The following is a 56,194-nucleotide window of genomic DNA, read 5'->3' as shown; positions in this document are numbered from 1 at the left end:
CGGCCTGGCGCGGCTTTATGAGCTTTGCCTCACGGTGCGCCGGCTGGTCGATCCGCTCAAGATCGGGCGCGTGATCGCGCGGCCTTTCGTGGGCGAGACAAAAGCTGCGTTCCAGCGCACCCACAACCGCCGCGACTATGCCGTGCCGCCGCCGGAGCCGACCCTGCTCGACAGGCTGACCGGCCGCGGCAGCAAGGTCATCGCCGTCGGCAAGATCGGCGACATCTTCGCTCATCGCGGCATTTCGGACGTGCGCAAGGCCGGCGGCAACATGGCTATGTTCGACAAGGCGCTCGGCGCAATGGACGATGCCGGCGACGGCGACCTGGTCTTTGCCAATTTCGTCGATTTCGATTCCGAGTTCGGTCACCGGCGCGACGTCGCCGGCTATGCCGGAGCGCTCGAAGCGTTCGACCGCCGGCTGCCGGAGGCGCTGTCGCGCATCGGGCCGGGCGACCTTCTGATCCTTACCGCCGACCATGGCAACGATCCGACCTGGCGCGGCACCGACCATACGCGTGAACGCGTTCCGGTGATCGGCACCGGGCCGGGGCTGAAGGGCGGTGACATCGGGCTCAGGCCGACCTTCGCCGATATCGGCGAAACCGTCGCGGAACACCTCGGCCTGGCGGCTGGCCACCACGGAACATCCTTCCTCGCAACGATAGGCGGCCATGCCTGAGCTGCCTGAAGTCGAGACTGTCCGACGCGGACTGCAGCCGGTCCTGGAAGGGGCGCGGCTCGTCAAGGTGGAAGCGCGCAGGCCGGACCTTCGCTTTCCGTTTCCCGAGCGCTTTTCGGAGCGGCTGACCGGCAAGACCGTGACGGCGCTTGGCCGGCGCGCCAAATACCTGACGATGCATATCGAGAACGGCCCGGTTCTCATCTGTCATCTCGGCATGTCGGGATCGTTCCGCGTCGAAGCCGCCGGGGCAAGCGACATTCCCGGCGTCTTCCATCACGAGCGCTCGAAAAGTGCCGCGCACGACCATGTCGTGTTCGACGTCGTCTCGTCGAAGGACGAACGTTCCCGGGTCATCTTCAACGACCCGCGCCGCTTCGGCTTCATGCTGTTTGCCGAAGGCGCGCCGGACACGCATCCGATGCTGGCGGGACTCGGCATCGAGCCAACCGGCAACGCGCTCGACGGCCCCCTGCTGGCCTCGCGGCTGAAGGGCCGCAGATCGCCGCTCAAGGCGGCGCTGCTCGACCAGCGGCTGATCGCCGGGCTCGGCAATATATACGTGGCGGAAGCCCTGTGGCGTGCGGGCCTCTCGCCGCTGCGCGAAGCCGGCACCATCGCCGGATCGGCCAAGAAGGCGAAGGAGCAAAGCGGGCGCCTTGCCGAGGCGATCCGTTCGGTCATCGCCGATGCGATCGCCGCCGGCGGCTCCTCGCTGCGCGACTATGTGCAGGCCGACGGATCGCTCGGCTATTTCCAGCATTCCTTCGCGGTCTATGACCGCGAGGGGGAGCCATGCCCGAAGCTGGGCTGCCGCGGCCACATCGAGCGCATCGTGCAAAGCGGCCGCTCGACCTTCTATTGCCGGACCTGTCAGCGGTAAGCTAGGAACGGTACGATCATCCCACTGCCGCGGAAGGAAGCGAACCATGACCTATGAAACCATTCTCGTGGAAACACGCGGCAAGGTCGGGCTGATCACGCTGAACCGGCCGAAGGCGCTCAACGCGCTGAATTCGCAAGTCCTCGGGGAGGTCGTGGCGGCCGCGAGCGCGTTCAATGCCGACCCTGGGATCGGCGCGATGGTGCTTACCGGCTCGGAAAAGGCTTTTGCCGCCGGCGCCGACATCAAGGAAATGCAGGCGATGTCCTTCGCCGAAGCCTACACGCAGGACTTCTTCGTCGGCTGGGAGGAACTCACGCGCACGCGCAAGCCCATCATCGCGGCGGTCGCGGGCTATGCGCTCGGCGGCGGCTGCGAGCTGGCCATGATGTGCGACTTCATCATCGCCGGCGACAACGCCAAGTTCGGCCAGCCCGAAATCACGCTCGGCGTCATGCCGGGCATGGGCGGATCGCAGCGGCTGACCCGCTTCGTCGGCAAGTCGAAGGCGATGGACATGTGCCTGACCGGGCGGATGATGGACGCGGCCGAAGCCGAGCGCAGCGGGCTGGTATCGCGGGTGGTGCCGGTCGCCGATCTCGCCGACGAATCGCTGAAGGCGGCGGCCAAGATCGCCGAGTTCTCGCTGCCGTCGGTGATGATGGCCAAGGAGGCCGTCAACCGCGCCTACGAGACGACACTCGCCGAAGGGCTGCGCTTCGAGCGCCGCCTGTTCCATTCGCTGTTCGCGCTCGACGACCAGAAGGAAGGCATGGCCGCCTTCGTCGAGAAGCGTAAGCCGAATTTCATCAATCGCTAGGGCATGCTGCGCAATGACTGAAAGCGGGTTATGACCCCACGCGCTTCCAGTCCCCAAAAAGACCGCCAAGTGGCGTTGACGCGCCGGAAAAGCTGAACTATAAGCCGCACCAACCGAGGCGGCCTTGTGGCTGCCCGTTTGTTTTTTGCGCCCTGCGGCACCCCCGCTGGCGCCACCAGATCAGAAGAGAGGCATCATGGCCAATACGTCTTCGGCCAAAAAGGCAACGCGCAAGATCGCCCGCCGCGCAGCGGTCAACAAGAACCGCCGCTCGCGTGTCCGCACCTATGTCCGCAAGGTCGAAGAGGCGCTGGCCGCCGGCGACAAGGCCGCGGCGGTGGAAGCCTTCAAGGTGGCCGAGCCGGAATTGATGCGCGCCGCCACCAAGGGCGTGGTCCACAAGAACACGGCTTCCCGCAAGGTTTCGCGGCTGGCCCAGCGGGTCAAGACGCTGTCGGCCTGACCGAACTCCGCCTCAATTCATCGACGTTGAACCCGGCCGCACAGGCCGGGTTTTTTCGTTTGCCGGCAAGTACTTGAAAAAAATGCTCGCGAGCAACGCTTGTGACGCGATTCCAATGCCAGTAATGTTTTGCCGGCATATACAAGAAGGCTGATATCAGCACGCCGCCCCGCGGCAACCGGCCCAAATTTGCCTGTCAAAAAATCTGTAGTTTTTTCATAGGCTTATAGCTGGTCATCCACAGCTTGTTCAACTCAAGGTCGAGCGGCGGGGGAGAAGTAGCTGTCAAGAGAATTATTTCAGAATATTTCGTTTCGGGCGACCTTTTTCATATTCGCCGGAAAAGGGTTTGAATCACAATGGCTTTGTCAAAACCTGTCGCCGCGGCACCCGATTTCAAGCTCCATCCGCTAACCAGATTCGTTAAAAAACCGTTAGACGTGGCCTTGCCCTATCCACAACGATTTCGGTAATGTCCCTCCATCGAAGGGACGGGCTTTAGCCCCTGACCCAGCCTGAATCGGCCAGCACAAAATGGCAGAATTCATGACGTGGAGCAATTCCGCGTGTGGCTTGGTTTGTCTCTGCGGTGCGGGTAGGGGACTGGCGTAATTGTACATGGCGGTCGATGTCTCGCCGGCGTTTTCGCCGGAGGGTGCCGTATTGCCTTGTCGTTGTCGGATAGCCGGCGTGCGGAGCCGGCAGCCGGTCCCTTGCGCGAGTTGCGACGTTCATTTGCCGGCGGCGGCAGTGGCGACGCGACGAAATCAGGTCGCTGGACCAAGGATGCAGGAGGCGCATCCCCGGCGGAAAACAGGTACGAGAAGACAAGGAACTTTGATCATGCAGAGCGGCATCGAGAGGGAGCTAGCGGGCGAGCTCCCATTTCCAGCAACTTTTGCCGGGGGGCACGACGTGGCGGCATCCAGCGACGCGGAACAGAAGTTTGAGCGGGTCAAGACCCAGTTGAAGGCGCGTCTCGGAGCCGAGGTTTATTCGAGCTGGTTCGGCCGTATGAAGGTCGCAGAGGCCTCCCGTGGCGTCGTCCGCATCTCGGTGCCCACGGCCTTCCTGCGGTCCTGGATCAATGGCCATTATCTTGAGCTCATCGCGGAGCTGTGGCGGCATGAGGATCCGGAGATCCTCAAGATCGAGATCGTCGTGCGCACCGCGACGCGCCAGGGGCGCAACCCTATCGAGCCGGAAGTGGCGCCCGCGCGCAAGATGACCAAGCAGGTGCATACCGCGCTGGCCAACGGCACCGCCAGTGCCGGGCGCGTGGAACAACGGGCGCCGGCGCCCCGCCAGGGCGCGTCCGCGGAACCGGAGTTTCGCCACAATGTGCTGGGGTCGCCACTCGACCCGCGCTACACCTTCGCCTCCTTCATCGAGGGGCCGTCGAACAGAGTGGCCTTCGCGGCTGCCAGGGCGGTGGCGGAATCGCAGTCGAGCGCGGTGCGTTTCAACCCGCTTTTCCTGCACGCGACGGTCGGGCTCGGCAAGACGCACCTGCTGCAGGCGATCGCGGCGGAATCGCTGCGGCACAACCCGAAGTCACGCGTTGTCTACCTGACGGCGGAATATTTCATGTGGCGCTTCGCCACCGCGATCCGCGACAACAACGCGCTGACGCTGAAAGAACAGCTGCGCGACATCGATCTCCTGATCATCGACGACATGCAGTTCCTGCAGGGCAAGTCGATCCAGCACGAATTCTGCCACCTCATCAACATGCTGCTCGACAGCGCCAAGCAGGTCGTGGTCGCGGCCGACCGGCCGCCGTCGGAACTGGAATCGCTGGAGCCGCGCGTGCGTTCGCGCCTCAATGGCGGCGTGGCGCTGGAAATGTCGGCGCCGGATTTCGCCATGCGGCTCGGCATGCTGAAGCTGCGCCGCGCCACCACCAAGACCGATGACACCTCGCTCGATATCTCGGACGAGATTCTGGAGCATGTCGCGCGCACGGTGACCGGCAGCGGCCGCGAACTCGAAGGCGCCTTCAACCAGCTTCTGTTCCGCCAGTCCTTCGAGCCGCAGATCACCATCGATCGCATCGACGAGATCCTCGGCCACATCTACCGCTCCGGCGAGCCCAAGCGGGTGCGCATCGAGGATATCCAGCGCATCGTGGCGCGCCACTACAACGTGTCGAAGACGGAGCTTCTGTCCAACCGGCGCACGCGCACGATCGTCAAGCCACGGCAGGTGGCGATGTATCTGTCGAAGGTGATGACGCCGCGCTCGTTGCCGGAGATCGGGCGGCGCTTCGGCGGCCGCGACCACACGACCGTGCTGCATGCGGTGCGCAAGATCGAGGATCTTTCGGGCGGCGACAACACGCTGGCGCAGGAGCTCGAGCTGCTCAGAAGGCTGATCAACGACCAGGCCTGAAGGGCCGCGGAAATCCTAAAGCGCGTCGCGTCGAAACGGATTTGGCGACGCGCTTCAAGCATTGTCTTCGTGCATGTCGTTTTCCCAAAACCGCTGCGCGGTTTTGGGCGACATGCATAGGGCGGCACGCTTCGCCGGCTTTATCCCCAGAAAGCCCGCGCTACCGGCCGGAACCGGTGCCGCGGGCTTGCGTTCGCAGGCTTTTTACTGTCAGCTTACACAGATTCTGAAAGCCTTTCAGAGCTTTCGCGGGATGCCGCCTGCCGGTAACCCGTTCATTCATTGAAGCGAGCCTGTTTCGTCATGCGTGTTATCCTGGAACGGTCAAATCTCCTGAAGTCCCTCAACCACGTCCACCGCGTGGTCGAGCGGCGCAACACCATACCGATCCTGTCCAACGTCCTGCTCAGCGCCGAGGGCGCCAGTCTCGAGATGAAGGCCACCGACCTCGACCTCGAAGTGACGGAAGCAACGCCCGCCAAGGTCGAGCGCGGCGGCGCGACGACGGTGCCGGCGCATCTGCTCTACGACATCGTGCGCAAGCTTTCCGACGGCGCCGAGGTGATGCTGAAGACGGACGAGGACGGCAACGCGATGACCGTCACCTCCGGCCGTTCGAGCTTCCGCCTGCAGTGCCTGCCGCAATCCGATTTCCCGGAGCTTTCGGCGGGCTCGTTCTCGCACATCTTCCGGCTGGAATCGGCGGCGCTCAAGGGCCTGATCGACAAGACCCAATTCGCCATCTCCACCGAAGAGACGCGCTACTATCTCAACGGCATCTTCCTGCACACACATGAGGTGGGCGGCAAATTGAAGCTGCGCTCGGTGGCGACCGACGGGCATCGCCTGGCGCGGGCCGAGATCGACGCGCCGGCAGGCTCGGAAGGCATGCCCGGCATCATCATTCCGCGCAAGACGGTGAGCGAGCTGCAGAAGCTGGTCGACGATCCCGATGTGGCGGTGACTACGGAACTGTCGGACACCAAGATCCGCTTCACCATCGGCAGCGTCGTTTTGACCTCGAAGCTGATCGACGGCACCTTCCCCGACTACCAGCGCGTCATTCCGACCGGCAACGACAAGAAGCTGATCATCGACCGTCAAACCTTCGCCGCCGCCGTCGACCGCGTGTCGACCATCTCGTCCGAACGCGGACGCGCGGTAAAGCTCTCGATCAATGAGGGTCAGGTCACACTTGCCGTCAACAACCCCGACTCGGGGAGCGCCACCGAGGAACTGGCGGCCGACTATTCGTCCGATCCGATCGAGATCGGCTTCAACGCCAAATACCTGCTCGACGTCGCTGCCCAGCTCACCGGTTCGGAGGCGAAGTTCATGCTGGCCGATGCCGGCTCGCCGACGCTGATTCACGACATGGCCGACGAGACGGCGCTGTATGTGCTGATGCCGATGCGTGTCTAGGTCTCCCTGTCGACGCAATTCCGGACGGAAAACCGCTGTGCATTTTTCCTGGAATTGCGCTTTTGTCTGTCGCAATTCCGGACGGAAAACCGCTATGCACTTTTCCTGGAATTGCGCTTTTGTCCGTCGCAATTCCGGACGGAAAACCGCTATGCACTTTTCCTGGAATTGCTCTAGCGGGCCTGATGTGTCGTCGTGACCGCGGATGCCAGACAGCTTCGGCAGCAAAGCCATCTAAGTAAGCTTACACTTACGGATTTCCGCAATTACGCGGCGCTGTCGCTTGAGCTTGCGCCCGGCGCGGTGGTGCTGTCGGGCGACAACGGCGCCGGCAAGACCAATCTCCTGGAAGCGATCTCGTTCCTGACGCCAGGGCGGGGCTTGCGCCGCGCACCCTATGCGGATGTGGCACGCGAAGGCGGCGATGGCGGCTTCGCCTTGCATGCGCGCATCGAAGGACCGGAAGGCCAGGTCGAGATCGGCACGGGCATTTCCGGCGGCGATGCCGCAGGCGAAGGCGGCAGGAAGGTGCGGATCAACGGCGCGCCGGCGCGATCGGCCGAGGATATGCTGGAATGGCTGAGGGTCGTGTGGCTGACGCCGGCGATGGACGGATTGTTTCCCGGCCCGGCGGCGGACCGCCGCCGCTTCCTCGACCGGCTGGTGCTGGCGATCGACCCCGGCCATGGCCAGCGTGCGCTCGACTATGAGAAAGCCATGCGTGGCCGTAACCGGTTGCTTACCGAAGGCTCCCGCGACGGCGCCTGGTTCGACGCGATCGAGACGCAGATGGCCGAGACCGGAGTCGCGATCGCCGCGGCGCGGGCCGAGCTGGTTCGGCTGCTTGCCGCCATGATCGACAGGTTGCCCGGCAGCGGGCCGTTTCCGCAGGCCGACATCAGCCTCGCCGGCGATCTGGAGAGCGCGCTCGGCAGCGCACCCGCAGTCGATGTCGAGGAACGCTATCGCGCAGCGCTTGCCAATGGACGCGAGCGCGACCGCGCCGCCGGCCGCACGCTGGACGGCCCGCATCGTTCCGACCTCGTGGTGCGGCACCGGCCGAAGTCGATGCCGGCCGAGCTCTGTTCGACCGGCGAGCAGAAGGCGCTGCTGGTCGGCATCGTCCTGTCGCATGCCAGGCTGACCGGCGAGATGTCGGGCCTGACGCCGATCCTTCTCCTGGACGAGATCGCCGCGCATCTCGACGCGGGCCGGCGCGCGGCGCTGTTTTCGATCCTGGAGGAGCTGAACTGCCAGGCCTTCATGACCGGCACGGATGCCGCGCTGTTCTCGAGCCTTGAAGGCAAAGCACAGTTCCTGACGGTGGATCATGGCAGCGTCGGGCTGACCGGCTAGCCCGCGAAGCTACTTCGGCACCGCGCCACAAGGCCTTGCCATGCGTCATGCCAAACCTTTTGCCTTGCGTGTGGACCACAAGGCTTCGCCTTGCGCTTGCTGACAAGGTTTTCCGCCCGCGATAAGGTCCAGCCATGACCACTGCCGCCGCCCTCACCGACGAAGAGCTCGAACGCTACGCCCGCCACATCGTGCTGCCCGAGATCGGCGGGCCAGGCCAGCAGAAGCTGAAACGGGCGCGGGTGCTGGTGATCGGCGCCGGCGGGCTCGGCGCGCCGGTGCTGGAATATCTTGCCGCCGCCGGTGTCGGCACGCTCGGCATCGTCGATGACGACACGGTTTCGCTGTCCAACCTGCAGCGGCAGGTGATCCATGGCGGCGACACGATCGGCATGGCCAAGACCGACAGCGCCGCGGCGGCGATCATGCGCATCAACCCCAATGTGGCGGTGGAAGCGCATCGCTTGAGGCTAACGGAAGAAAACGCCCCTGCCCTCGTCGCCCGCTACGATGTCGTTGTCGATGGCTCGGACAATTTCGAAACGCGCTACGCGGTCGCCGATGCCTGCGCCAATGAGAAGAAACCCCTCGTCACCGCGGCCGTCGGTCGCTTCGACGGCTCGGTGACGGTGTTGAAGCCGTTCGAGACAGGCGCCGACGGCAAGCGCAACCCTAGCTATCGCGACCTGTTCCCGGAGGCGCCGCCCGAAGGACTGGTGCCGTCCTGCGCCGTTGCCGGCATCGTCGGCGCGCTGACGGGCGTCATCGGCACGCTGGAGGCGATGGAAGCGATCAAGCTGATCACCGGCATAGGCGAGCCGCTGATCGGCCGGCTGCTGCTCTATGACGGGCTCACGGCCCGTTTCGACACGATCCGCTACAAGGCCGTGTGAGCGCATGGACCAGAGCGTCGGCATCTCCATGGTTCGCCTTGCCGCGGATTTCGGCCGGTGGGACGACTTGCTCGCGCTGATCCGGCGCGCCTTCGCCTATATGGACGGCGTCATCGACCCGCCGTCATCGGCGCATCTTTTGACCGCTGACGGCCTTGCCGAGAAGGCGAAGCGGGAGGCGGGATTTCTGGCCATCGAGAACGACCGCATCGTCGGCTGCGTCTTTGCCCTGGAGCGGGCGCAGGATTTCTATGCCGGCAAGCTCGCGGTCGGGCCAGAACGTCAAGGCCAAGGCATCGGAACCCGGCTGATGCGGGCTGTGGAAGATCTTGCCCGCGAACGCGGCAAGGATGCAATCGAGCTGCAGACCCGTATCGAACTCACTGCAAACCATGCAGCCTTCGCCCGGCTCGGCTTTCGGGAAACCGAGCGCACGGCGCATGAGGGCTACGACAGGCCGACCTCCATCACCATGCGCAAGGTGCTGTCTTGAGCCTTTCACTCAGCCCTGAAGAACAGGCGATCGCCGCCCGCCAGGACGGCGCGGGCATGGCAATGCGCATCGTTGCCGAAAGCGCCAGGTTGCTCGGCGCGCCGCGGCTGATCCCGATCGCCTCCACCCATATCGACGGCGCGCTGTACCACGGCGATTCCGGCACGCTGTTTGCCGAGAGGCTCGTTGAAGGCGGCGCGAAGGTCGCGGTGCGTTCGACGCTCAATGTCGGAGCGCTCGACCTGATGGGTTGCTCGCGCATTCGCCTGGAAGAGCCGCAGCGCGGCATGGCGCGGCGGATGATGGAGGCCTACCGCAAGCTCGGCTGCGAGCAGAGCTGGACCTGCGCGCCCTACCAGGCCGGACACAGGCCGGCACTCGGCAGCGACGTGGCCTGGGGCGAGTCCAACGCCGTGGTGTTCTGCAACTCGGTGCTGGGCGCGCGCACCAACCGCTACGGCGATTTTCTCGACATCGCCTGCGCGATTGTCGGCCGCGCGCCGGACTATGGTCTGCATCGGCCCGAAAACCGCCGTGCAAGGCTTGTCTTCGATGTCTCGGACCTCTCGCCATCCTTCCTCGCCTCGGAGATCGCCTGGCCGGTGCTGGGCAGCCTTTATGGCCGCGAGGTGGGCAATGCGATCGGTGTCGTCACCGGCGTGGCCGGTCATCCCGGCGAAGACGCGCTGAAAGCCTTCGGCGCCGCAGCCGCATCGTCCGGTGCGGTCGGCCTGTTCCACATTGCCGGCGTGACGCCCGAGGCGCCCGACATCGAAACCATTCTGGCCGGACCGGAACCGGAAGCGGTGATCCGCGTGACGCCTCAGATGGTTGCCAAGGCCCGCGCGGGCCTGTCGACCGCGGCAGCGGCCAAGACCATCGACGCGGTGGCGATCGGCAGCCCGCATCTGTCGCCTGCCGAGTTCGACATGCTGGAGCGGTTCATCGCGGGCAGACGGCTCACTGTCCCGATCTATGCCTGCACCGGCCGTCACGCGCTCGCCTTGCTGGAGCGGGACGGCGGGCGAAAGAGGCTCGAAGCCAGCGGTGTCGTCATCGTCGCCGATACATGCGTGGTGGTGACGCCGATCATGCCAGAGCTCGGCAATGGCGTGCTGATGACCAATTCGGGCAAGTTCGCGCATTACGCGCCGGGCAACACCGGCTATGCGGTGCTCTACGCCTCGCTCGCCGACTGCGTCGAAAGCGCGGTGCTCGGCAGGCCGGTCTTCACGGAGATCGCCGCATGAGCGCTGCAGCCGAGATCCTGGTGCCGGGCAAGGCCGGCGAAGGCGAAGCGCTGGTGCTGACGGTGCCGATCAGCTTCTGGGGCGGCGTCGACCCGAAGACCGGCCGCATCGCCGATGTCCGCCACCCGCAGCATGGCGAAGTCATAGCCGGCCGGGTGCTGTTCCTGCCGGGCACGATCGGTTCCTCATCCGCCTCGGCCGTGCTGATGGAGCTTGTCCATAACGGCCGCGCGCCGGCCGCCCTGGTGCTGCACGAGCCGGACGCCATCCTGCTGCTCGGCCTGATCGTCGCCCGGGAGATGGGCTGGGAAACGCCTATGGCGGTGCGGCTCGAACGCGGCGAGTTCGATACCTATCGCGAAACCACAGCAAAAGTCGCCGCGGATGGCGCCGTTACCGTGGCCGTCTAAACCTTTCAGGTCCTGAGCGGCAGGACGCGGTCCGGCGGGCGGTGGCCGTCGAAGAAGGCGCGGATGTTGATGATCACCTTCTCGCCCATGTCGATGCGGCCCTCGAGCGTGGCCGAGCCCATATGCGGCAAGAGCACCACCTTGCCCTTGGCGGTAAGCTTCAAGAGCTTGGTGTTCAGCGCCGGCTCGTGCTCGTAGACGTCGAGGCCGGCCCCGGCGATCTTGCCGTCATGGATGAGCTTGACCAGTGATTCCTCGTCGATGATGTCGCCGCGCGCGGTGTTGACGATATAGGCCGAAGGCTGCATCAGCGCGAGGCGACGACCGGACAGCAGGTGGAACGTCGCCGGCGTCGACGGGCAGTTGACCGAGATGATGTCCATGCGGGCGAGCATCTGGTCGAGGCTTTCCCAATAAGTCGCCTCCAGTTCTTCCTCGACCGCCGGCAGCACACGGTGCCGGTTGTGGTAGTGGATCGACAGGCCGAAAGCCTTGGCCCGCCTGGCGACCGCGGTGCCGATGCGGCCCATGCCGACGATGCCCAGACGTTTGCCCCAGATGCGCCGGCCGAGCATCCAGGTCGGCGACCAGCCGGCCCATTTCTTCTCGCCCGTCAGCACGTTGGCGCCTTCGGCGAGCCTGCGCGGCACGGCGAGCATCAGCGCCATGGTCATGTCGGCAGTATCTTCCGTGAGCACGTTCGGCGTGTTGGTGACGGTGATGCCTTTCTTGGCGGCCGCCGCGACATCGATCTTGTCGACGCCATTGCCGAAATTCGCGATCAGCTTGAGGTTCTCGCCGGCCTGGGCGATCAGCGCGGCATCGATATGGTCGGTGATGGTGGGGACCAGCACATCGGCTTCCTTGACCGCCGCGACCAGCTCCGGCTGGGTCATCGGCCGGTCCTCGACATTCAGCCTTGCGTCGAACAGCTCGCGCATGCGCGTTTCGACCGGATCGGGCAGCTTGCGCGTGATGACGACGAGGGGCCGTTTTTTGCCTGCCATTTTATCCCCGAAGCTTGCTGGATCAGAATGACGTCTCGTTGAATCGTCATCCTGATCCCACTCTTTTTTGGAGCATGATCTTTTCCGAAAACCGGTTCCCACTTTTCGGGATCATGCTCTCGAAACCGATCTCGTTGAGACCTCTTTAACCAAGACCGGCGAAACTTGCAGCCAATCGCGGCATCAGCCCACTCCTGTAACAAGCGGTGCCGCCGAAGACAAAGAAAAAGGGGCGCCCGTCCCGACGGACCGGCGCCGAAAGGAACGAAAGTGTCTGGTTTCGCGTCGCTTCGCCTGGCCTTCAGCGCAGCCATTCTCGGCGCCCTGCTTTGCGCACCGCAGGCATTCGCACAGAGCGCGGCCGCGCCGGCGCAGACCATAACGCTTGGCCCAAGCGGCCTGCCGCTGCCGCGCTTCGTCAGCTTGAAACCGGCCCGCGTCAATTCGCGCGTCGGCCCTGGCGCCAATTATTCCGTCAACTGGATGTACATGAAGGCCGGCCTGCCGATGGAAGTCATCCAGGAATTCGACACCTGGCGCCGCGTGCGCGATGCCGACGGCTCGGAAGGCTGGATCAACCAGTCGTTGCTCTCCGGGCACCGTACCGCGATCGTCGCCCCCTGGCAGCGCGGCAAGGGCGGGCGAATCAACCTGCTCGACGAACCCGACAAGGATGCTGGCGTCGTCGCCATCATCGAGCCGGGCGTGATCGGCTCGATCAAGAAATGCGACGGCCAATGGTGCGAGATGACATTCGACGGCCACACCGGCTGGATGGCCCAGTCGCAGGTGTGGGGCGCTTATCCGGGTGAGAAGGTCAAGAACTAGGGCCTGACCCGAATCTCGACACACCCTAACCTGCCGCCCGGTCGCGGCCGATACGGCCGAGATGCGTGTCCTGAAAACCGGTGGGCAGCTTGAGGCCGTAGCCGAGGGCACGGTCGATGGCGATGTGCGCGATGAGCGCCACGGCGGTCGTGACCGGGCCGGCGAGCAACGCGCCCGCAAGCAGAAGGACGAGCGGGGCGATCAGGATATGCAAGGCATTGTAGGTGACGGCGCCGAAGCGCGGCCCGGCGAGGTAGCCCAGCATCGACAGGTCCGGCGCGAGGATGAGCAGCGCAAACAGCCACCAGGAAAAGCTGGACATTGCGTAGCAAACGATAGCCAACGCAGCGACGGTGACCCATTCAAACCGGACAATCAGGTCGACCGGGCGCATAGTCGACGGATCAATCGCAGCGTTTGGGGCGCAATCTCACCACGATGTCGACATTGGCGATCTCCATGCCTTCCGGGGGCGCCGGCAGGTTGGAGACGGTGACCGGTCCGCTTTCGATGTCGAAAATCCGGTTCTCGCCTTCGACGTAGAAGTGATGATGGTCGGACGTGTTGGTGTCGAAATAGGTTTTCGAGCCTTCCACCGCCAGGATGCGCAGCAGGCCGGCCTGGGTGAACTGATGGAGCGCGTTATAGACCGTCGCCAGCGAAACCGGCACGCCGGCGGCGATCGCCTCCTCGTGCAGTTCCTCGGCCGAAAGGTGGCGGTCGCCCTTGGCGAAAAGCAGATCGGCCAACGCAATGCGCTGACGCGTCGGCCTCAGGCCGGCTTCGCGAACCCGCTTGTCCACAGCGACATTTTCCTTCCGGTAGCCCGAATCCATCTTCGCTTCGAAGCTTGTTGCCCAGCCCATCAACAGGTCCAGAATGGCAAAAAGACGTCAAAAGCCAAACCCGGACATCAGTCGACATATATTCTGTAGTCCGAATGCGATCAATAGCGCGCATTGACCCGGGCAGGCGCACGGGTTAAGCGCAAACGCCGGTTTCCGGCCGCAAACAGAGTGTGTTAGGAAACCAACGACAAGGGCGCCCTGCCGCCCGCGAAGAACACGGGGACAGAAATTTGATGGCGGGTCAGAAGTCCAGCTACGACTACGAAGAACTGCTTGCCTGCGCCCGCGGCGACCTGTTCGGGCCGGGCAACGCCCAGCTGCCCTACCCACCGATGCTGATGTTCGACCGCATCACCGAGATCAGCGAGACAGGCGGCGCTTTCGACAAGGGCTTCATCCGCGCCGAATTCGATATCAAGCCGGACCTGTGGTTCTTCGCCTGCCACTTCATCGGCAACCCGATCATGCCGGGCTGCCTCGGCCTCGACGCCATGTGGCAGTTGACCGGCTTCTATCTCGGCTGGCTGGGCGAACCCGGCAAGGGCATGGCGCTGTCGACCGGCGAGGTGAAGTTCAAGGGCATGGTGACGCCGTCGGTGAAGAAGGTCGAATACGGCATCGACTTCAAGCGCGTGATGCGCGGCCGCCTGGTGCTCGGCATCGCCGATGGCTGGCTCAAGGCGGATGGCGAACCCATATACGCGGCGACGGATCTGAAGGTCGGCCTGTCCAAGCAGTCGGCCGCCTGAACGTTTTTCGCCACGGCGTCCGCGTAGCCAATGGACGCCACGTCAGTTTATTTGCGTATGATCACAGGTGAAAACCGGCTAGGTTTTTCGCCTGAATACGCCGGAAGGAGTTGCGAATGAGACGGGTCGTAGTGACAGGGCTCGGCATTGTGTCGTCGATCGGCAACAATGCCAACGAGGTGCAGAGCTCGCTTTACGATGCCAAATCCGGCATCAGCTTTTCCAATTCCTTCGCCGAACACGGATTCCGCTGCCAGGTCTGGGGCGCGCCGACGCTCGATCCCACCCCGATGATCGATCGCCGCGCCATGCGCTTCCTCAGCCAGGGCGCTGCCTGGAATCACGTCGCCATGGACCAGGCGATCGCCGATGCCGGCTTAAGCGAAAGCGACATCACCAATGAGCGTACCGGCATCGTGATGGGGTCCGGCGGGCCTTCGACCCGCACCATCGTCGAAGCGGCAGAAACCACGATCAAGAACAACAGCCCCAAGCGAATCGGCCCGTTCGCGGTGCCGAAGGCGATGTCGTCGACCGCGTCGGCCACTTTGGCCACATGGTTCAAGATCCACGGCGTCAACTATTCGATCTCGTCGGCCTGCTCGACCTCCGCGCATTGCATCGGCAATGCCTATGAGCTGATCCAGTGGGGCAAGCAGGACGTGATGTTCGCCGGCGGCCATGAGGACCTCGACTGGACGATGTCGGACCTGTTCGACGCCATGGGCGCCATGTCGTCGAAGTTCAACGACAATGCGTCGGCCGCTTCGCGCGCCTATGACGTCAACCGCGACGGCTTCGTCATCGCCGGCGGCGCCGGCGTGCTGGTGCTGGAAGAACTGGAGCACGCCAAGGCGCGCGGCGCCAAGATCTATGCCGAGATCGTCGGCTACGGCGCGACATCCGACGGCTACGACATGGTGGCTCCGTCCGGCGAAGGCGCGATGCGCTGCATGCGGCAGGCGCTTGCCACCGTCTCGACCCCGGTCGACTACATCAACACCCACGGCACCTCGACGCCGGTCGGCGATTCCAAGGAAATGGGCGCCATCCGCGAGGTGTTCGGCGACAAGATGCCTTACATCACCTCGACCAAGTCGCTCACCGGCCATTCGCTGGGCGCGGCCGGCGTGCAGGAATCGATCTATTCGATCCTGATGATGCAGGGCGGCTTCATCGGCGAAAGCGCCCATATCGAGGCGCTCGACCCGGAATTCGAGGGCATGCCGATCGTGCGCAAGCGCATCGACGACGCCAGGATCGACACCGTCCTGTCCAACTCCTTCGGTTTCGGCGGCACCAACGCAACGCTGATTTTCCAGCGCTATGCCGCATAAGACGGCGTTTTTCATAAGGATTGCCAAGGCATGGAAGGGTTGATGAAGGGCAAGCGCGGGCTTGTCATGGGTGTCGCCAACGACCATTCGATTGCCTGGGGCATTGCCAGGAAGCTGTCGGAGCATGGAGCGGAACTGGCATTCACCTACCAGGGCGACGCCTTCGGGCGGCGGGTCAAGCCGCTTGCCGAGAAGGTGGGAGCCTCACTGATCGTGCCTTGCGACGTCGAGGACAGCGCCTCGGTCACCGCGACCTTCGAGACCCTCGGCAAGGCCTGGGGCGGGCTGGATTTCGTGGTGCACGCCATCGGCTTTTCCGACAAGAACGAGCTGAAGGGCCTTTACGCCGACACCAGCCGCGACAATTTCGTGCGCACCATGGTGATCTCCTGCTATTCCTTCACCGAGATCGCCCGCAACGCCGCCGCGCTGATGGGCAAGGGCGGCTCGATGATCACGCTCACCTATGCCGGCTCGGTCAGGGTGATGCCGAACTACAACGTCATGGGCGTCGCCAAGGCCGGGCTGGAGGCCAGCGTGCGTTACCTTGCCAACGATTACGGCCCGCGCGGCATCAGGGTGAATGGCCTCTCGGCCGGGCCGGTGCGGACGCTGGCCGGTTCCGGCGTGTCCGACGCCCGCCATATGTTCTCCTACCAGCAGCGCAATTCGCCTTTGCGGCGCACGGTGACCATCGACGAAGTCGGCGGCTCGGCGCTTTACCTGCTCTCCGACCTGTCGTCGGGCGTCACCGGCGAAATCCACTATGTCGATTCCGGCTATCACATCGTTTCGATGCCGGCATTGGAGGAATTGAAGCAGAACGACAGCACGCGCGAATAGTTTGCGGCTGCGATAGTAGCGTTCCAGTAAAATTGGATGCATTGGCGGAAACTCATTTTAAGGAGATTTCCGCTATAAGGCCCCGTAATCTAGGGACCATGCATGCCTGCAGTCAGCAATCCCAAACGGACTCCGCTGTTCCGGCTGATCACCATCGCCAGCTCGGGCATGGGCAGCTTCATCCTTGGACTATGGGGGTTGCGGTTCGGCTTCGGCGACGGCATGGCCGGCATGCCAGCCGAGACGATGGCCGGCGTCATCGCCGCGCTCTGCGCTTTGGCCGCCGGCGGTGCCGCGCTGTCGTTCTTCGCCGGCGTCGATGAATCGGTGGCCTATGTCTTCAAGGAAACCCATTTCGACAAGTTGACCGGCCTTTTGGCGCGCCAGGCCATGGTCGGCAAGATAGCTGAGGCCGCCTCCGGGACGATCCGAACCGGCGAGCCGGTGTTCCTGATCGACATCGATATCGACCGCTTCAAGCAGATCAACGACGCCATCGGCTACAGCCAGGGCGACGAACTGATCCGCGCCTTCACCAGCAGGCTGAAGGAGAACATGCCGAAGAATGCGGTGATCGGGCGCATCGGCGCCGGCGAATTCGGCGTGCTGCTGCCGGATCGTGACATCAGGGGTTCGATCGAGCGGCTCATCGAGAAGCTCATCAACGAGATGATGGAGCCCTATCAGTTGCAGAGCCATCTGCAGTCGGTCAGCCTGTCGGTCGGCATCGTGGCGATGCCGAAGGACGGCGTCGACCCGGTGCTGATCCTTCGCCGCTCGAACCTGGCGCTGCAGAACGCGCGCGCCAGCGGCATCGGCAACTGGTCCGTCTTCCACGCCGACATGGGCCGCGTGGCGGATTATCGGCAGTGGATCGAGTCGGAGCTGAAGACCGCCTTCGACCGCGGCGACTTCAGCCTCCACTATCAGCCGCAACTCAACCTGCCGAGCGGCCGCGTCGTCGGCTATGAGGCGCTGATCCGTTGGAAGCATCCGGAGCGCGGCATGATCCCGCCGATGGAATTCATTCCGATCGCCGAGGAAACCGGCATGATCAATCCGATCGGCGAGTGGGTGCTGCGCAAGGCCTGCAGCGACGCCCGGTACCTGCCGGAGGACTGCTTCGTCGCCGTCAACATCTCGCCGGTTCAGTTCATGACCAGGGATTTCGTCGGCATTGTGCGGGAGGTGATGGAATCGACCGGCATCAAGCCGTCGCGGCTGGAGCTCGAGGTCACCGAGACGGCGATGATGCAGGATCGCGACCGCGCCGCGGCGATCCTGGAGCAGCTTGCCGAGATGGGCATTTCGGTGGCCGTCGACGATTTCGGCACCGGCTATTCCAATTTGAGCTACCTGATCGATTTCTCCTTCGGCAAGCTGAAGATCGACCGTTCCTTCGTCAGCCGCATCGATACCGACTCCAACTCCGGGGCGATCGTCTCGACCATTGTCGGCCTGTCGCGGGCGCTGGGCGTCAGCATCATCGCCGAAGGCGTCGAGACCGAGAACCAGGCCACCCTGCTGCGAGCGGCCGGCTGCGAGGTGGTGCAGGGCTATCTGTTCGGCCGGCCGGCGCCGCTCAAGATCGAGCTCGGCGAAGCGCGGCCCGCCTTCGGCACGCATGAGCCGGCCCGCATCGTCAGCGTGCAGTAGAGCGAGCGCCCCTTTCCGGACGGAAAACCGCTTCGCACTTTTCCTTGAATTGCTAGCGGCGCGCCGAAAGCACCTTGAACATTCCGTCGCGGGCGATCTCGGCATGGCTGGCAAAGGCTGCCGAAAGCACCTGCTCATAGGGAAGCTGGCGGTTCGCCACCATGAACAGGCGACCGCCCGGCTTCAGCGCCTTCGACGCGGCGCGGATCATGCCCGCGCCGATGCCGGGCTCGGCGGCACGGCCGCTGTGGAAGGGCGGGTTCATGACGATCGCATCGTAGCGCCAGTCGACCGCTTCGGTGAGAAGATCGGTCCAGAAGAAGCGCGGCTCGATGGCGCCATGGACGTTCAGCCTGGCTGCTTCCAGCGCTTCGAAATCCGCTTCATAGAGATCGAGCGCGGTGAGGCCGTGCGAGCGCTGCAGGACCTCCGCCGCCAGATAACCCCAGCCGGCGCAGAAATCAGCAACATTGCCTTTGAGATCGTCAGGCAGGTTCGCGGCGAGCAGTTTCGAACCGACATCGATCCGATCGAAGGAAAACATGCCGGGCGCGGTTTTGAAGCCGCCTTCGACGACAAGGTCGGGGTTGCCGGCGCGCAGCGTCGCGGCCGTGTTCGTGCCGGCTCGCCGGAACCAGAAGGCAACGCCGTGATGCTTCGGCAGATGGCCTTCGAGCGGCGCCAGCCCATTGATCCGCTTGCGCAGGCTGTCGACGCCGTCGTCCTTGCTGCCGGCAACGACGACAGGCGCGCCCCGTGCGACGCGCTCGACAGCTTCGGCGATGCGCACCTCATTTTGCCCGCGATGCCGGCCGGCGAGCACGAGAGCCATGTCGTAGTCCTGCCCTTCCGCCCGCGGCGTCACATCACGGCCCAAGGCCTGCAGGGCGCGAAAATGCGACCGGAAACCTTGCGCCAGATGCAGCGCCGCATCGAAGCCGGCGGGCAAGCGGAAACCGGGCTCGGCGCCCAGAAAAAGGACGCGGGCATCCTTTCGCGGCAGAGGCAGCGCCTCGGCCTCAAATGGATAGAACAGCGTTTTCAGCGGCTCCGCGGCCATTCATTTACCCTGAAACAAAACGGGCGCACCTCACGGCACGCCCGTCTCAATTCTATCAGTCAGACCCCGATCAGGCGGCGTCTTCCTCGCCTTCCGACTTCTTCTTGTCCTGAGCGATTTCCTTGCCGGTCGCCTGGTCGACGACCTTCATCGACAGGCGGACCTTGCCGCGCTCGTCGAAGCCCATCAGCTTGACCCAGACCTTGTCGCCTTCCTTGACGACGTCCGAGGTCTTGGCGACGCGCTCATTGGCGAGCTGCGAGATGTGGACGAGACCGTCGCGCGGGCCGAAGAAATTGACGAACGCGCCGAAGTCGGCCGTCTTGACGACGGTGCCTTCGTAGATCTCGCCGACTTCCGGCTCGGCGACGATGGTGTGGATCCACTTCTTCGCCGCCTCGATCTCCTTGGCGTTCGCCGAAGCGATCTTGACCGTGCCGTCGTCCTCGATGTTGATCTTGGCGCCAGTCTTCTCGACGATCTCGCGGATCACCTTGCCGCCGGAGCCGATGACGTCGCGGATCTTGTCGGTCGGGATGTGCATGACCTCGATGCGCGGCGCGAACTCGCCGAGCTCGGCACGGGCGCCGGATAGCGCATGCGCCATCTCGCCGAGGATGTGCAGGCGGCCGTCCTTGGCCTGGGCAAGCGCGATGCCCATGATTTCCTCGGTGATGCCATCGATCTTGATGTCCATCTGCAGCGAGGTGACGCCGTTGGCGGTGCCGGCGACCTTGAAGTCCATGTCGCCAAGGTGGTCCTCGTCACCGAGGATGTCGGAGAGCACCGCAAAACGCTCGCCTTCCTTGATCAGGCCCATGGCGATGCCGGCGACCGGCTTTGCCAGCGGCACGCCGGCATCCATCAGCGCCAGCGAGGTGCCGCAGACGGTGGCCATCGAGGACGAGCCGTTGGACTCGGTGATCTCGGAGACGACGCGCAGCGTGTAGGGGAACTGGTCAGCGGAGGGCAGCATCGGGCGAATGGCGCGCCAGGCGAGCTTGCCATGGCCGATTTCGCGGCGGCCCGGCGAGCCCATGCGGCCGGTCTCACCGACGGAGTAGGGCGGGAAGTTGTAGTGAAGGAGGAACTTCTCCTTGTACATGCCGGTCAACGAATCGACATACTGCTCGTCTTCGCCGGTGCCCAGCGTGGCGACGACCAGCGCCTGGGTCTCGCCGCGAGTGAAGAGCGCCGATCCATGGGTGCGCGCCAGGACGCCGACTTCCGAAACGATCTTGCGAACGGTCTTGAGATCACGGCCGTCGATGCGCGAGCCGGTGTCGAGGATGTTCCAGCGCACGACCTTGGCCTGAAGCTCCTTGAACACCGAGCCGATCTGCTCTGAGGTGTGCTTGGCTTCCTCGCCTTCGGCCGGAGCAAACGCCGCCTTGACCTTGGCCTTGACGGCGTCGACCGCAGCATAGCGCTTCTGCTTGTCGGTGATCTTGTAGGCATTGCTGAGCTCGTCGCCGACGATCTTCAGCATCTCGGCCTCCAGCGCGGAGTAGTCCGGCGCCTTGAAGTCGCGCGGCTCCTTGGCGGCAACTTCTGCCAGCTTGATGATCGCATCGATCACCGGCTGGAAGCTCTTATGGCCGAACACGACGGCGCCGAGCATCAGGTCCTCGGAGAGTTCCTTGGCTTCGGATTCGACCATCAGCACGGCGTCGGTGGTGCCGGCGACGACGAGGTCGAGCTTGGATTCCTGCATCTCGTCGATATGCGGGTTGAGCACATATTCGCCGTTGATGTAGCCGACGCGGGCGCCGCCGATCGGGCCCATGAAGGGCACGCCCGAAAGCGTCAGAGCGGCCGAGGTGGCGACGATCGACAGGATGTCGGGATCGTTCTCGAGATCATGCTGGACGACGGTGACGACGATCTGGGTGTCGTTCTTGTAGCCGTCGGCGAAAAGCGGGCGGATCGGACGGTCGATCAGGCGCGAAACCAGCGTTTCCTTTTCGCTCGGACGGCCCTCGCGCTTGAAGTAGCCGCCCGGGATCTTGCCGGCGGCGTAGGTCTTTTCCTGGTAGTTGACGGTAAGCGGGAAGAAATCGAGGCCGGGCTTCGGCTCCTTCATCGAGACGACGGTGGCGAGAACGACGGTCTCGCCATAGGTGGCGAGCACCGCGCCGTCAGCCTGGCGCGCGATCTTGCCGGTTTCGAGGATGAGCGGACGGCCGCCCCATTCGATTTCCACTTTGTGTTGATTGAACATATCTTGTCCTTCATATGCGGAAAGGGCCGCACCGTCTTAACGGTCGCGGGTTCTCCCTTTCCTGGCTTCCTTCGGGCAGCCACGGGCAAGACAACGGGAAGCTCGATCAAGTCCGGCTCAAGAGCCGAGCGAGCATCCTGCAATCCTGCCCCATGACCGTCCATGGGCGGTTCCGGATAGCCCTCTGCAAGTCCGGAACCCGATTGGCCGATTGGTCGGCCGGCCTTGCGCATGACGCCGGAAACCACTGTTTCCGGAACGCGCCATGCGCGGAGGGGAATTTACTTTTCCAGCATCGAGGCACCGGACCATCCGATGCGCCAATGCGCGACCGGCGGGCCCCCTTCGAGAGCCCGCCGGTCAATTCGTCAGCGACGGAGACCGAGCTTGTCGATCAGCGTCTGATAGCGCGCGTCATCCTTGCGCTTGAGATAGTCAAGCAGGCTGCGGCGCTGGGAGACCAGAGCAAGCAGACCACGGCGGGAATGGTTATCCTTCTTGTGGTCCTTGAAGTGCTCGGTCAGGTTCTTGATGCGCTCGGAAAGGATGGCAACCTGGACTTCCGGAGATCCGGTATCGCCCTTGGCGGTTGCGTATTCGGTCATCAATTCCTTCTTGCGATCGGCAGTGATCGACATCGTGCTTTTCCTTATCTGTTGGAGGAAACGGGACGCCCACAGCCGGGATGTCGTCCAGCAGGGGCCAGTGCAAGCGACGCGTCAGGGCGCGAAGCTGCGGCGCATATAGTGCAATTCCGGGAAAAACACCAGCCCAATTGTCAAGCCGGCTTGTCGCAGGTTCTGGTTGCGAAAACCAAAAGCATGTCTCCCGAAAGTGGGAACCTGTTTCGGGGCAAAGACATGCGCAAAATCAAAAGCCTAAAACGCAAGGAGCGAATCTGAAAGATCGCGACGCGCTTTAGGAGAATTCAAAGGCTAGAGCCACTTCTTCCATTTGAAGAACGCGATCAAACCGACCGCGACGACCGCCATGAACACCAGCGAGGCGGGATAGCCGTAATAGGCCTTCAGCTCGGGCATGTTCCAGGGCGAGGTTTCCGGATCGAAATTCATGCCCCAGACGCCGACCAGGAAGGTCAGCGGCATGAAGATCACCGAGACGATCGTCAGATAGGAAATGACGTCGTTGGTGCGGGCCTGGGTCAGCGAGACATGCATCTCGATCAGGCCGGTGAGCATGTCGCGCTGGTTCTCGACCAGCTCGATCAGGCGCAGCGAATGATCGAGCGTGTCGTTGAAGAATATCTTGGTCTCCGCCTTCACGAAGGGCACGTCGTTGCGGATCAGCGTCGCCAGCGCGTCGCGCATCGGCCACAGCACGCCCTTCAGCACGTTGGCGTCGCGCCTGAGCTCATGCAGCTGCCGCATCTGATGCTTGTGCGGCTTGTTCAGCATATCGTCCTCGATGCCGTCGACCAGTTCGCTCGCCGCCTCGATCGGCGGGAAATAGCTGTCGACGATGGCATCGATCAGCGCATAGGCGAGATAGTCTGCGCCGCGCGAACGCAGCCGGTTGGGCATCGCGCCCGCAATGCGCTTGCGCACCGGATCGAACGGATCGCCTTCGCGCTCCTGGAAGGTGACGACGAAATTGCCGCCGAAGAACAGCGCGATCTGCTCGTAACGGTGCGAGGTGACATCGTCGATCATCCGCATGATGACGAAGGCATGATCCTCGAAGAAATCCACCTTGGGCCGCTGTCCGGTGTTGACGACGTCCTCCAGCGCCAGCGGATGCAGGTTGAAGATGCGGCCGATCTCCTCGATCAGCGGGATGTTGGCGAGGCCCGTGCAGTCCAGCCAGACGACAGGCCATTTCTCGCAATGGGCGTTGAGATCATCGATCGAGGCATTGTCGATGGTCTTGTATTTCTCGGGCGAGATCAGCGTCAGCCGAAGCTCGCTGCGCCGCGCCGAAGGATCGGCGATAAGCGTGCCGGGAGACGCCCCGACCGGTGGTCGACGGGTTTTCAGCGCCGCCCTTTTCTTGCCCGTATCGGTCTTGGCCATGAGATCCCTGAAGCGTCGGCGCTGAGCAGAGCTTAGACGAACGGATTCACCCGGCAAAGACCCGCTTGGGCTTGAACATGCCCTGCTCGATGGCGCCGATGGCGATGAGCTTGCCGCGCGCGGTGGCGCAGGCCTCATCGGCCTCTACCGGCGCGTCGCGGCCGCGAATGATGACGGGATTGCCGAGGCGGATCTTCGTCGCCGCGTCGTCGCTGACGGCGACCTGCGGCAGGCAGTCGAGCGCAACCGCCGTTTCGACAAGCAGCGCGTCGATGGCGCTGAAATCGACCGGCGTCTCGGCCTCGTCCGGATTCGGCTCTGTCCTGTCGCCGAAGCGGGCGGCTTCCAGCTCGGCAACCGTGACGAAATCCTGCGGCGTGAATGGCTCGACCTCGACGCGGCGCAATTCGGCGATGTGGCCGAAGCAGCCGAGGTCGCGGCCCATGTCGCGAGCCAGCGAGCGCACATAGGTGCCCTTGCCGCATTCGACCTCGAAAACGGTCTTGTCGGCACCGTGCTCGACGATGTCGAGGCGGCCGATCTCGATCTCGCGCGCAGGGATGTCGACCGTCTCGCCCTCGCGGGCAAGGTCATAAGCGCGCTCGCCAGCGATCTTGATGGCCGAGAATTGCGGCGGCGTCTGCATGATGACGCCGGTGTATTTCGGCAGCAGCGTCCTCACCTCGGCCTCGGCCGGGCGACGGTCGGAGCTGTTGGTCACCGGGCCTTCGAGATCGTCGGTCGAGCGCTCCTCGCCCCAGGCGACTGTGAAGCGGTAGATCTTGGCACCGTCCTGCACATAAGGAACGGTCTTGGTCGCCTCGCCGAGCGCGATCGGCAGCATGCCGGAGGCAAGCGGATCGAGCGTGCCGGCGTGACCGGCCTTCTCGGCCTGGAACAGCCATTTGATCTTGGAGACGGCCTCGGTCGAGCCCATGCCGACCGGCTTGTCCAGCACCACCCAGCCGGAGACCGGCCGTCCCTTCTTCTTGCCGCGACGCGCCACCTATTCCTCGTCCTTGTCGTTGTTCTTGCCGTCGCCGAGATCGCGCGCGACTTCGGGCGATTTCAGCAGTTCATTGATCTTCGCGAAATTGTCGAAGGACGTGTCGAGCCTAAAGCGGAACTCCGGCATGTACTTCATCTGCCTGAGCGCACCGGAAACACGGCCGCGGATGAACTTCGCATGCCTGTTGAGCGCTTCGATCACCGCGCCGGCATCGCCAGTGCCAAGCGGCGACACGAAGGCGGTGGCGATCTTCAGATCTGGCGACATGCGCACTTCGGACACAGACACGACGCTGTTTTCGATCACCGGATCGATGATCTCGCCGCGCTGCAAGGTTTCGGAGAGAGCGTGACGAACCTGCTCGCCGACGCGCAGCATGCGCTGGGAGGGGCCTGATGTAGTCGAACGGGGCATTTTCTTCGGTCCTGAAATCGTGAAGCGCGGGATGGGACCGCGCGACATGTCTCAACATGCATAAGGGATCTGGGCGGCAGCCTTTCGGCCGCCGCCCGTTTCATTTCGGCAAGTATACCGAATTTAGAGCGTTCTGGTCACCATCTCGATGCGGAAGCACTCGATGACGTCGCCAACGCGCATGTCCTCGTAGTTCTGGAAGGCCATGCCGCATTCCTGACCGCCCGGCACTTCGGCAACCTCGTCCTTGAAGCGCTTGAGCGTCTTCAACGTGCCTTCGTGGATGACGACGTTGTCGCGGATCAGGCGAACACCCGCGCCACGCTCGACCTTGCCTTCGGTGACCCGGCAGCCGGCGATCTTGCCGATCTTGGAGATGTCGAAGATCTCGAGGATCTCGGCATTGCCGATGAAGGTCTCGCGCCGTTCTGGCGAAAGCATGCCCGAAAGGGCCGCCTTCACGTCATCGACGAGGTTGTAGATGATCGAGTAGTAGCGGATCTCGATGCCTGCGGCGGCCGCGGCCGCCCGCGCCTGCGCATTGGCGCGGACGTTGAAGCCGATGATCGCCGCTCCGGACGTCTCGGCGAGCGAGACGTCGCTTTCGGTGATGCCGCCGGCACCAGCATGAACGATGCGCGCGCGCACCTCGTCATTGCCGAGCTTTTCAAGGGCGGCATTGATCGCCTCGATCGAACCCTGCACGTCGCCCTTGATGACCAGCGGGAATTCCTTCAGCCCGCTCGTCTGGAGCTGCGACATCATCTGCTCAAGCGAGCCGCGCTGGCCGGCATGCCGGGCCACCGCCTTGTCGCGCGCCAGGCGCTGGCGGTACTCGGTGATCTCACGGGCGCGGGCCTCGTTGTTGACGACGGCGAAGCGGTCGCCCGCCTGCGGCGTGCCCTGGAGGCCAAGCACCTCGACCGGCATCGCCGGCGGCGCTTCCGGCACATGCTCGCCGCGATCGTTGACGAGCGCACGCACACGGCCCCACTCGTTGCCGGCGACGATGATGTCGCCCGGCATCAGCGTGCCGGTCTGCACCAGCACGGTGGCGACGGGGCCACGGCCCTTGTCCAACTGCGCCTCGATGACCGCGCCTTCGGCGGTGCGGTCCGGGTTGGCCTTGAGGTCGAGGACTTCGGCCTGCAGCAGTATCGCTTCCAGGAGCTTGTCGAGATTGGTGCCCTTGGTCGCCGAAACCTCGACATCCAGCACCTCGCCACCCATCGATTCGACGAACACTTCGTGACGCAGCAGCTCGGTCCGCACCTTCTGCGGGTCGGCGTCGCGCTTGTCGATCTTATTGATGGCCACGATGATCGGCACGCCGGCCGCCTTGGCGTGGCTGATCGATTCGATCGTCTGCGGCATCACGGCGTCGTCAGCCGCCACCACCAGCACCGCGATGTCGGTGACCTGGGCGCCACGGGCGCGCATGGCCGTGAAGGCGGCGTGGCCGGGCGTGTCGATGAAGGTGATCTTCTGACCGTTCTTCTCGATCTGGTAGGCGCCGATATGCTGGGTGATGCCACCAGCCTCGCCGGAGACGACATTGGCGTTGCGGATGGCGTCGAGCAGCGAGGTCTTGCCGTGGTCGACATGGCCCATGATGGTCACGACCGGAGGACGCGAGACCAGGTCTTCCGGGCGGTCGGCGATGTTGAACAAGCCTTCCTCGATGTCGGACTCGGCGACGCGGCGGACCGTGTGGCCGAATTCGGAAGCAACCAGTTCGGCCGTGTCGGCGTCGATGACGTCGCCCGGCTTCAGGATCTGGCCCTGCTTCATGAAGAACTTGACCACGTCCACGGCGCGCTCGGACATGCGCTGCGCCAGTTCCTGGATGGTGATGGTTTCGGGCAGGATCACTTCGCGCATGACTTTCTCGCGCGGCTCATTGTGCATCGCGCGTTTGAATTTTTCCTGGCGGCGACGCATCGACGACAGCGAACGGGCGCGCGCATCTTCGTCCGACAGCGCGGTGTTCAGCGTCAGCTTGCCGCGGCGGCGGTCTTCCTCGCCCTTGGTCGGCTTGGCCGGCCGCGCCACTTCCGGCGTCGCAAGGCGACGGGCGGGCGCGCTGGCGCCTGCGCCACCGCCGGCGCCGGTGCGCCTCGGCTTGGCCCCCTCCTCGTCGTCAACCGTAGCGACGTCGGCGGCCAGCGGCGCGCGACGGCGAGCCTCTTCCTCGGCACGACGCCGCGACTCTGCCTCGGCCTGCAGACGCGCTTCTTCCTCGGCCTGACGGCGCGCGGATTCGTCACGCTCGCGCTTGCGGCGTTCCTCTTCCTCGGCGCGGCGCTTGCCCTCTTCCTGAGCGCGCTGGCGATCCTCGGCCTCGCGGGCCTTGGAGCCTTCCAGCGCCTTGCGGCGCGCTTCCATCTCGCCACGCGAGAGTTCGTTCAGGACCATGCCGGAACGCTCCGACGACGGCGGGGGCGGCGCCTTCGGCGCTTCCTGCACGACAGGCGCGGCGGCAACAGGGGCAGCAGCGGCGGGCTTCGGCGTGAAGACGGACGGAGCCACCGGTTCCGGCTTGTCGCCGGGCATCGAGAACTTGCGCTTCTTGATCTCGACCTGGACCTGCTTGGTGCGGCCATGCGAGAAATTCTGGCGCACGGTGCCCTGCTCGGTACCGGGGCGCTTCAGCGTCAAGGTCTTCTTCGGCGTAACGCTCAACGTCTTGTCGTCGCCCGATTTCGTATCGCTCATTCCATATCCTCTGCGGCATCATCTTCGTCAGCAACGGCCGCAAGCATTGCCAGATCGTTCGGGGTACCGCCCCGATATCGGTCGAGCGCAACAACGCGCTTCTCAACCGCCTGTCCCGCGTCCTGCGCGAGGACGGCAGCATGTATCACATTTGTACCCCCCAATGCCAAGCTCAACTCGGCCTCGGAGAAAAGTTTGTAGGCAAGGATGACGGGGCCGCCGAGATGGACGGTTGCCCGCCGCGCCTGGCTGATCTTGCGGACACCGTCGTCCGAGGCCTCGGCCGCATGCAGCACCAGCAGCGCTTGCCCGTCGCGCACCGCAGCCTCGACCTTGGTGGCGCCAAGAACAATGGCGCCAGCCTTGCGAGCAAGGCCAAGCATGCCCAGAGCGGTTCTGGAGAGCAGCCCGTCGACCATGCCGCCGAGATCGGCTGGAACGGTCACCTGTGCCTTGAAAGCACGGGCAAACAGGTTCTTCGCCGCTGCCTTCTCGATATGTAGGCGATCGGCGGTGACCCAGCAACCGCGGCCGGGCAGATTTCTCTTGATGTCCGGAACGACGGCCGAATCCGGGCCGACGACGAAGCGGATCAGTTCATCCGCTTCGGCCTGCCTGCGCGTAACGATGCAAGTGCGATCGTTCATCTCTTCCTGGGTCGGGTTGTGTGCGATGCGGTTTCACCTCACGCACCAACAGCTTCGTCAGCCGCGACTTCTTCGGCTGCAAGCTCGTCTTCGCTGATCCAGCCAGCCTTGAGGCGGGCGGCCAGAACCATCTGCTCGGCATCGGCGCGCGACACGCCATGGCTGGCGAGCACGCCCGGAAAGACCTTGGTCTCGCCGTCCTTGCGCTCTTTCCAGCCGATCAGATCGTCGGCGGCGTAGCCGGCGAAATCCTCGATCGTCTTCACGCCGTCCTCGCCGAGCGTCACCATCATGGCCGTGGTGACGCCGGGGATCTCGCGCAGTTCGTCCTTGACGCCCAGCGCCTTGCGCTTTTCGTCGTGCTCGGCCTCGATCTTTTCCAGATATTCGCGGGCGCGGGTCTGGATTTCCGAAGCGGTATCCTCGTCGAAGCCGTCGATCGAGGAGATTTCGCCCGAGTCGACATAGGCGACTTCCTCGACACTGGTGAAGCCTTCGGAGGCAAGCACCTGGCCGACCATCTCGTCGACGTCGAGTGCTTCCATGAAGAGCGCCGAACGCTCGACGAATTCCTTCTGGCGACGCTCGCTCTCTTCCTGCTCGGTCAGGATGTCGATATCCCAGCCGGTGAGCTGCGAGGCCAGGCGCACGTTCTGGCCGCGGCGGCCGATGGCCAGCGACAGCTGATCGTCCGGCACCACCACTTCGATGCGCTCGGCATCTTCGTCGAGCACCACCTTGGCGACCTCGGCCGGCTGCAGCGCGTTGACGATGAAGGAAGCGGCCGAAGGTGACCACGGAATGATGTCGATCTTCTCGCCCTGCAACTCGCCGACCACCGCCTGGACGCGGCTGCCGCGCATGCCGACGCAGGCGCCGACCGGATCGATCGAGGAATCGCGCGAGATGACAGCGATCTTGGCGCGCGAACCCGGATCGCGGGCGACCGACTTGATCTCGATGATGCCGTCGTAGATTTCCGGCACTTCCATGGTGAAGAGCTTGGCCATGAACTGCGGATGCGTGCGCGACAGGAATATCTGCGGGCCGCGCTGCTCGCGGCGCACGTCATAGACATAGGCGCGAACGCGGTCGCCATATTTGTAGTTCTCGCGCGGGATCAGCTCGTCGCGGCGGATGATCGCCTCGCCACGGCCGAGATCGACGATGACATTGCCGTACTCGACGCGCTTGACGGTGCCGTTGACGATCTCGCCGATGCGGTCCTTGTATTCGTCATACTGGCGGTCGCGCTCGGCTTCGCGCACCTTCTGCACGATGACCTGCTTGGCCGACTGGGCGGCGATGCGGCCGAAATCCATCGGCGGCAGCTGCTCGGCGATGAAATCGCCTAGCTGGGCATCGGGGTTGCGCTCGCGCGCCGTGGAAAGCGCGATCTGCGTCGCGTAGTCCTCGACCTTCTCGACCACTTCCATCAGCCGCTGCAGCTTCATCTCGCCGGTGTTCGGGTTGATGTCGGCGCGGATGTTGGTCTCCTGGCCATAGCGGGAGCGCGCCGCCTTCTGGATCGCATCGGCCATGGCGGCGATGACGATCGACTTATCGATCGACTTTTCACGCGCGACCGCATCGGCGATCTGCAGCAGTTCAAGCCTGTTGGCGCTTACAACCATTGTCTTTCTCCCGATTTCGCCTCGGACATTCAGCCCGGCGGCGCTATCAACTTTCCTGTTCGGTTTCGTTTTCCTCGGCGGCGTCTTCCGCTTCGCCGCGGCGTTTCTTGGCTTCCTTGCGCGCCCGGTTGTCCTTCGACAGGGCATCGCGGATGAGATCGTCGGTCAGCACCAGCCGGGCCTCGGCAATCGCGTCGAAAGGCACGCGCACCGTCGGCTCTTCGCCATAGGCAGCCTTGTCGCGCTCGATAAGGATGCCATCGGCGTCAGCCTCGGCAATCTTGCCCTTGAAGCGCTTGCGATCGCTGACAAGAACCGACGTTTCAAGCTTGACCAGATGGCCGGTCCAGGCGGTGAAATCCGACTTGCGCACCAGCGGCCGGTCGATGCCGGGCGACGAGACTTCGAGATGATACGCCTTTTCGATCGGATCATCGACATCGAGCGCCGGCGACACCGCGCGGCTGACCTCTTCGCAATCCTCGACGGTCATGGTGCCGTCTTCGCGTTCGGCCATGATCTGCAGCGTCAGCCCATTCTGGCCGGTCAACTGCACCCGCACCAGTCGGAAGCCGATGGCCTTGAGCACCGGCTGCACGATCAGCGCAATGCGCGCATCGATGCCGCTTTCGCGGATGATACGGTCGTCGGCCTCGCTTGCCGCTGCAGTCATCAGATCCCTGTCGCTTTTTCGCTTCCGGCCGGCAGGTAACAAAAAAGAGCGGGACCGGGTGGACCCACTCTTCGTCATACCGACCAAGAATTTGAGGCTGATATAGACGATTGCCGCGGGCGTTTCAAGCCTTCAGACAAAGGCCTGCGGTGGCGTCTGGAACTGGCGCGGCCATCGCTGGGCCGCATGCATCCCCGTGAGTATCTCGATCTCGCCGCCGACAACGCGGTAGGGAATTATGTATGGGATATCAGCCAGGACCAGCTCTCGTGTTCCTTTCACCCGCCCGGCCCGCCCCATTGCGGGTTGCTCGGCGAGATTGTCGGCGCAGGAGACGATACGGGCAATGACCCGTTTCGCGGCGGCTGGATTGTCCTTTTCGATGAATGCGCCAATCTGGTCGAGTCGGCGCACGGCTCGTTGGGTCCAGCGGATCCGCTTCATCGTTCGGAAGCCGGCTTGACGTATTTCGCTATGACGCCCGCCAGATCCTTCTCACTCGCAAATTCTCCTCGATCGGCCTCGTCAAGGCCGGCCTCGATCTCGGCAAGTTGCCATTCTTCCCTCGCGACATAGTCTTCGATCGCTTGAGCCGCGACGTAGGAACGAGAACGATCCACCTTTTCGGCCAGTTGGTCGAGCTTGGCGACAGTCTCATCAGGAAGCCGTACGGTGAAGGCACTCATTATCCTGTCTCCATTTGGTTCAGTATGAATGTGCTGGAACCAAATTGGTTCATCAATTCCGCATGTTGCGCGGCGGAACCCGCTTGAGCTGCATTGCGCCGCACATGGCGGCCATGCGGTCCTTTGGCAAACCGACGTGTCGTCACCATTTATGCTGCAGTGCAAAAGAAAGGACGCGCGCGGTGGCGCGCGAAACTAGTCACATGGACCGTGGATTGTTTTTCGTCATCGGTGATTTCTTCAACACATTCGGCAGCGCGGCCGCCGGGGCACGGGCCGTCGAGGCCGGCCGCAAGCCGCGCCGCAGCGACCTGAAGAAGCTCGGCATCGATCCGGCCGCTTTCGACCGGAGCGGCCGGATCTAGTTCTTTAAGCAATTCCGGACGGAAGGCTACGGCGAAGTCGCCGAGCGCCCGCACTTTCCTGGAATTGCTCTGGCCAGGCAGGTAAATCCTGCCGTCACCATCTCGCAGCGCGGCGGTGCCTTATCTTTGGGCCTCCACGAGCGACGCGGCGATCGCCGCGATTGAACGAAATAAGACAAGCGGATCGTCCCTGGTCGGGAGAAATCCTCGCCGCTGCCAGAACTGCGCCGCTTCCGCGTCGACCGCATTGACCATCAGCGCGCGCCCTCCGATCAATTCCGCCGCCCGAACGCAGCGCTGAAGGGCGTACTTTACCAAGCCCGTGCCGATGCCGCGCCCAGCCCATCCGGTATCGGTCGCAAGCTGGCCGAGGAGCAGGCACGGCACCGGGTCGGGCGGTTGCCCGGTGCGGATCGACCGAGGCAGGATCGACGGCACGACGGCCGTCGGCGCCAAACCGTAATATCCAACCACCCGGCCGGCTTCGTGGACAACGAGAACCGCAGTAAAGCCCTTCTCCTGATTGGAAAGCGCGCGGGTTTTCAGCCAGTGATCAAGCGCAGGCTTCCCACAGGAAAATCCGGATACGTCGTGAACTGCGGTAAACGGTTCGGGAGCCGACAATGCCACTGGTCAGCGCTTCGTCGTGTAACCAGCTTCCCAGGGCGCGGGCCGCTTTGCCAGTTCCACCATGTCGGGAACCGGAGCAGCCGGAGCGGACAGGACCTCCATGAACTCCGCGAACCCTTCCGGGCTCATGCGGACAAGACGGTTATCCATCAGCACATCCTCGGCCGCGCGCACGGCGGCATCGCGCACGAAATCCGTGCGCGACCGGCCGCGCAGGGTGGCGGCGCGATCGATCATCGCCACGTCCGCTTCCGGCAGGCGCATCGAGATCGGGTATTCCTTGCGTTCGACCGGGACGGCCATCACTGTCTCCTTACCGACAAGGTAGCGATCCGTAGTGCTAAATGCAATACAACGTTCGCTCGGCTATTTCCGGATGAAGGTCAGATAGGCAGGCCGCCGTCCCTCGCGGATGGCCTTGGCCTCGTAGCGCGTGCCGGGCCAGCCCTCGTAGGGCTGGTGCCAGCCGGCAGCGTCTTCGGCCTGCCATTGGAAGGCGCTGTGGTCCCGGCAGGCAAGCAGCGTCCAGTTCACATAGCTGTCGATGTCGGAGGCGAAGCGGAACCTGCCGCCCGCCTTCAGCACCCGGGCAAAGCGGGCGAGATTGGCGGCGCCGACGAAGCGCCGTTTCCAGTGCTTCTTCTTGGGCCATGGATCGGGATAGAGCAGGTCGATGCCGTCGAGCGAGCCTGTCGGCAGCCAGTCGAGCAGGCGCGTGGCGTCGTCGTCATAGACTCTCAAATTGCCAAGCGGCGCCTTGCCGAGCGCCGTCATCATCTTGGCCATGCCGTTGACGAAGGGCTCGACGCCGATGAAGCCGGTTGCCGGAGATTCGGCGGCGCGGTGTAGAAGATGCTCGCCGCCGCCGAAGCCGATTTCCAGCTGCAGCGCCGAAACATCCGTCTTGAACAGGGTGCTTAGATCAGCCGGCGCTTGCGCCGTCAGGTCGAGCCGGTATTCGCGCAGGCCGCTTTCGAGGGCGACCGCCTGCTGCGGGCGTATGGTCTTGCCGTGCCGGCGACCGAAAAATCCTTCGGTCGCCCGGCTCGGCCTGTCTTTTGCGTCCGCTGGCGTCAGGCGGCGACGGCGTCCTTGAGCGCCTTGGCGAGATCGGTCTTTTCCCAGGAGAAGGAACCATCGCGACCGGCCTTGCGGCCGAAATGGCCGTAGGACGACGTCTTGGCGTAGATCGGCTTGTTGAGGTCGAGATGACGGCGGATGCCGGACGGCGACAGGTCCATCACCTTGCGCAGCGCGTCTTCGAGCTTCGATTCGTCGACCTTGCCGGTGCCGTGCAGGTCGACATAGACCGACAGCGGCTGGGCAACGCCGATGGCGTAGGAGAGCTGGATGGTGCAGCGGTCGGCAAGCTTGGCGGCCACCACATTCTTGGCAAGGTAGCGCGCCGCATAGGCCGCCGAACGGTCGACCTTGGTGGTATCCTTGCCGGAAAAGGCGCCGCCGCCATGCGGCGCCGCGCCGCCGTAAGTGTCGACGATGATCTTGCGGCCGGTAAGGCCAGCATCGCCGTCAGGCCCGCCAATGACGAACTTGCCGGTCGGGTTGATGTACCAGTTGCAATCCTCGGCGATCTTCAAGTCGCCAAGCGCCTCGCGGATGTAGGGCTCGACCACCTTGCGGACCTTCTTGGAGTCCCAGCTCGCATCGAGATGCTGGGTGGAGAGCACGATCTGCGTGACTTCCGCCGCCTTGCCGTCGGCGTAGCGCACGGTGACCTGGCTCTTGGCATCCGGGCCGAGCTTGCCGGCCTCGCCGTTGCCTTCATGGCGTGCGGCGGCCAGCAACTCGAGGATCTTGTGGCTGTAATAGATCGGCGCCGGCATCAGGTCGGGCGTCTCACGGCAGGCGTAGCCGAACATGATGCCCTGATCGCCCGCACCTTCCTCGCCCTGCCGGTCGGCGGCATTGTCGACGCCCTGGCCGATGTCGGGCGACTGGCCATGCAGCAGCACGTCGATCTTGGCGGTCCTCCAGTGGAAGCCGGACTGCTCGTAACCGATCTCGCGGATTGCCTTGCGGGCAACCGACTTGAACTTGGTCGGGTTGACCACAGGATGGCCGGACGCATCCTGAAGGACGTTGCCCGCCTTGTCCTTCTTCAAAAGCGTGTCGGGGACGCGGACCTCGCCGGCGATGACGACGCGATTGGTGGTGGCCAGCGTCTCGCAGGCAACGCGCACCTTCCACGGATCCATGCCCGTCTTCTTGGCTTCGCGATAGACCAGATCGACGATCTCGTCGGAGATACGGTCACAGACTTTGTCGGGATGACCCTCGGAGACGGATTCCGAGGTGAAGAGATAATTCTGCCGCGTCACGGGTGTCCCCTCTTGAAAAAAGATCGGCAGGCTGCCGATTTTGGCGCGCCACGTGTTAGCGGTGCCGGGCGCCGCTCGTCAAGCGGCGCGACGGATCTGGCATGAATGTAGGCAAGGCCGGCTATGCCACCGGCGGCGCGAAACCGCCGGCGGCATTAAGGCAAATCAATCGGCGCCGTCGGCGGAGAGCGCCTTCACCAGATCGATGATCCGGCGGCGTACCTTGACGTCGCTGATCTTGACGAAAGCCCGGTTGAGCTGAAGCCCTTCGGGACTGCCGCAGAATTCGATGGCGAAAGCCATCGAGGAGTCTTCGGCAAATCCTCGATTTCCGCCGACGGTCTCCTCGCTCGGGGCGTCCTCGAAGAAGAAGGCGACGGGAACGCTCAGGATGGAGGCGATCGCCTGCAGACGGCTGGCGCCAACCCTGTTCGTGCCCTTTTCGTACTTCTGGATCTGCTGAAAGGTGATGCCGAGATTTTCACCCAGCTTTTCCTGGCTCATTCCAAGCATATTGCGACGCAGCCGGATGCGACTCCCGACATGGATGTCGATCGGATTCGGCTTCTTCTTGTTCTCTTCTGTCATTTTTTCCTCGCCGAATTTTTCCGGCTTTTTCTATTTTGTTCCGCCCATATGAAGCCGGAGCCACCTGCCCCAACAGAACCCTCCAACCGACTTCGAGAAAATTTTAGGCGTTACAGTATGAGTTTCTAATGTGCCGACTGTCAATTCACCCGTAGCCGCTGCCTTACATTCAATGTGAAGGCAATCAGCGCAAACAGCAACATGATCAGCAATCCGTTAATGCGCCGCTGTTCGGCGGACAGGAGGGCGCGTCCAGAAACGGGCACATGCGCGTCGATGGCGCCGCGCGCGTCGACCGCAAGCGCATCGACAATGCGCCCGCGCGAATCGACGATGGCGGAGATGCCGTTGTTGGCCGCGCGCAGCAGCGGCAATCCATTCTCCACCGCACGAATCTGGGCCTGTCTGAAGTGCTGATACGGGCCCGGCGTGTCGCCAAACCAGGCGTCGTTGGTGACGTTCACAATTACGTCAGACGATGCAGAGTCGGTGGCGACGAGATCGGGAAAGATCACCTCGTAGCAGATGAACGGAGCGGCACGCAGGCCGCCCGGCACGCCGATCGGATGCCGCTCGTTGCCGGCGGCGAAATTCATCGGCCCGGCAACGAGTTGGCCTATGCCGAAGCGTTCGAAAAGATCGGCGAAGGGCAGATACTCGCCGAACGGCACCAGATGCACCTTGTCGACGGCGTCGACAATCTCGCCCTTGTCGTTGATCGCCACCACGGAATTGTAATAGCGGCTGCCGGCATTGGCCGATCCGCCCTCCTCGCGCACCACGCCGGCAATCAGCATCTGGCCGTCGGCCAGCATGTCGCCGAGCGCCGTCAGCGCGTCCGGACGCTCGGTGAAGAGGAACGGCACCGACGTCTCCGGCCACAGGATGAGCTGCGGTTTGGCGTGACCCTCTTCCGGCGCTTTCCCCGATATCCCCAGCAAGGTTGCGAAGATCCGGTCGCGCACCGAGGCGTCCCATTTCTCGCTGAGATCGACCGCGGGCTGGACGATGCGGACATCGATCGAGCGGGTCGGCTCGACCGTGGTGGCGAGCCTGAAATAGCCGAAGCCGACATGGGCGGCGACGAGGATGACGAACAGGGCGATACCCAGCCTCAGATGCCGGCGCGCGGCGACCAGCGCGGGCAGAGAAAACAGGAAGACAGCGAGCGCGTTCATGCCGATCATGCCGGTCACCGACACGCTCTGCATCAGGAGCGGCACAGGCATCGCGGCGTAGCCGACGGCGTTCCAGGGAAAGCCGGTGAAGAGGAAGTCGCGCAGCCATTCGGCAAGGCCGAACCCGAAGGCAAGGGCGGCGATGCGGCCGATATCGCTGCTCCAGAACAGCCGCGCCACCACGGTGGCAAAGCCATAGAAGAAGGCCAGTGCGAAGGGGATGCCGACAACGGCGAAGGGCAAGGCCCAGGCGAAGTTGTCGGCCTCGACCAGCAATGCCTGGCCGATCCACCAGAGGCCGGCGAGGAAATAGCCGAAACCGAACCACCAGCCGGTGGCGAAAGCCGGCCTCAGACGCCGGAACCAGCCATCGGAAGCCTCGCCGGTGGCGCCGTCGAGCAGCCAGACCAGGACCGGAAACGACACGAAGCAGACGGCGAAGAAATCGTAAGGCGCCTGGGCAAGCACCGCCAACGCTCCGGCGGCAAACGCCACCAGCGCCCGCCGCCACCCCCACAGCAGAATTATCCGGCCGGCAAAGCGCTGCATCCAGCTTCCCAAGTCGCACGAATCAGGGAGCCCAAGGTTTAACAGGGCGCGCCGCCCGATCCAAACGCGGATAAGCGGTGCCTGATACACGGTTTTGCTATCTGTGCCAGCCCTCGATGCGCAGGCCGCTCAGTCGCTCGGCCTCGTCCTTCGGAATCAGGCGCATGGTGCGGGTGAATGTCCAGACATGGCCTTCGGGGTCACGGGCGCGATATTGGCGCTCGCCATAGAAATGGTCCGTCGGCTCTTCCAGAATTTCCGCGCCCGCCATGCGTGCCGTGTTGCAATGAGCGTCGAGGTCTTGCTGCAGACGGATATACACCGATTGCGTATTCCTGCCGCCGACGGAGGCGGGACTGGCGACATGGTCGGCCCATTCGGAATCGACGATGATATAGCCGTCGCCGAAGCGCATTTCGGCATGCACAAGCCGACCCTCGGTGTCACTCACCAGCATGCTCGGCTCGAAGCCGAAAGCCACCTGCAGAAAGGCCAAAGCCGCGCGTGGATCCCGGTAGAAAACCCCCGAACCCAGGACCGCGTGCTTGAACGGATCGTCGATCGGCATTGGGCTCCAAGTTTTCTCTGCGCAATTCCGGACGGAAAACCGCTACGCAGTTTTCCTGGAATTGCCGCGGGATATCAGGCCTGTTCGGTGCGGGCCGCGCGGCGGCGCTGGCGCTCGCCCTTCTGGCTCTGCACGATGCGCACCCGCTTGACGCGGCGCGGGTCGGCGTCGAGCACATGGAACTCGAAGCCGGGAATGGCCTGCACGACTTCGCCCCTGGCCGGGACGCGGCCGAGCGTGTTGAAGATCATGCCGCCGATGGTGTCGACATATTCGCCATGCTCGCCGGCGGCGAAATCCTCGCCGATCATCTTGGCGACCTCGTCGATCTCGGCCTTGCCGTCGACGACGAAGACGCCGTCACCGGTCTGGGTGATCATCGGCTCGTCGTCGTCATGCTCGTCCTCGATGTCGCCGACCACCATCTCGACGATGTCTTCCAGCGAGGCGAGGCCGTCGGTGCCGCCATATTCGTCGATGACCAGCGCCATCTGCGTGCGCGTCGTCTGCATGCGGCCCATCAGGTCGGAGGCCAGCATCGAGGGCGGCACGAACAGCACCTCGCGGATCAGATTGAGATCGCCGATGGTGCGCGCGAGATCGACCTGCGCGAGGTCGAGCGCCGTCGTCACCGGCGCCTTCGCCCTGGCGCGGCCCTTCTTGACCCGGGCGAGTTTGGTGATGTGGGCGAGCACGTCGCGGATGTGGACCATGCCGCGCGGATCGTCGAGCGTCTCGGAATAGACCGGCATGCGCGAATGGCCGGACTGCTCGAAAAGGCCGAGCAGGTCGCCGAGCGTCGTGTTGATCTCGACCGCCTCGATATCGGCTCGCGGCACCATGACATCCTCGACCCGCACTTCGCGCAGGCGCAGAATGTTGTTGAGCATGGCGCGTTCGCCGGGCGAGAAGGATTCAGCATCGGTCGCCGTTTCGGCCAGCGCGCCGGCAATTTCCTCGCGCAAGCTGGTGCCGTTGCGGTGCCGGAACAGGCCGAGCACGCGGTCGAAGAGGGAAGGACCGGCATGCGTCGGCTCTGCGGCCGCGCTGCCGGCGGGAATACTCGGACTGGAGCCCTCTTCCGTCTTTTCGGAAGGCTTGGCAGCACTGCCGGCGTCCGGACGAGCGGCAGTTTCTGGTGTGTCGTTCATCGCCATCGGTCAATTGAGCTTTTTTGTTACGCGTAGGGATCGGGAATGGCAAGCCTCGCAAGCGCGGCGCGCTCGATCGCTTCCATCTCCTCCGCCTCGGCGTCGGTCTCGTGATCATGGCCCAAGAGATGCAGCAGGCCATGGACCACGAGATGGGTGATATGGTTCGCCAGCGGCTTGTCTTCCAGAGCGGCCTCGCGCGCCACGGTCTCGCGAGCCAGCACGATATCGCCCAGCATCGGCGGCAGCGGACCGCCCTTCGGGAAGGAAAAAGCCGGGAAAGACAGGACATTGGTGGGCTTGTCCTTGCCGCGCCATTCGGCATTGAGCGTCCGGATATGGGCATCGTCGGAAAAGACGACGCTGAGCTCCGAGGTGCCGCTCGTGCCGGTCTCGGCAAAGGCGACCGCAACGGCGCGATCGACGAGGCGCGCCAGTTCGGCTTCCACGGGCCAATCGCCGGCCTCGACGAAAATATCGATATCGACCGGCGTCTCGCCGCCAAATTCCGGATTTGGAGCCATTGAGCCTTTGATCAGCTTTCGGCGCCCAAGCCTCGCGCCAGCTTGCCGTCGCGGTCATAGGCCTTGACGATCTCTGCGACCAGCGAGTGGCGCACCACGTCGCCTTCGTTGAAGCGGACCGTGACGATGCCAGGCACGCCGTCGAGGATGCGCAGCGCCTCGACCAGCCCCGACTTGGTGTTGGGCGGCAGGTCGATCTGGGTCGGATCGCCGGTGACGATCATGCGGGAGTTCTCGCCGAGACGGGTCAAGAACATCTTCATCTGCATCGGCGTGGTGTTCTGCGCTTCGTCGAGGATCACCGCCGCATGGGCCAAAGTGCGGCCGCGCATGAAGGCCAGCGGCGCGATCTCGATCACTTCGGCGGCGATCGCCCGCTCGACCTTGTCGGCCGGCATCATGTCGTAAAGCGCGTCGTAAAGTGGCCGCAGATACGGATCGACCTTCTCCTTCATATCGCCAGGCAGGAAGCCCAGCCGCTCGCCGGCCTCGACGGCCGGGCGCGACAGGATGATGCGCTCGACCATGCCGCGCTCCAAGAGCATCGCGGCATGCGCCACCGCCAGATAGGTCTTGCCGGTGCCGGCGGGGCCGATGCCGAACACCATTTCGGAGCGCTCCAGCGCCCGCATATAGGCGTCCTGGTTGAGCGAGCGGGCATAGATCGTCTTCTTGCGCGTCGCGATCTGGGCGGCCGAGACCTTGCCCTTGCGCTCCATCGTCGGCAGCGTCAGCTGGTCGTCGGCGGCAATCGCCATGCGCACGGCGCCGTCGACGTCCGACTGGCCGATGTCGACGCCCTTCTGCAGGATGCCATAGAGCGTATCCAGCGCACGGCGCGCCTGTTCGGCCGCCGCCGCCGAGCCCTTGATCGTAAGCTGGTTGCCGCGCGAGCGGATGTCGACGCCGAGCTTCTGCTCGAGCCGGGCCAAATTCTCATCGAACTGACCGTAAAGGGCGCTGGCGAGCTTGTTGTTGTCGAAGGTCAGTACGATGTGCGCCATGTCGGAAGCCCCGGACGCCTGGTTCTGGGGCGGATTCTTCAGTTCGGCAGCGCTCAACCGTCTCTCCTCATCTGCCGAGGCCCATCAGGCCAGTTCGGCGAACAGGCTGTTGAAGCCCGTCTTCGTGATTCGCACGTCGATAATGTCACCGATTCCACCGGCCTTGTCGTCAACAATAACCGGCTGCAGCCAGGGCGAACGGCCAACTTTCTGGCCGGGCTGCCGGCCCGGCTTCTCGATCAGCATGCCGATTGTCCTGCCGACCAGACTCGAGCCGAAATCCTGCTGCTGCTTCAGGAGCAATGCCTGCAGGCGCTGCAGCCGCTCGTCCTTGACCGCTTCCGAGACATGGTCGTCCATTTCGGCGCCTGGCGTGCCCGGGCGCGGCGAATATTTGAACGAGAAGGCCGAGGCATAGTTCACCTCGCGCACCAGCTTCAGCGTCGCCTCGAAATCCTCGTCCGTCTCGCCGGGGAAGCCGACGATGAAGTCGCCGGACATGGCGATGTCGGTTCGGGCAGACCGGATGCGCTCGATGAGCGACAGATAATCGCGCGCCGTATGGCGGCGGTTCATCGCCTTGAGGATGCGGTCCGAGCCGGATTGCACCGGCAGATGCAGATAGGGCATCAAGGCAGGCAGGTCGCGATGCGCGGCGATCAACTCGTCGTCCATGTCGCGCGGATGGCTGGTGGTGTAGCGCAGCCGCGCCAGGCCGGGGATTTCCGCAAGCCGATACAGCAGGCGGCCGAGGCCCCATTCCTCGCCATTTTCGCCGACGCCGTGCCAGGCATTGACGTTCTGGCCGAGCAGCGTCACCTCGCGCACGCCGGCCTCGGCCAGGCGCTCGGCCTCGGCGACGATCTGCGCTACCGGCCGCGAGACCTCGGAGCCGCGCGTGTAAGGCACCACGCAGAAGGTGCAGAACTTGTCGCAGCCTTCCTGCACGGTGAGGAAGGCGGTGACGCCACGCCTGGCAAGCTCGGCGCGCTTGGGCTGCGGCAGATGCTCGAACTTGTCCTCGACGGCGTATTCGGTCTCGACGATCTTTTCGCCGCCGCGAACCCGCGCCAGCACGTCGGGCAGCCGGTGATAGGTCTGCGGGCCGATGACCAGATCGACCGCCGGTGAGCGCCTGATGATTTCGGCGCCTTCGGCCTGCGCCACGCAACCGGCAACACCGATCAGGAGCTCGCGGCCGGCCCCGGCGCGTTCGGCTTTCATATCGCGGATGCGGCCGAGCTCGGAATAGACCTTTTCCGCCGCCTTTTCGCGGATATGGCAGGTGTTGAGCAGCACGAGATCGGCGTCTTCGACGGCGTCGGTGGCGACATAGCCATCGGCGGCCAGCGCATCGGTCATGCGCTGGGAATCATAGACGTTCATCTGGCAGCCATAGGTCTTGACGAAGACCTTTTTCACTGTCCGGTCAGGGCCGGCCGAGTGCTCGGCGGCGGTGCCGATGTCGTGGCTTTCAATCGTATTCAATTCCATCGGGCGGCTTCTAGCGCCTTTCCGTGACAAAAAACAGACGATTCTGCCTTGTGGCGCGTCGTGCGGCCCGGACTCACCGGCTCTTGGCCGGCTCGGCGAGGATGGCCTGCATCATCTCGCGCACCTTGGCTTCCATCAGCCTTGCCGTCTCCTTGCGGTTCGAACCCTTGGAGAACGGCACCGGCTCGCCGAAATACACCTCCGCATCGATCGCCCCTTCGGCAAGCAAAGTTTTGAGATGCGGCATCAGATCCTGGTCGCCGATCCAGGCGGTAATCGGCCGATGGCGGCGGCCCATGGGCATGCCGTGCAGGCGCGTATAGGCGATCGCCACGGGCTGGATGAAGACCTGTTCCGCCGCGCCTTCCGAAATCGCCATGGAGGCCGCGCCGAACAGCGTGCTCTTGAACGGCAGCACGAGGTTGCCGTCGCCGGTCGAGCCCTCGGCGAACAGCACCATGGCGTCGCCTTTCGCCATCCTCTTGGCGATCTCGCTTGCCTGGTCGCCTGAGGTGCGCTTGCGCTCGCGTTCGATGAAGACTGTGCGCTGCAGCTTGGACAGCATGCCGATCAGCGGCCAGCCCTCCAGGTCGGCCCTGGCGATGAATTTCACGTCGACGAAGGAGCCGAGCACCATGATGTCGGTCCAGGAAATGTGGTTGGCCGCCACCAGAAGCGGGCGATCCTTGGCCAGTGCGCCCTTCACATGCACCCGCATGCCCAGCGCCCGCAGGATCATGCTGTGCCAGATTTTCAGGATGAACGTTTCGGGCCACAACCCCGTCTTCATCGACAGCATCTGCAGCGGCACCAGCACCAGAGAACAGACGACGACATAGAAGAGCGCCAGGAAAATCCGCAATTTCTTGATCATTCGCTCCGGCCCTAGATCAGGATGACGTTTCGTTGAATCGTCTCCTGATCTAACTCTTTGTGGGGCACGATCTTTTCCGAACCGGAGGTCAGCGCAGCAAAAACCGGTTTCCACTTTTCGGGATCATGCCCTGTCGCGCGGACTGGCTAGCGAAGATCGCGGCGCATGACAAGCGCGCCGGTCGGGCCGTGCTCGGTCGAGCGATAATAGTTCGGCCGATGACCGACCTGGCGAAAGCCGAGCCTGCGGTAAAGCGCGATCGCCGGCGCATTGGTCTCGTCGACCTCGAGGAAGAGCGCCTCGGCGCGCTGCGCATGAAGCTCGCGCAGCACCGCGTCCATCAATTGCCAGCCAAGGCCCTGGCGGCGATGCGTGCGGGCGACGGCCACGGTCAGGATCTCGCCCTCGCCAGCCGTGAGCCGCGCCAGCACGAAGCCGACCGGCGGCTTGGAGCCCTGGCCGGTTTCCCGCGCCGCATAGCCGAACACGGTGTCCTGTTCGAGAAGTGCTGCGAACTCGCCATCGGTCCAGGGCCGCACGAAATCCTCGCGATGCAGCACCGAAACGGCGCTGCTGTCGGCAACTGTCAGCGGTTCCAAGGCATAGTCCCTGCGGCGCGGCTGAAAGAACGGTATGCGCATCAGTTTCCCTTGTCCTGCCTTGGCAGAATGAAACCCGCCTGCGGCTTGGCGTCGGCGCCGCGCAGATAGAGCGGCTTCGGCTTCTCGCCCGGCCCCTTGGCCGAGGCCAGCCTGGCATAGGTCGCGATGTCGGCCGTGGCGGCAACCGGACCGGTGTCGAAGGCGCGACCCACCGCCTGGGCAATCTGCGGCGCGGCTGTCCCCGCCAGGACCGCTTCGGCGTTGATGGCCATGGCCGTTGCCTCGGAAAGCGTGGTCACTGAAGGTCCGTAAGTTTCAGCTAACGCTTTGTCATAGAGCGCCGCGTGGATTTCCTCGCGGCCGGCATCGAGCGCGGCAAGCACCGCCCGCTCGGGAAAAGTTGCCGCACCTTCCGCCGCCAGGGCCTCCAGCGTCGTCACGCCGATGGCCGGGATTTTCAGCGCCAGCGCCAGGCCGCGGGCGGTCGACACGCCGACGCGCAGGCCGGTGAAGGAGCCGGGTCCGATCGAGACGGCGACGGCGTCGAGGCCCGGATAGCCGATGCCGCCAGCTTGCAGGGCCGCCTCGATGACGGCCATCAGATGCTCGGCATGCCCCTTGCCGAGGTCGCGCACCTCACGGCCAAGTTCCTTCTCCGCGTCCGTGTCATAGACGCAGGCGGCGCAGAGATTGGCGGCACAGTCGATGGCAAGCACCTTCATGCAAGCAGCTTCATAGGGGCAGCTTCATATGGCCGGTTAAAGAACTGGATCGAAACACAATTCCCTCTGCCCGGCATAGGCCGCCGCCGCAAGGGCCAGGGCGGAGAAATGTTAAGCGGCTTTGCTTCTAGAGCGTTTCACCGTTTCACGGAAACGGCGAGCCGCTCTATCTCTTTGTTTTGGCGCAATTCCGGACGGAAAACCGCTCACACTTTTCCTGGAATTGCTCTAGGCGCGGCGATCACGCCGTCGCGACGATGCGCAGCATGTGGTTGTCCCAGACATAGTCCGGCTCGGAACGGGTGGCGCCGGCGCCGCCGACGATCTCGCCGGCGCCGGTCGTCGCCATGAAGCCCGCGCCATCGGGCGCAAGGCCGCAAACCTCGATCAGCGACTGGGTCGCGACCACGCGTCCGCTGGCGGCGTCGAGGACGGCCAGCGAATTGCCCTCCGGCGAAGTGACGGCGACCGTGCCGGTGCCGGCATTGGCGGCGACCGATCCGATGTAGTTGCGGAATCTGGAGAGCACGTCCTGCGGCATCTCCAGAAGTTCGAGCTCCTTGCCACGCGCGGCGCGGCCGACCAATGCCGGGCGGTCGGTCCCGGGTCCTCGATACTGGCACCCGAACCAGACCGTTCCTGCCCGGTCCAGGTCCATGTGGCGGATCGACAGCTGATGCAGCGCCGGCGGCAATTCATGCTTTTCAATCAGGTCGCCGGTGACGCGGTCGACCAGCGTGTAGGACGGCTTCATCGTCGCGATGTTGAGCTCGGCGCGGCCATAGTCGGGATGGGTTTCGATGCCGCCATTGGCGATGGCTAAAGTGCGGCCGTCGCCGAGCAGGAGGAGCTCATGCGGGCCCATGCCGTAGGTCGGGAATTCGCCGATGCGATTGAATTTGGCCCGCGCGTCATAGACACCCACGACACCTGCGGCATTGTCGAAGTCGTTCTCGGTCGCATAGAGCAGGGCGCCGCCGGGCGAGAACACGCCATGGCCGAAGAAATGCCGGCCGGCGATGCTGGCGATGGTCAAGGGCTTGTCGCGGCCGGCATGGTCGAAGACGACAGCGAAAGTGCCGGGCTGGCGGGCAAAGACCACCGAGCGCTTCGACACCGGATCGAAAGTGACGTCATGGCCGCGATCGGGCAGATCGACCGTGTGCAGGATTTTCCCCGCCTCGGAGAGCACGGCGGCGCCGAACCCGCCGTCGCGCTTGACGAAGGCCGTGGCAAAGACGGCGTCCGCGGCAAGCGTGTCGGCCCAGGCGCGCGGCGCCATGGCGGCTGCGAAGCCCGCGCCCGCTGCCCGCAGGAAATCGCGGCGGTCGATGAGCCTTGTGCCTGTCCAGGCCATCGATCAATCTCCGTCCAGCGACGAGAAGCCCGCGGTCAGACCGAACTCGGCGGTCATCCTGGTGCCGATCAAGGTCGACAGGCTCGACGTGATCAACGCGAAATGCTCGAGCTTGTCGCGCGGCGCCGGATCGGCAAGCGCCTTGTCGATCGATCCGGAGACGGACTTCGCTGTTGTCACGCCGTTGGTGAGCTGGATGTGGATGGACTCAGCCATCCATTGCGCATCGGCAGGCAGCGCATCGCCAAGCTGCGATGCCTGGAACAGTTGATCGATGCCGGACAGGTTTGCGGCGAGCGAAGCCGTCGTGTTTTGCGAGCGCCAGTAGATCGCCTGCTTCGGCTTGTCGGCATCGGGCTTGGCGCCGAGGAAGCCCTTGAGCCGCACGTCGCGGATCATTTCCAGCTCGTTGATGAAGACGCCGACCAGTTCCGTCACCGCTTCATTGCCGTCGCGGTAGAGCGGGTTCTTCGGGCCCGGATCGGCCCAGAGCGAGGCAAAGCCGTCAGGCTTTTGCCAGGCGTCGCGCACGTCGCCAGCCATCGTTTCGACGTTGCCGGCGACAGCCATGCCGTAGGCGCAGCGATAGGGATCGTCTTTCCCGGCAAGGGTTTCGGCGCCATCGCCGTAGAGCACATATTCAAGGGCGCCCAGGCCCTGCATGGCGACGCTCTTTTGCGCCAGTTGCGCCGGATTGGTGGCGGACGGGTCCTTGGACGCGAGGGTCGCCTGCACTTGCCTCAAACCGATGCTCTTGCGGTCCGGCCAATAGAGCATGCGCTCCAGCCGGTTGTTCTCCTTGATCGGCCCGAAGGCAATGATCTCGACCACCGACCAGGCCTCGACCGTGCCGGAAAACGCCGAACGCGCCGCTTCGAGATTCTTTTCGGACGGCGTTTCGCAAAGCTGGTGCATCGCCTGGGTCAGGCTCGCCGCATGCTCGTCGAGACTGGAATAGGCCGGGCGGACGAACCCGTCGATCGCGCGGCCGATGACGTCGGAGGCCTTCACGGCGGCCCATGCCGGCAGGGAGGTGGCCAGGAAAAGCGGAAGGGCGAAGGCGGCCAAGCGTTTCGACATCAGAGCGACTCCAGGAATTTGATCAGCGCGTCACGATCGGCCGCGGCGGCGCCGGCAAAGCGGTCGCGCGCCTTTTGGCCCTCGCCGCCATGCCACAGGATCGCCTCGGCAAGCGTGCGGGCGCGACCGTCGTGCAGGTAGAAAGCATTCCCGTTGACTGTCGCGGTGAGCCCAATACCCCAGAGCGGCGGGGTGCGCCACTCGCTGCCGCTCGCTTCGCCCACCCGTTGCCCGTCGGCAAGGCCCTCGCCCATGTCGTGCAGCAGGAAGTCGGAATACGGCCAGATCAGTTGGAAAGCCTGCGCCTTGTTGGGCGTGCCGCGCATGGTGACGAATTTCGGCGTGTGGCAGGCAATGCAGCCCATCTCGTAGAACTGCTTCTTGCCGGCAAGCACGTCAGGCCTATCGAGATCGCGCCGCGCCGGCACGGCCAGGTTCTGCGAATAGAAGGTGACCAGATCCATCACCGGGGGCGGCGCCTCGGCCGTGCCGAGGCGTTGCTGCACGCCGTTCGGCATTGCAAGGCAATCCACCTGCGCTTTGGTGCAGTCGCCCCAATGCTTCGGCATTTCCGGCGTCGAGATGCCGATATCGCCGGCGAAGGCATCGGCCGCCTGCTGGCGGATCGAGGCGGTCTGCGCCTTCCAGCCGAAGCGGCCCAAGGTCACCGCGCCGCTCAATTCGTCGCGCACGATGTTGGGCCGGCCCGAAATGCCGTCATTGTTGCGATCATCCGGATCGGCATTGGCGAGGATATCGGCAGGCGCGATCTGCTCGATCAGGCCGAGCCCGATCATCGGCGGCGTCAGGCGCGGCGAGAGCGTGGTGCGCGGATCGAGCGGGCCGTAGCCAAGACTTTCGACGAAATAGCGCGGCTTGCGCAGCGAAACCACCGCGCCATTGCCAAGCGCGACCTTTTCCTCGGAATACTCAATACGCATGCGGCCCTCGCCCTTGAGGCCGGGGACCGCAAGATCCTGCAGTTGCGCGCCATAGACCGGATCGGGAAAGTTCAGCCCCTTGTGGTCGGCAAGCGCGGCCTTTTCCTCAGCGCTGCCGGCATCGCGCGCGAGCCGGAGGAACATCGACGTCGATCCGGCATCGCCTTCCGGCGGACGTCCGCGACCGTCCTTAAGATGGCAGTTCTGGCAGGCGCGCTCGTTGAACAACGGTCCGAGCCCGTCCGAAGCCTGGGTCGAAGACGGCGACGACACCCAGTTCTTGCGGAAGAGCGCATTGCCGAGCTTGAAATAGCCCTCTTCCTCGAAAGTGATGTTGGCGGAAGATTGCGAGAAGGCGTCGCGGTTGACGTCCTTGCGCGACGTGCCAGCGCCGCCCTGCATCAGCTCGAACGGCTCGGGCTTGGTGAAGTCGATCGTTGGCCTGGTGACGGCCAGAACCCGCGCCTGGTCCTTCGGCGTCAGGTCGGTGCGGCTCGTCGGCGTAGCGGCTGGCTCACCGGCCATAGCGGGAACGGAAAGCATGATCGCCAGCAAAAGCGACGCCCCGCTGCCGATCCAGTGTCGCGGGGTCTTCTGAGGCGGCAGGCCGTCGATTGCGGCCCGCCGAGCGCGGCGCGAAAAATGATCTACGGGGCGCCGCATTCCCGCATGTCCTTACTCCGCCTCGTTGGCCGAGTCGGCGTTGAGCAGGCCGTATTTTTCCTCGCCGATCGAGGCAAGCAGGTCGAGCTGCGTTTCCAGGAAGTCGATATGGCCTTCCTCGTCGGTCAAGAGGTCCTCGAACAGCTTCATCGAAACGAAGTCGCCTGCGTCGTGGCAGATCTCGCGCGAGCGCTTGTAGGCGGTGCGCGCGTCATATTCGCCGGCAAGATCGGATTCGAGCACTTCCTTGACGTTCTGGCCGATGCGCAACGGCGCGACGGACTGCAGGTTCGGATGGCCTTCGAGGAAGATGATGCGGGCGATCAGCCGGTCGGCGTGATGCATTTCCTCGATCGATTCCGCCCGCTCCTTCTTTGCCAGCTTGGTGTAGCCCCAATCCTCGAGCAGACGATAATGCACCCAGTACTGGTTGACGGCTCCAAGCTCCAGAAACAGAGCTTCATTAAGCCGCTCGATGACCAGCGGTTCGCCTTTCATGGGTTCTGCTCCCGTATTGGCCGCGCAAACCTCTCACGCGATCCAGGTGTGAAACGATGTCCACGCCGCCCACCTCTGAGCGGGCGTGGTAGTTCTCGGTGACCCGAATGATCGTTTCCACCACATTTGGGAAACAGCCGCAACAGCGACCGCGCTTGCGCATCGCGTGATAGACCTTCGCGGGCACGATCAGCTGCCAGGGATCCTCGTCCAGCAGGCCGACGATCGTCTGCTCGATCTCCTTCTCGGTGATGATGTTGCAATGGCAGATCAGCATTGACTTGCTCTGGCTGATGGCGCCGGCCACGGCGCCGCTTGGCTGGTGGGTGCGTCTAGTCCTACTTGAACACCTTGTCGGGCGCGTCGAGGCTGTCGGAGCCCTCGAAGGCGATCTGGTTCAGCTTGAGCGAGCCGACGGCGCGCTCGATCGACTTGGTCTGGTCGATCAGGGCATCGATCGCCGCCTGCACGGTGGCGTTGCCTTGCGCGTTGCCCTCGGCGATCTGCTGGTCATAGGCCTCGCCGGCCAGCGCGCGCGCCTGGATGGCCTCCATCTTGGCGACGCTGGTGTCGAGCTTGCCCGACAGCTCCTTGTCGATCGCCGGATCGGCCGCCTTCACCATCTCGGACACCGATGGACCCGAAATCACCGAGCCGTCGAGCCGCTTGTAGCTGGCGTGGTAGGCGTCGCGGATGCCGACCGCGTCATAGAGATGCGAGATATAGGTGTTGTCGGAGAAGCAGTCGTGCTCTTCTTCCGGATCGTGCAGCAAAAGGCCGAGCTTCATGCGCTCGCCGGCCAGCTCGCCATAGGAAAGCGAGCCCATGCCGGTGAAGACGGTGGAGATGCCGGCATTCGCGTCGCCGTCGGTGAGGTTCTTGCGCGCTGCGCCGTCCTCCTTCCAGTTGCCGACCATCTCCTGCAGGTCGGACACCAGAAGGTCGCTCGCCGACTTCAGATATTCGGCGCGACGGTCGCAATTGCCGCCCGTGCAGTTCTTGAGGTCGTAGTCCGTATAGGGTCGCTCGCCGGCGCCCGGGCCGGTGCCGTGCAGGTCCTGGCCCCAGAGCAGGAATTCGATGGCGTGATAGCCGGTCGCGACATTGGCTTCGACGCCGCCGGCCTCCTGCAGCGTGCCGGAGAGGAATTCCGGCGTCAGCTTCGAGGCGTCGACCTTCTTGCCGTTGATCTCGATTTCCTTGTTGGCGATGACGTTGGCCGTATAGAGCGCGTTTTCGTCCGACTCGGTGCCGTAGCTCTTGGCGACATAGTCGATCAGGCCCTCATCCAGCGGCCAGGAATTCACCTTGCCTTCCCAGTCGTCGACGATCTTGTTGCCGAAGCGGTAGACTTCGGTCTGCTGGTAAGGAATGCGCGCCGCCTTCCAGGCTTCGCGGGCAGCGTTCAACGTGTCGGCCGAGGGGCTGGCGACGAGCGTGTCCACCGCCTTGTCCAGCGCCTGCGCCGTGGTCAGCGAATCCTCGTATTTGGCCAGAGCGATGTCGGCATAGGTCTTGATCACCGCCTTCGCGTCGGTCTCGGCCTTCGCCGGCAACACGAAAACCGCCGCCGTCAGTGCAGCCGTGGCGCAGATCGCAGCCAGCCTGCCGCCGTTACGTGCCGTCATTATCCTTCTCCAGTTCTTTGGAAACTCAACAATAGGCGCATGTGTCCACCCGCGCCGAGGCATGAGCATGCCGGGAAAAATGGTGGCCGCGCCGATGCGCGGTTCGCGATAAAAAGACACCCACTTGCCTCCAATCGAAAGGGTTCAAGGCCCAGACATCAAAGGGATGCGCTTTGCGCGCAGCTCTCCATAAAGCGATGGCGAGGCCGGGAGTCAACTGGCGCTGCAGAAAAAATTCAATTGAAACAATAGTTTAGAACTATTCTAAACTAGGATTATCAACTTTAAGACGATCGCCCGACCGGGAGACAGGATTGACAGGCGGCCGTTCTGGGTGCGACCCGGACGCCTACCCTTGCGACGGTGGCAGACAATCGCCACCTGGCGCAAGAGCCTAGATTTGCTGAGTAAAAGGATTGCGATGACGAACGGGGTTGTGATTGTCGGTGCCGGCCATGCCGGCGTGCAGGCCGCAGCCAGCCTGCGCGAAGAGGGCTATGAAGGTCCTGTCGTCCTGATCGGCGATGAGAAGGAACTGCCCTATCACAAGCCGCCGCTGTCCAAGACCTTCATCAAGGATGCCGAGGCCAAGCCGCAGCCCTTGCGCGGCGAAGCGTTCTACACCGGCAACACCATCGATTACCGGCCGGGCGTTCGCATCGAGCGCATCGATGCCCGCGCGAGCCAGTTGAATGTCGCAGGCGGTGGGACGCTCCGCTTCGACCGGCTGATCCTCGCTACCGGCTCGCGGCCGCGCCTGCTCAAGCTCGACGGCGCCGGCCTTGCCGGCGTGGTCTCGCTGCGCTCGCTGGCCGATGCGCGCCTGATCCGCGAGCTCAGCGCGCAAACCGAGGACGTGGTCATTCTCGGCGGCGGCTTCATCGGCCTGGAGATCGCGGCGACACTGAGAGCCGCGGGCCGCAACGTCACCGTCGTCGAGGCGGTCGACCGGCTGCTTGGCCGCGCCGTGGCGCCGGTGATCGCTTCCCATGTGCGCCAGCGCCTGGAGGCGACCGGCATGCGCATCCTGACCGGCACCACCGTCGCCCGGCTCGAGGGCGAAGGCGGCCGCGTCTCGGCCGCGATCACCTCCGGCGGCGAGCGCCTGCCGGCGCAAATGGTGATCATCGGCATTGGCGTGGTGCCCAATGTCGAACTGGCCGAAGCCGCCGGCCTGGCCACCGGCAACGGCATCCGCGTCGACCAGCATATGCGGAGCTCTGTTCCCGAAATCCTCGCCATCGGCGACGCCGCCGCCTATCGCCACTGGTTCACAGGCGGCGACGTGCGGCTGGAATCGGTGCAGAACGCCACCGACCAAGCGCGGCTTGCCGCGCGCACCATCCTCGGCCATGTCGAACCGTTCTCAGCGGTGCCATGGTTCTGGTCGGATATCGGCGACATGAAGCTGCAGATGGTGGGACTGACGCAAGGCGGGGACAGCCACGTTGTGCTCGGCGATCTCGCCGACAACAGGTTCTCGATCTACCACTATGCCGGCGACCGGCTGCTCGGCATCGAATCCGTCAACCGCCCGGCCGACCACATGCTCGGCCGCAAGATGCTCGGCGCCGGCTTCTCGCCGACGCCGCAAACGGTGGCGGGCGGGCCGGATGCACTGAAGGCGGCGCTCGCGGCCTTCAGTCAGGACGAACCGTCCCGGGCGGCGAGCTGATTGTTCAATCCAGTATGATGATAACAACGCTCGGGAGTGCGAAAGGACGCACCCACCAAGCCTTGGCAAAAGTCCATCGCCGAATTATCATAAATTGATAATTTCAGATAAAGTGAAAGATTGCCCCATGCCTGCAAGCTACAGCATTGGCTCCCGCTACGAGGCATTCGTGCGCGAGCTTGTCGAGAGTGGCCGCTACGCCAGCGCAAGCGAAGTCGTGCGCGATAGTCTGCGCCTGCTGGAGGAGCGTGAAGAGCACCGACAGGCAAAGCTTGCCGCACTGCGTGAGGACATCCGTAAGGGTATAGTCCGTAAGGGTATAGAGAGCGGGCCAGCCATTGCAGCCGACGAGGTTTTTGATCGGCTGGAGAAAGGATACGCGGCATGCAGGACATCGAAGAGATTGGCGATTACCTCCAAGCTGAAAATCCGGCGGCCGCCCGCCGCTTGATAGCGGCACTTCGAGTGCGATGGACACCATCTTGGATGCACCACGTGGTGGCGCTCCCCGTTCCGAACTCTGGCGCGGCCTGCGTTCCGTCGCGTTCCAGAGATATGTCATCTTCTATACCGTCGAGGGCAACAATGTGCGCGTTGAGCGCATCCTGCATGGCTCGCGCGACATCCAGGGCATTTTCGATGAAGGGAAGCCGCCCAAGGATAGTTGAAGCCGACACTCTGACAACTTCGATTAAGCCACCCGTGCGTCGCGGATCGAGGTTTCCAGGATATCCAGCGCCTCGGTCATGACGCCGTCCTGGATGGTGATCGGCGACAGGAAGCGGATGACGTTGCCGTAGACGCCGCAGGTGAGCAGGATGAGGCCCTTGTCCAGCGCCTTCAGCCTGACCGCGTTGGCGAATTCGGCCGACGGCAGGCCCTTCTTCACGTCGTTGAACTCGACCGCGTTCATGAAGCCCGGGCCGCGGATGTCGACGATCTCCGGGACGTCGTCGCGGATCGATTCAAGCCGCTGCTTCAGCCTGGCGCCGAGCGCATTGGCGCGGTCGCAGAGCTTTTCCTCGTCGATGACGTCGAGCACGGCGTGCGCCGCGGCGACGCCGATCGGGCTGCCGCCATAGGTGCCGCCGAGCCCGCCGGGGCCGGGCGCGTCCATGATCTCGGCGCGGCCGGTGACGGCCGACAGCGGGAAGCCGCCGGCAAGGCTCTTGGCCATGGTGGTGAGGTCGGGCGCCACGTCATGATGATCCATGGCGAACATCTTGCCGGTGCGGGCAAAGCCGGTCTGCACCTCGTCGGCGACGAGCAGGATGCCATGCTGGTCGCAGATCTTGCGAAGGGCTGCCATGAAATCGCGCGGCGCCTCGTAGAAGCCGCCCTCGCCCTGCACCGGCTCGACGATGATGGCGGCGACTCTGGCCGGATCGACATCGGCCTTGAACAGCTTGTCGAGCGCGGCCAGCGAATCCGCGACCGAGACGCCGTGCAGCGCGACCGGGAAAGGCGCGTGGAAGACATCGCCCGGCATGGCGCCGAAGCCGACCTTGTAGGGCACGACCTTGCCGGTCAGCGCCATGCCCATGAAGGTACGGCCATGGAAGCCGCCGGAAAAGGCGATGACCGCCTGGCGGCCGGTGGCGTTGCGGGCGACCTTTATGGCGTTCTCAACCGCCTCGGCGCCGGTGGTGACGAAGATGGTCTTCTTGTCGAACTTGCCGGGCAGCATGCCGTTCAGCCGCTCGGCGAGATGCACGTAGCTCTCATAGGGCACGACCTGGTGGCAGGTGTGGGTGAAGCGGTCGAGCTGCGCCTTGACGGCCTCGATCACCTTCGGGTGGCGATGGCCGGTGTTGACCACGGCGATGCCCGACGAAAAGTCGATATAGCGGCGGCCTTCGACATCCCAGATTTCCGAATTCTCGGCGCGATCGGCGTAGATCTGCGTCGTCATGCCGACGCCGCGCGAGATCGACTGGTTCTTGCGTTCGGAAATGGCTGAATTCTTCATCTCGTCCCTCATCGGGTCATCCCTCATCGAGATTGGGCCCGTTCTCGTTGATGCCGTTGAAATCCCTTCTGGCCTTATTTCACGTTTTGCTCAAGTCGGCACATGGTCCCGTCAGTTGGGCCTGCCTAGAAGCAATTCCAGGAAAGTGGGGCGCGGTCCGTGCGGAATTGCGTCAGACAGAAAGAAACGATCTTAACCAGCCCGGCGATGCATGCCTCGGAAATGGTTTCCTTTTCCCGCCGATCGATTAATCTCGTTTCATCCGCGACGTGCCGCCGTCAGGAGCGGCTCCCACGGGTTGAGGGGAACCCATGAGCAGGAACGCGACATCGTCCGCCTTGCCGTCTTCGCCGCTCCGCCTGCTTGTTCGTGCAAAAACCTTGCTGCTGCTGGCTTGTGCCGGCGCGGCGCTTTCGGCGGCCGGCTGCCAGAAGCAGCAGGCGGCGGAAAAGAAATTGCCGGTGGTGGTGACGACGCAGACGGTCGCGCTCGCCGACTACGCGCCACGGACCTCGCTGACCGGGGTGATCGCGGCACGCACGCTCAACAATCTGTCGTTCCGCGTCGGCGGCCGGGTCGCCGAACGTCTGGTCGATGTCGGCCAGCATGTCGACCAGGGCGCGGTGCTTGCCCGCATCGACCCGCAGGAGCAGGAATCCGACCTGCGTTCGGCCCAGGCCGATCTCGACGCGGCGCAGGCGCAGCTGACCCAGGCCGCGGCCACATACCAGCGGCAAAAGACGCTGCTTTCGCAGGGTTTCACGACGAGACGGGAATTCGACACCGCCAACCAGACGCTGAAAGTGTCGCAAGGCAGCGTCGACGCGGCGCAGAGCGCCTTGGCCAACGCCAAGGAAAACCTTTCCTACACCGAGCTCAAGGCGGGCGCCGCCGGCGTCATCACCGCGCGCCAGGTCGAGGCCGGGCAGGTGGTGCAGGCGGCGCAGACCGTGTTCACCATCGCCGAGGACGGCGACCGCGACGCGGTCTTCAACGTGCATGAAACGCTGGTTGCCCAGACGCCGCCCTCGCCCGCGGTGACGATCACGCTGCTGTCGGACCCACAGGTCCGCGCGGTTGGAAAAGTGCGCGAGATCTCGCCGGCGGTCGATACCCAGTCGGGATCGATCCGGGTCAAGGTCGGCATTCCCGACACGCCCGCTGGCATGCCGCTGGGCGCGGCCGTGATCGGCACGGTCAGCGCCAGGTCGGTGAAAGCCATCCTTTTGCCCTGGCAGGCGCTGACCTCGACGGCGGGCAAGCCCGCCGTCTGGATCGTCGACCCGTCGAGCAAGGCGGTGGCGACGGCGCCGGTCGACGTGCTCGCCTTCGATTCCGGTATCGTCGTCGTCGACAAGGGTTTGCAGGAAGGCCAGAGCGTCGTCACCGCCGGCGGACAGTTGCTCAGTCCCGGACAGAGGATCGAGGTGGCGGGGGCGAACCAATGAGCCGATTGCCGCGCATCGCTCCCCTGCTCGTCCTTGCAGCGCTTGCCGCCTGCTCGCGCTCGGAAGAGAAGCCGCCGGAGATCATCCGGCCGGTGCTGTCGGTGGTGATCGAACCGAAGACAGTCGAGACCTTCGGCTTCGCCGGTTCGGTCGAGCCGCAATTCAGCGCCGACCTTGCCTTCCGCCTGCTCGGCCGCGTCGTCTCGCGCGACGTCAAGGTCGGCGACCTCGTCACCAAGGGCACGACCATCGCGGCGCTCGATCCGACGGCGCTGGAGCTTGCCGTCCAGGCTTCGAAAGCCGATCTGTCGAACGCGCAGGCGCAGTTCACCAACGCCGCCGCCAGCGAGGATCGCCAGCGGCAGCTGCTTGCCTCGGCCAACACCTCGCAAGCCACTTTCGATGCCGCGAAGCAAGCGCGGCAGGCGGCGGAAGCCGGCGTGGAGCGCGCCAATGCCGCTTTGGCCAAGTCGCAGGAGCAGCTCGGCTACGCCCGGCTGTTTTCCGATTTCGACGGCGTCGTCACCGCTACCGGCGCCGAAGTCGGCCAGACCGTTTCGGCCGGGCAGACCGTCGTCACCGTGGCGCGCACCGACCCGCGCGAGGCGGTGGTCGACATCCCGGACCAACTGGTCGGCGACCTCACCGTCGGCATGCCCTTCGAGATCGTTCTGCAGTCGGTGCCGAGCATCAAGGCGGACGCCAAGCTGCGCGAGATCGCGCCGCAGTCGGAAGGCACAACCCGCACACGGCGCGTCAAGCTGACGCTGGTCAATCCGCCGACGGCTTTCCGGCTCGGCTCGACGATCACGGCGACGCGCATGACCAAAGTCGCGCCGACAATCGAACTGCCGATATCGGCGCTGCTCGAAAAGGACGGCTCGGAGAAAGTCTGGATCGTCGATCCGCGATCCTCCAGCGTGAGCA

At 64.1% G+C, this 56,194-nt stretch carries 58 protein-coding genes (2 of these 58 cut by a window edge); 22 read left to right on the top strand and 36 right to left on the bottom strand.

The features are described 5' to 3' along the window. The 11 genes from LB572_RS00555 to LB572_RS00505 all read left to right on the top strand — a co-directional run. A protein-coding gene (locus LB572_RS00555; protein ID WP_224666250.1) for a phosphopentomutase crosses the window boundary here: on the top strand, positions 1–682 show its 3' portion. The gene continues 557 nt to the left of window position 1, outside the view; 682 of the gene's 1,239 nt are visible here — the last part of the coding sequence; its start codon lies off the left edge, out of view; it ends in the stop codon at positions 680–682. Then, complete coding sequence (mutM, locus tag LB572_RS00550; protein ID WP_224666249.1) at positions 675–1,565, top strand: bifunctional DNA-formamidopyrimidine glycosylase/DNA-(apurinic or apyrimidinic site) lyase; 891 nt, start codon at positions 675–677, stop codon at positions 1,563–1,565. Before LB572_RS00555 ends, mutM begins: the two co-directional genes overlap by 8 nt. Positions 1,566–1,611: 46 nt before the next feature. Further along, entirely contained in the window at positions 1,612–2,385 is a 774-nt protein-coding gene (locus LB572_RS00545) for an enoyl-CoA hydratase (RefSeq protein ID WP_224666248.1), read from the top strand. 196 nt (positions 2,386–2,581) lie between these two features. Continuing rightward, the gene (gene rpsT, locus LB572_RS00540) at positions 2,582–2,848 is read left to right on the top strand and encodes a 30S ribosomal protein S20 (protein WP_224666247.1); all 267 of its coding nucleotides are present in this window, start codon (positions 2,582–2,584) and stop codon (positions 2,846–2,848) included. Between the two features lie 915 nt (positions 2,849–3,763). Then, entirely contained in the window at positions 3,764–5,239 is a 1,476-nt protein-coding gene (gene dnaA, locus LB572_RS00535) for a chromosomal replication initiator protein DnaA (protein WP_412033525.1), read from the top strand. 303 nt (positions 5,240–5,542) lie between these two features. Continuing rightward, positions 5,543–6,661: a DNA polymerase III subunit beta gene (gene dnaN / locus LB572_RS00530; RefSeq protein ID WP_140802743.1), complete on the top strand. Its 1,119-nt coding sequence runs from the start codon at positions 5,543–5,545 to the stop codon at positions 6,659–6,661. Positions 6,662–6,856: 195 nt separating this feature from the next. Further along, positions 6,857–8,017 (top strand): DNA replication/repair protein RecF, encoded by a 1,161-nt coding sequence (recF, locus tag LB572_RS00525; RefSeq protein WP_224666246.1) that lies wholly within the window; start codon positions 6,857–6,859, stop codon positions 8,015–8,017. Between the two features lie 134 nt (positions 8,018–8,151). Beyond that, entirely contained in the window at positions 8,152–8,910 is a 759-nt protein-coding gene (locus LB572_RS00520) for a molybdopterin-synthase adenylyltransferase MoeB (protein WP_140807868.1), read from the top strand. Positions 8,911–8,914: 4 nt separating this feature from the next. Next, the gene (locus LB572_RS00515) at positions 8,915–9,403 is read left to right on the top strand and encodes a GNAT family N-acetyltransferase (RefSeq protein WP_224666244.1); all 489 of its coding nucleotides are present in this window, start codon (positions 8,915–8,917) and stop codon (positions 9,401–9,403) included. Continuing rightward, complete coding sequence (locus tag LB572_RS00510; RefSeq protein WP_224666243.1) at positions 9,400–10,653, top strand: aconitase X; 1,254 nt, start codon at positions 9,400–9,402, stop codon at positions 10,651–10,653. Before LB572_RS00515 ends, LB572_RS00510 begins: the two co-directional genes overlap by 4 nt. After that, entirely contained in the window at positions 10,650–11,063 is a 414-nt protein-coding gene (locus LB572_RS00505; protein ID WP_224666242.1) for an aconitase X swivel domain-containing protein, read from the top strand. The genes LB572_RS00510 and LB572_RS00505 overlap by 4 nt, the downstream gene beginning before the upstream one ends. Before the next feature lie 5 nt (positions 11,064–11,068). On the opposite strand, the gene LB572_RS00500 is transcribed toward LB572_RS00505, so the two are convergent. Beyond that, positions 11,069–12,070, bottom strand: a complete 1,002-nt coding sequence (locus tag LB572_RS00500) for a 2-hydroxyacid dehydrogenase (RefSeq protein ID WP_140807872.1) — start codon at positions 12,068–12,070, stop codon at positions 11,069–11,071. Positions 12,071–12,340: 270 nt separating this feature from the next. Here LB572_RS00500 and LB572_RS00495 point away from each other — a divergent pair, with 270 nt between their 5' ends. Next, positions 12,341–12,898: an SH3 domain-containing protein gene (locus LB572_RS00495; protein WP_140807873.1), complete on the top strand. Its 558-nt coding sequence runs from the start codon at positions 12,341–12,343 to the stop codon at positions 12,896–12,898. A 25-nt stretch (positions 12,899–12,923) separates the two neighbouring features. On the opposite strand, the gene LB572_RS00490 is transcribed toward LB572_RS00495, so the two are convergent. Then, positions 12,924–13,292: a DUF4260 domain-containing protein gene (locus LB572_RS00490; RefSeq protein ID WP_224666241.1), complete on the bottom strand. Its 369-nt coding sequence runs from the start codon at positions 13,290–13,292 to the stop codon at positions 12,924–12,926. A 10-nt stretch (positions 13,293–13,302) separates the two neighbouring features. Next, entirely contained in the window at positions 13,303–13,734 is a 432-nt protein-coding gene (irrA, locus tag LB572_RS00485) for an iron response transcriptional regulator IrrA (RefSeq protein WP_140645394.1), read from the bottom strand. A gap of 245 nt (positions 13,735–13,979) precedes the next feature. Between irrA and fabA the strand changes: the two genes are divergently transcribed. From fabA to LB572_RS00465, 4 genes are all read left to right on the top strand, one after another. Beyond that, positions 13,980–14,495 (top strand): 3-hydroxyacyl-[acyl-carrier-protein] dehydratase FabA, encoded by a 516-nt coding sequence (fabA, locus tag LB572_RS00480; RefSeq protein WP_140645328.1) that lies wholly within the window; start codon positions 13,980–13,982, stop codon positions 14,493–14,495. A gap of 116 nt (positions 14,496–14,611) precedes the next feature. After that, a complete protein-coding gene (gene fabB / locus LB572_RS00475) occupies positions 14,612–15,832 on the top strand; it encodes a beta-ketoacyl-ACP synthase I (protein WP_140807875.1) in 1,221 nt (406 codons plus the stop codon). 30 nt (positions 15,833–15,862) lie between these two features. Then, positions 15,863–16,675, top strand: coding sequence for an enoyl-ACP reductase FabI (gene fabI, locus LB572_RS00470; protein ID WP_224666239.1), 813 nt, complete (start codon positions 15,863–15,865; stop codon positions 16,673–16,675). A gap of 102 nt (positions 16,676–16,777) precedes the next feature. After that, positions 16,778–18,331 carry a putative bifunctional diguanylate cyclase/phosphodiesterase gene (locus LB572_RS00465; RefSeq protein ID WP_140807877.1) on the top strand — a complete coding sequence of 518 codons (1,554 nt, stop codon included), beginning with the start codon at positions 16,778–16,780 and terminating at the stop codon, positions 18,329–18,331. A 52-nt stretch (positions 18,332–18,383) separates the two neighbouring features. On the opposite strand, the gene LB572_RS00460 is transcribed toward LB572_RS00465, so the two are convergent. From LB572_RS00460 to LB572_RS00405, 12 genes are all read right to left on the bottom strand, one after another. Next, complete coding sequence (locus tag LB572_RS00460) at positions 18,384–19,391, bottom strand: class I SAM-dependent methyltransferase (RefSeq protein WP_224666238.1); 1,008 nt, start codon at positions 19,389–19,391, stop codon at positions 18,384–18,386. Positions 19,392–19,461: 70 nt separating this feature from the next. Then, positions 19,462–21,612 (bottom strand): polyribonucleotide nucleotidyltransferase, encoded by a 2,151-nt coding sequence (gene pnp / locus LB572_RS00455; RefSeq protein WP_140807879.1) that lies wholly within the window; start codon positions 21,610–21,612, stop codon positions 19,462–19,464. A gap of 368 nt (positions 21,613–21,980) precedes the next feature. Then, the gene (rpsO, locus tag LB572_RS00450) at positions 21,981–22,250 is read right to left on the bottom strand and encodes a 30S ribosomal protein S15 (protein WP_095819323.1); all 270 of its coding nucleotides are present in this window, start codon (positions 22,248–22,250) and stop codon (positions 21,981–21,983) included. A gap of 297 nt (positions 22,251–22,547) precedes the next feature. After that, positions 22,548–23,642 (bottom strand): magnesium/cobalt transporter CorA, encoded by a 1,095-nt coding sequence (gene corA, locus LB572_RS00445; RefSeq protein ID WP_140807880.1) that lies wholly within the window; start codon positions 23,640–23,642, stop codon positions 22,548–22,550. Between the two features lie 46 nt (positions 23,643–23,688). Next, entirely contained in the window at positions 23,689–24,648 is a 960-nt protein-coding gene (gene truB / locus LB572_RS00440; protein WP_140807881.1) for a tRNA pseudouridine(55) synthase TruB, read from the bottom strand. Beyond that, positions 24,649–25,065, bottom strand: a complete 417-nt coding sequence (gene rbfA / locus LB572_RS00435; RefSeq protein WP_140807882.1) for a 30S ribosome-binding factor RbfA — start codon at positions 25,063–25,065, stop codon at positions 24,649–24,651. Between the two features lie 123 nt (positions 25,066–25,188). After that, entirely contained in the window at positions 25,189–27,780 is a 2,592-nt protein-coding gene (infB, locus tag LB572_RS00430; protein WP_140807883.1) for a translation initiation factor IF-2, read from the bottom strand. After that, complete coding sequence (locus LB572_RS00425; RefSeq protein WP_281408549.1) at positions 27,777–28,454, bottom strand: RNA-binding protein; 678 nt, start codon at positions 28,452–28,454, stop codon at positions 27,777–27,779. Before LB572_RS00425 ends, infB begins: the two co-directional genes overlap by 4 nt. An 11-nt stretch (positions 28,455–28,465) precedes the next feature. Continuing rightward, complete coding sequence (gene nusA, locus LB572_RS00420; RefSeq protein WP_140807885.1) at positions 28,466–30,061, bottom strand: transcription termination factor NusA; 1,596 nt, start codon at positions 30,059–30,061, stop codon at positions 28,466–28,468. Between the two features lie 46 nt (positions 30,062–30,107). Next, the gene (rimP, locus tag LB572_RS00415) at positions 30,108–30,734 is read right to left on the bottom strand and encodes a ribosome maturation factor RimP (protein WP_140807886.1); all 627 of its coding nucleotides are present in this window, start codon (positions 30,732–30,734) and stop codon (positions 30,108–30,110) included. A 132-nt stretch (positions 30,735–30,866) separates the two neighbouring features. Then, the gene (locus LB572_RS00410; RefSeq protein WP_224666236.1) at positions 30,867–31,178 is read right to left on the bottom strand and encodes a type II toxin-antitoxin system RelE/ParE family toxin; all 312 of its coding nucleotides are present in this window, start codon (positions 31,176–31,178) and stop codon (positions 30,867–30,869) included. After that, positions 31,175–31,423 carry a CopG family ribbon-helix-helix protein gene (locus LB572_RS00405; RefSeq protein ID WP_224666574.1) on the bottom strand — a complete coding sequence of 83 codons (249 nt, stop codon included), beginning with the start codon at positions 31,421–31,423 and terminating at the stop codon, positions 31,175–31,177. The genes LB572_RS00410 and LB572_RS00405 overlap by 4 nt, the downstream gene beginning before the upstream one ends. 41 nt (positions 31,424–31,464) lie before the next feature. Between LB572_RS00405 and LB572_RS00400 the strand changes: the two genes are divergently transcribed. Continuing rightward, positions 31,465–31,785 carry a hypothetical protein gene (locus tag LB572_RS00400; protein ID WP_224666589.1) on the top strand — a complete coding sequence of 107 codons (321 nt, stop codon included), beginning with the start codon at positions 31,465–31,467 and terminating at the stop codon, positions 31,783–31,785. Between the two features lie 120 nt (positions 31,786–31,905). Here LB572_RS00400 and LB572_RS00395 read toward each other — a convergent pair whose 3' ends face one another. The 20 genes from LB572_RS00395 to LB572_RS00300 all read right to left on the bottom strand — a co-directional run bounded on the left by LB572_RS00395 (position 31,906) and on the right by LB572_RS00300 (position 50,175). Continuing rightward, positions 31,906–32,415 (bottom strand): GNAT family N-acetyltransferase, encoded by a 510-nt coding sequence (locus LB572_RS00395; RefSeq protein ID WP_224666235.1) that lies wholly within the window; start codon positions 32,413–32,415, stop codon positions 31,906–31,908. Positions 32,416–32,418: 3 nt separating this feature from the next. After that, a complete protein-coding gene (locus LB572_RS00390) occupies positions 32,419–32,718 on the bottom strand; it encodes a DUF1778 domain-containing protein (protein ID WP_140806033.1) in 300 nt (99 codons plus the stop codon). A 63-nt stretch (positions 32,719–32,781) separates the two neighbouring features. After that, on the bottom strand, positions 32,782–33,492 hold the full coding sequence (trmB, locus tag LB572_RS00385) for a tRNA (guanine(46)-N(7))-methyltransferase TrmB (RefSeq protein ID WP_224666573.1): 711 nt from the start codon (positions 33,490–33,492) through the stop codon (positions 32,782–32,784). After that, positions 33,489–34,754: a methionine adenosyltransferase gene (gene metK / locus LB572_RS00380; protein WP_140806029.1), complete on the bottom strand. Its 1,266-nt coding sequence runs from the start codon at positions 34,752–34,754 to the stop codon at positions 33,489–33,491. The genes trmB and metK overlap by 4 nt, the downstream gene beginning before the upstream one ends. A gap of 165 nt (positions 34,755–34,919) precedes the next feature. Continuing rightward, the gene (locus LB572_RS00375) at positions 34,920–35,342 is read right to left on the bottom strand and encodes a helix-turn-helix domain-containing protein (RefSeq protein WP_140806027.1); all 423 of its coding nucleotides are present in this window, start codon (positions 35,340–35,342) and stop codon (positions 34,920–34,922) included. 140 nt (positions 35,343–35,482) lie between these two features. Next, positions 35,483–37,069 carry an apolipoprotein N-acyltransferase gene (lnt, locus tag LB572_RS00370; RefSeq protein ID WP_224666233.1) on the bottom strand — a complete coding sequence of 529 codons (1,587 nt, stop codon included), beginning with the start codon at positions 37,067–37,069 and terminating at the stop codon, positions 35,483–35,485. Positions 37,070–37,166: 97 nt separating this feature from the next. After that, complete coding sequence (locus LB572_RS00365; protein ID WP_224666231.1) at positions 37,167–37,637, bottom strand: VOC family protein; 471 nt, start codon at positions 37,635–37,637, stop codon at positions 37,167–37,169. Positions 37,638–37,711: 74 nt separating this feature from the next. Continuing rightward, positions 37,712–38,788: a hemolysin family protein gene (locus LB572_RS00360; RefSeq protein ID WP_224666230.1), complete on the bottom strand. Its 1,077-nt coding sequence runs from the start codon at positions 38,786–38,788 to the stop codon at positions 37,712–37,714. Positions 38,789–38,814: 26 nt separating this feature from the next. Beyond that, a complete protein-coding gene (gene ybeY / locus LB572_RS00355) occupies positions 38,815–39,312 on the bottom strand; it encodes an rRNA maturation RNase YbeY (RefSeq protein ID WP_224666229.1) in 498 nt (165 codons plus the stop codon). An 11-nt stretch (positions 39,313–39,323) separates the two neighbouring features. Further along, entirely contained in the window at positions 39,324–40,316 is a 993-nt protein-coding gene (locus tag LB572_RS00350) for a PhoH family protein (protein ID WP_224666572.1), read from the bottom strand. Positions 40,317–40,400: 84 nt separating this feature from the next. Next, the gene (miaB, locus tag LB572_RS00345) at positions 40,401–41,810 is read right to left on the bottom strand and encodes a tRNA (N6-isopentenyl adenosine(37)-C2)-methylthiotransferase MiaB (protein ID WP_224666228.1); all 1,410 of its coding nucleotides are present in this window, start codon (positions 41,808–41,810) and stop codon (positions 40,401–40,403) included. A gap of 73 nt (positions 41,811–41,883) precedes the next feature. Beyond that, positions 41,884–42,684, bottom strand: a complete 801-nt coding sequence (locus LB572_RS00340) for a lysophospholipid acyltransferase family protein (RefSeq protein WP_140806015.1) — start codon at positions 42,682–42,684, stop codon at positions 41,884–41,886. Between the two features lie 146 nt (positions 42,685–42,830). Further along, positions 42,831–43,325 carry a ribosomal protein S18-alanine N-acetyltransferase gene (gene rimI / locus LB572_RS00335; RefSeq protein WP_224666227.1) on the bottom strand — a complete coding sequence of 165 codons (495 nt, stop codon included), beginning with the start codon at positions 43,323–43,325 and terminating at the stop codon, positions 42,831–42,833. After that, positions 43,325–44,008, bottom strand: coding sequence for a tRNA (adenosine(37)-N6)-threonylcarbamoyltransferase complex dimerization subunit type 1 TsaB (tsaB, locus tag LB572_RS00330; protein ID WP_224666226.1), 684 nt, complete (start codon positions 44,006–44,008; stop codon positions 43,325–43,327). The genes rimI and tsaB overlap by 1 nt, the downstream gene beginning before the upstream one ends. A 241-nt stretch (positions 44,009–44,249) precedes the next feature. Continuing rightward, positions 44,250–45,365, bottom strand: a complete 1,116-nt coding sequence (locus tag LB572_RS00325) for a DUF1513 domain-containing protein (protein ID WP_224666225.1) — start codon at positions 45,363–45,365, stop codon at positions 44,250–44,252. 3 nt (positions 45,366–45,368) lie between these two features. After that, positions 45,369–46,445 carry an imelysin family protein gene (locus LB572_RS00320; protein WP_224666224.1) on the bottom strand — a complete coding sequence of 359 codons (1,077 nt, stop codon included), beginning with the start codon at positions 46,443–46,445 and terminating at the stop codon, positions 45,369–45,371. Next, positions 46,445–47,929: a di-heme oxidoredictase family protein gene (locus LB572_RS00315; RefSeq protein ID WP_412033526.1), complete on the bottom strand. Its 1,485-nt coding sequence runs from the start codon at positions 47,927–47,929 to the stop codon at positions 46,445–46,447. Before LB572_RS00315 ends, LB572_RS00320 begins: the two co-directional genes overlap by 1 nt. Before the next feature lie 132 nt (positions 47,930–48,061). Continuing rightward, a complete protein-coding gene (gene bfr, locus LB572_RS00310; protein ID WP_224666222.1) occupies positions 48,062–48,547 on the bottom strand; it encodes a bacterioferritin in 486 nt (161 codons plus the stop codon). Then, a complete protein-coding gene (locus LB572_RS00305) occupies positions 48,513–48,824 on the bottom strand; it encodes a (2Fe-2S)-binding protein (protein WP_224666571.1) in 312 nt (103 codons plus the stop codon). The genes bfr and LB572_RS00305 overlap by 35 nt, the downstream gene beginning before the upstream one ends. Positions 48,825–48,885: 61 nt before the next feature. Continuing rightward, a complete protein-coding gene (locus LB572_RS00300) occupies positions 48,886–50,175 on the bottom strand; it encodes an imelysin family protein (RefSeq protein WP_224666221.1) in 1,290 nt (429 codons plus the stop codon). 421 nt (positions 50,176–50,596) lie between these two features. On the opposite strand from LB572_RS00300, the gene LB572_RS00295 reads away from it, so the two are divergent. From LB572_RS00295 to LB572_RS00285, 3 genes are all read left to right on the top strand, one after another. Continuing rightward, positions 50,597–51,850 (top strand): NAD(P)/FAD-dependent oxidoreductase, encoded by a 1,254-nt coding sequence (locus LB572_RS00295; RefSeq protein ID WP_224666220.1) that lies wholly within the window; start codon positions 50,597–50,599, stop codon positions 51,848–51,850. Between the two features lie 127 nt (positions 51,851–51,977). Beyond that, entirely contained in the window at positions 51,978–52,301 is a 324-nt protein-coding gene (locus LB572_RS00290; RefSeq protein WP_224666219.1) for a type II toxin-antitoxin system ParD family antitoxin, read from the top strand. A 31-nt stretch (positions 52,302–52,332) separates the two neighbouring features. After that, positions 52,333–52,518: a type II toxin-antitoxin system RelE/ParE family toxin gene (locus tag LB572_RS00285; RefSeq protein ID WP_263497737.1), complete on the top strand. Its 186-nt coding sequence runs from the start codon at positions 52,333–52,335 to the stop codon at positions 52,516–52,518. A gap of 23 nt (positions 52,519–52,541) precedes the next feature. Here the strand turns inward: LB572_RS00285 and LB572_RS00280 are convergent, their stop codons facing one another. Then, complete coding sequence (locus LB572_RS00280; protein WP_224666217.1) at positions 52,542–53,819, bottom strand: 4-aminobutyrate--2-oxoglutarate transaminase; 1,278 nt, start codon at positions 53,817–53,819, stop codon at positions 52,542–52,544. Between the two features lie 311 nt (positions 53,820–54,130). Between LB572_RS00280 and LB572_RS00275 the strand changes: the two genes are divergently transcribed. Further along, entirely contained in the window at positions 54,131–55,267 is a 1,137-nt protein-coding gene (locus tag LB572_RS00275) for an efflux RND transporter periplasmic adaptor subunit (RefSeq protein ID WP_224666216.1), read from the top strand. After that, positions 55,264–56,194, top strand: partial view of an efflux RND transporter periplasmic adaptor subunit gene (locus tag LB572_RS00270; protein ID WP_224666214.1) — the 5' portion only. It continues 143 nt past the right edge of the window; only the first 931 of its 1,074 coding nucleotides appear in the window; the start codon lies at positions 55,264–55,266; its stop codon lies beyond the right edge, outside the window. The genes LB572_RS00275 and LB572_RS00270 overlap by 4 nt, the downstream gene beginning before the upstream one ends.

The sequence above is a fragment of the Mesorhizobium sp. BH1-1-5 genome, assembly GCF_020165615.1.
Taxonomy (GTDB): Bacteria; Pseudomonadota; Alphaproteobacteria; order Rhizobiales; family Rhizobiaceae; genus Mesorhizobium.
This window is presented reverse-complemented; position numbering and strand designations above follow the sequence as displayed.

Excerpts from the sequence above, each read along its gene's own strand:
- LB572_RS00390 (WP_140806033.1), bottom strand. The coding sequence starts at position 32,718 with ATGGCCGTCCCGGTCGAACGCAAGGAATACCCGATCTCGATGCGCCTG.
- LB572_RS00280 (WP_224666217.1), bottom strand. The coding sequence starts at position 53,819 with ATGAAGAATTCAGCCATTTCCGAACGCAAGAACCAGTCGATCTCGCGC.
- rimP (WP_140807886.1), bottom strand. The coding sequence starts at position 30,734 with ATGACTGCAGCGGCAAGCGAGGCCGACGACCGTATCATCCGCGAAAGC.
- LB572_RS00300 (WP_224666221.1), bottom strand. The coding sequence starts at position 50,175 with ATGACGGCACGTAACGGCGGCAGGCTGGCTGCGATCTGCGCCACGGCT.
- miaB (WP_224666228.1), bottom strand. The coding sequence starts at position 41,810 with ATGGAATTGAATACGATTGAAAGCCACGACATCGGCACCGCCGCCGAG.
- LB572_RS00350 (WP_224666572.1), bottom strand. The coding sequence starts at position 40,316 with ATGGCGCACATCGTACTGACCTTCGACAACAACAAGCTCGCCAGCGCC.
- rbfA (WP_140807882.1), bottom strand. The coding sequence starts at position 25,065 with ATGCCCCGTTCGACTACATCAGGCCCCTCCCAGCGCATGCTGCGCGTC.
- fabB (WP_140807875.1), top strand. The coding sequence starts at position 14,612 with ATGAGACGGGTCGTAGTGACAGGGCTCGGCATTGTGTCGTCGATCGGC.
- corA (WP_140807880.1), bottom strand. The coding sequence starts at position 23,642 with ATGGCCAAGACCGATACGGGCAAGAAAAGGGCGGCGCTGAAAACCCGT.
- rpsT (WP_224666247.1), top strand. The coding sequence starts at position 2,582 with ATGGCCAATACGTCTTCGGCCAAAAAGGCAACGCGCAAGATCGCCCGC.
- rimI (WP_224666227.1), bottom strand. The coding sequence starts at position 43,325 with ATGCGCATACCGTTCTTTCAGCCGCGCCGCAGGGACTATGCCTTGGAA.
- LB572_RS00360 (WP_224666230.1), bottom strand. The coding sequence starts at position 38,788 with ATGAACGACACACCAGAAACTGCCGCTCGTCCGGACGCCGGCAGTGCT.
- LB572_RS00340 (WP_140806015.1), bottom strand. The coding sequence starts at position 42,684 with ATGATCAAGAAATTGCGGATTTTCCTGGCGCTCTTCTATGTCGTCGTC.
- mutM (WP_224666249.1), top strand. The coding sequence starts at position 675 with ATGCCTGAGCTGCCTGAAGTCGAGACTGTCCGACGCGGACTGCAGCCG.
- LB572_RS00545 (WP_224666248.1), top strand. The coding sequence starts at position 1,612 with ATGACCTATGAAACCATTCTCGTGGAAACACGCGGCAAGGTCGGGCTG.
- fabI (WP_224666239.1), top strand. The coding sequence starts at position 15,863 with ATGGAAGGGTTGATGAAGGGCAAGCGCGGGCTTGTCATGGGTGTCGCC.
- LB572_RS00320 (WP_224666224.1), bottom strand. The coding sequence starts at position 46,445 with ATGTCGAAACGCTTGGCCGCCTTCGCCCTTCCGCTTTTCCTGGCCACC.
- LB572_RS00325 (WP_224666225.1), bottom strand. The coding sequence starts at position 45,365 with ATGGCCTGGACAGGCACAAGGCTCATCGACCGCCGCGATTTCCTGCGG.
- LB572_RS00505 (WP_224666242.1), top strand. The coding sequence starts at position 10,650 with ATGAGCGCTGCAGCCGAGATCCTGGTGCCGGGCAAGGCCGGCGAAGGC.
- LB572_RS00500 (WP_140807872.1), bottom strand. The coding sequence starts at position 12,070 with ATGGCAGGCAAAAAACGGCCCCTCGTCGTCATCACGCGCAAGCTGCCC.
- pnp (WP_140807879.1), bottom strand. The coding sequence starts at position 21,612 with ATGTTCAATCAACACAAAGTGGAAATCGAATGGGGCGGCCGTCCGCTC.
- LB572_RS00275 (WP_224666216.1), top strand. The coding sequence starts at position 54,131 with ATGAGCAGGAACGCGACATCGTCCGCCTTGCCGTCTTCGCCGCTCCGC.
- ybeY (WP_224666229.1), bottom strand. The coding sequence starts at position 39,312 with ATGGCTCCAAATCCGGAATTTGGCGGCGAGACGCCGGTCGATATCGAT.
- LB572_RS00490 (WP_224666241.1), bottom strand. The coding sequence starts at position 13,292 with ATGCGCCCGGTCGACCTGATTGTCCGGTTTGAATGGGTCACCGTCGCT.
- fabA (WP_140645328.1), top strand. The coding sequence starts at position 13,980 with ATGGCGGGTCAGAAGTCCAGCTACGACTACGAAGAACTGCTTGCCTGC.
- LB572_RS00305 (WP_224666571.1), bottom strand. The coding sequence starts at position 48,824 with ATGCTGATCTGCCATTGCAACATCATCACCGAGAAGGAGATCGAGCAG.
- irrA (WP_140645394.1), bottom strand. The coding sequence starts at position 13,734 with ATGGATTCGGGCTACCGGAAGGAAAATGTCGCTGTGGACAAGCGGGTT.
- infB (WP_140807883.1), bottom strand. The coding sequence starts at position 27,780 with ATGAGCGATACGAAATCGGGCGACGACAAGACGTTGAGCGTTACGCCG.
- bfr (WP_224666222.1), bottom strand. The coding sequence starts at position 48,547 with ATGAAAGGCGAACCGCTGGTCATCGAGCGGCTTAATGAAGCTCTGTTT.
- LB572_RS00315 (WP_412033526.1), bottom strand. The coding sequence starts at position 47,929 with ATGCTTTCCGTTCCCGCTATGGCCGGTGAGCCAGCCGCTACGCCGACG.
- LB572_RS00365 (WP_224666231.1), bottom strand. The coding sequence starts at position 37,637 with ATGCCGATCGACGATCCGTTCAAGCACGCGGTCCTGGGTTCGGGGGTT.
- LB572_RS00515 (WP_224666244.1), top strand. The coding sequence starts at position 8,915 with ATGGACCAGAGCGTCGGCATCTCCATGGTTCGCCTTGCCGCGGATTTC.
- dnaN (WP_140802743.1), top strand. The coding sequence starts at position 5,543 with ATGCGTGTTATCCTGGAACGGTCAAATCTCCTGAAGTCCCTCAACCAC.
- LB572_RS00410 (WP_224666236.1), bottom strand. The coding sequence starts at position 31,178 with ATGAAGCGGATCCGCTGGACCCAACGAGCCGTGCGCCGACTCGACCAG.
- nusA (WP_140807885.1), bottom strand. The coding sequence starts at position 30,061 with ATGGTTGTAAGCGCCAACAGGCTTGAACTGCTGCAGATCGCCGATGCG.
- LB572_RS00460 (WP_224666238.1), bottom strand. The coding sequence starts at position 19,391 with ATGGCCGCGGAGCCGCTGAAAACGCTGTTCTATCCATTTGAGGCCGAG.
- rpsO (WP_095819323.1), bottom strand. The coding sequence starts at position 22,250 with ATGTCGATCACTGCCGATCGCAAGAAGGAATTGATGACCGAATACGCA.
- tsaB (WP_224666226.1), bottom strand. The coding sequence starts at position 44,008 with ATGAAGGTGCTTGCCATCGACTGTGCCGCCAATCTCTGCGCCGCCTGC.
- LB572_RS00295 (WP_224666220.1), top strand. The coding sequence starts at position 50,597 with ATGACGAACGGGGTTGTGATTGTCGGTGCCGGCCATGCCGGCGTGCAG.
- LB572_RS00520 (WP_140807868.1), top strand. The coding sequence starts at position 8,152 with ATGACCACTGCCGCCGCCCTCACCGACGAAGAGCTCGAACGCTACGCC.
- LB572_RS00290 (WP_224666219.1), top strand. The coding sequence starts at position 51,978 with ATGCCTGCAAGCTACAGCATTGGCTCCCGCTACGAGGCATTCGTGCGC.
- LB572_RS00465 (WP_140807877.1), top strand. The coding sequence starts at position 16,778 with ATGCCTGCAGTCAGCAATCCCAAACGGACTCCGCTGTTCCGGCTGATC.
- lnt (WP_224666233.1), bottom strand. The coding sequence starts at position 37,069 with ATGCAGCGCTTTGCCGGCCGGATAATTCTGCTGTGGGGGTGGCGGCGG.
- LB572_RS00375 (WP_140806027.1), bottom strand. The coding sequence starts at position 35,342 with ATGACAGAAGAGAACAAGAAGAAGCCGAATCCGATCGACATCCATGTC.